This window comes from Marivirga arenosa, assembly GCF_030503895.2.
Lineage (GTDB): Bacteria > Bacteroidota > Bacteroidia > Cytophagales > Cyclobacteriaceae > Marivirga > Marivirga arenosa.
The window spans coordinates 3827473-3885143 of record NZ_CP129970.2 but is presented as its reverse complement, the minus strand read 5'-3'; the positions used below and the strand labels follow the sequence as shown (position 1 = coordinate 3885143).

General features: G+C 33.5%; 50 protein-coding genes, 2 tRNA genes and 2 pseudogenes (2 of these 54 only partly in view). 24 read left to right on the top strand and 30 right to left on the bottom strand.

Annotation, left to right across the window (positions count from 1 at the left end):
- The 5 genes from QYS48_RS16885 to QYS48_RS16865 form a co-directional block, all read right to left on the bottom strand.
- Nucleotides 1–659, bottom strand: partial view of an acyloxyacyl hydrolase gene (locus tag QYS48_RS16885; RefSeq protein ID WP_308356956.1) — the 5' portion only. It extends 427 nt beyond the left edge of the window; the window shows 659 of its 1086 coding nt (coding positions 1–659); the start codon lies at nt 657–659; its stop codon lies off the left edge, out of view.
- Between the two features lie 12 nt (nt 660–671).
- Nucleotides 672–1466, bottom strand: coding sequence for a thymidylate synthase (locus QYS48_RS16880; protein WP_308356955.1), 795 nt, complete (start codon nt 1464–1466; stop codon nt 672–674).
- Nucleotides 1467–1519: 53 nt separating this feature from the next.
- Nucleotides 1520–1765 (bottom strand): hypothetical protein, encoded by a 246-nt coding sequence (locus QYS48_RS16875; RefSeq protein ID WP_308356954.1) that lies wholly within the window; start codon nt 1763–1765, stop codon nt 1520–1522.
- A gap of 5 nt (nt 1766–1770) precedes the next feature.
- Nucleotides 1771–2970, bottom strand: coding sequence for an acetyl-CoA C-acyltransferase (locus tag QYS48_RS16870; RefSeq protein ID WP_308358441.1), 1200 nt, complete (start codon nt 2968–2970; stop codon nt 1771–1773).
- A 112-nt stretch (nt 2971–3082) separates the two neighbouring features.
- Complete coding sequence (locus tag QYS48_RS16865) at nt 3083–3748, bottom strand: ABC transporter ATP-binding protein (RefSeq protein ID WP_308356953.1); 666 nt, start codon at nt 3746–3748, stop codon at nt 3083–3085.
- Nucleotides 3749–3952: 204 nt separating this feature from the next.
- Here QYS48_RS16865 and sucC point away from each other — a divergent pair, with 204 nt between their 5' ends.
- From sucC to QYS48_RS16845, 4 genes are all read left to right on the top strand, one after another.
- Entirely contained in the window at nt 3953–5164 is a 1212-nt protein-coding gene (gene sucC, locus QYS48_RS16860) for an ADP-forming succinate--CoA ligase subunit beta (RefSeq protein ID WP_308356952.1), read from the top strand.
- A gap of 68 nt (nt 5165–5232) precedes the next feature.
- Nucleotides 5233–5306, top strand: a tRNA-Arg gene (locus tag QYS48_RS16855).
- A 180-nt stretch (nt 5307–5486) separates the two neighbouring features.
- Nucleotides 5487–5678: a hypothetical protein gene (locus QYS48_RS16850; RefSeq protein ID WP_308356951.1), complete on the top strand. Its 192-nt coding sequence runs from the start codon at nt 5487–5489 to the stop codon at nt 5676–5678.
- 226 nt (nt 5679–5904) lie between these two features.
- Entirely contained in the window at nt 5905–10254 is a 4350-nt protein-coding gene (locus QYS48_RS16845; protein WP_308356950.1) for an FG-GAP-like repeat-containing protein, read from the top strand.
- A 252-nt stretch (nt 10255–10506) separates the two neighbouring features.
- Here QYS48_RS16845 and QYS48_RS16840 read toward each other — a convergent pair whose 3' ends face one another.
- On the bottom strand, nt 10507–11292 hold the full coding sequence (locus QYS48_RS16840; RefSeq protein ID WP_308356949.1) for a hypothetical protein: 786 nt from the start codon (nt 11290–11292) through the stop codon (nt 10507–10509).
- A 222-nt stretch (nt 11293–11514) separates the two neighbouring features.
- Here QYS48_RS16840 and QYS48_RS16835 point away from each other — a divergent pair, with 222 nt between their 5' ends.
- Entirely contained in the window at nt 11515–13374 is a 1860-nt protein-coding gene (locus tag QYS48_RS16835) for a tetratricopeptide repeat-containing sensor histidine kinase (protein WP_308356948.1), read from the top strand.
- Nucleotides 13375–13387: 13 nt separating this feature from the next.
- On the opposite strand, the gene serA is transcribed toward QYS48_RS16835, so the two are convergent.
- From serA to QYS48_RS16820, 3 genes are all read right to left on the bottom strand, one after another.
- The gene (gene serA / locus QYS48_RS16830; protein ID WP_308356947.1) at nt 13388–15274 is read right to left on the bottom strand and encodes a phosphoglycerate dehydrogenase; all 1887 of its coding nucleotides are present in this window, start codon (nt 15272–15274) and stop codon (nt 13388–13390) included.
- 120 nt (nt 15275–15394) lie between these two features.
- Nucleotides 15395–16285: a mechanosensitive ion channel domain-containing protein gene (locus tag QYS48_RS16825; RefSeq protein ID WP_308356946.1), complete on the bottom strand. Its 891-nt coding sequence runs from the start codon at nt 16283–16285 to the stop codon at nt 15395–15397.
- 116 nt (nt 16286–16401) lie between these two features.
- Nucleotides 16402–17622, bottom strand: coding sequence for an S-adenosylmethionine:tRNA ribosyltransferase-isomerase (locus tag QYS48_RS16820; RefSeq protein ID WP_308356945.1), 1221 nt, complete (start codon nt 17620–17622; stop codon nt 16402–16404).
- Between the two features lie 138 nt (nt 17623–17760).
- Between QYS48_RS16820 and QYS48_RS16815 the strand changes: the two genes are divergently transcribed.
- Entirely contained in the window at nt 17761–18834 is a 1074-nt protein-coding gene (locus QYS48_RS16815) for an enolase C-terminal domain-like protein (protein WP_308356944.1), read from the top strand.
- A gap of 18 nt (nt 18835–18852) precedes the next feature.
- On the opposite strand, the gene QYS48_RS16810 is transcribed toward QYS48_RS16815, so the two are convergent.
- On the bottom strand, nt 18853–19317 hold the full coding sequence (locus tag QYS48_RS16810; protein WP_308356943.1) for a DinB family protein: 465 nt from the start codon (nt 19315–19317) through the stop codon (nt 18853–18855).
- A 108-nt stretch (nt 19318–19425) separates the two neighbouring features.
- On the opposite strand from QYS48_RS16810, the gene QYS48_RS16805 reads away from it, so the two are divergent.
- On the top strand, nt 19426–21450 hold the full coding sequence (locus tag QYS48_RS16805) for an NADPH-dependent 2,4-dienoyl-CoA reductase (protein ID WP_308356942.1): 2025 nt from the start codon (nt 19426–19428) through the stop codon (nt 21448–21450).
- A gap of 19 nt (nt 21451–21469) precedes the next feature.
- Here QYS48_RS16805 and QYS48_RS16800 read toward each other — a convergent pair whose 3' ends face one another.
- From QYS48_RS16800 to QYS48_RS16765, 8 genes are all read right to left on the bottom strand, one after another.
- Nucleotides 21470–21937, bottom strand: coding sequence for a DUF255 domain-containing protein (locus QYS48_RS16800; protein ID WP_308356941.1), 468 nt, complete (start codon nt 21935–21937; stop codon nt 21470–21472).
- A gap of 20 nt (nt 21938–21957) precedes the next feature.
- On the bottom strand, nt 21958–22839 hold the full coding sequence (locus QYS48_RS16795) for a metal ABC transporter permease (RefSeq protein WP_302125891.1): 882 nt from the start codon (nt 22837–22839) through the stop codon (nt 21958–21960).
- A gap of 37 nt (nt 22840–22876) precedes the next feature.
- On the bottom strand, nt 22877–23425 hold the full coding sequence (gene azu, locus QYS48_RS16790) for an azurin (protein ID WP_308356940.1): 549 nt from the start codon (nt 23423–23425) through the stop codon (nt 22877–22879).
- 67 nt (nt 23426–23492) lie between these two features.
- The gene (locus QYS48_RS16785; RefSeq protein WP_308356939.1) at nt 23493–24785 is read right to left on the bottom strand and encodes an iron chelate uptake ABC transporter family permease subunit; all 1293 of its coding nucleotides are present in this window, start codon (nt 24783–24785) and stop codon (nt 23493–23495) included.
- A gap of 1 nt (nt 24786) precedes the next feature.
- Nucleotides 24787–25572 (bottom strand): metal ABC transporter ATP-binding protein, encoded by a 786-nt coding sequence (locus tag QYS48_RS16780; protein ID WP_308356938.1) that lies wholly within the window; start codon nt 25570–25572, stop codon nt 24787–24789.
- Nucleotides 25572–26513 (bottom strand): metal ABC transporter solute-binding protein, Zn/Mn family, encoded by a 942-nt coding sequence (locus QYS48_RS16775; protein ID WP_308356937.1) that lies wholly within the window; start codon nt 26511–26513, stop codon nt 25572–25574. Before QYS48_RS16775 ends, QYS48_RS16780 begins: the two co-directional genes overlap by 1 nt.
- Nucleotides 26494–27156, bottom strand: coding sequence for a metal-dependent transcriptional regulator (locus tag QYS48_RS16770; RefSeq protein WP_308356936.1), 663 nt, complete (start codon nt 27154–27156; stop codon nt 26494–26496). Before QYS48_RS16770 ends, QYS48_RS16775 begins: the two co-directional genes overlap by 20 nt.
- 130 nt (nt 27157–27286) lie before the next feature.
- Complete coding sequence (locus tag QYS48_RS16765; RefSeq protein WP_308356935.1) at nt 27287–28417, bottom strand: glycosyltransferase; 1131 nt, start codon at nt 28415–28417, stop codon at nt 27287–27289.
- Between the two features lie 22 nt (nt 28418–28439).
- Here QYS48_RS16765 and QYS48_RS16760 point away from each other — a divergent pair, with 22 nt between their 5' ends.
- The 3 genes from QYS48_RS16760 to QYS48_RS16750 all read left to right on the top strand — a co-directional run bounded on the left by QYS48_RS16760 (nt 28440) and on the right by QYS48_RS16750 (nt 30823).
- Complete coding sequence (locus QYS48_RS16760; RefSeq protein WP_302125874.1) at nt 28440–29255, top strand: 2,3,4,5-tetrahydropyridine-2,6-dicarboxylate N-succinyltransferase; 816 nt, start codon at nt 28440–28442, stop codon at nt 29253–29255.
- Between the two features lie 43 nt (nt 29256–29298).
- The gene (locus QYS48_RS16755; protein WP_308356934.1) at nt 29299–30150 is read left to right on the top strand and encodes a DUF3108 domain-containing protein; all 852 of its coding nucleotides are present in this window, start codon (nt 29299–29301) and stop codon (nt 30148–30150) included.
- A 79-nt stretch (nt 30151–30229) separates the two neighbouring features.
- A complete protein-coding gene (locus QYS48_RS16750; RefSeq protein WP_308356933.1) occupies nt 30230–30823 on the top strand; it encodes a tetratricopeptide repeat protein in 594 nt (197 codons plus the stop codon).
- Between the two features lie 176 nt (nt 30824–30999).
- On the opposite strand, the pseudogene QYS48_RS16745 reads toward QYS48_RS16750, so the two are convergent.
- From QYS48_RS16745 to QYS48_RS16735, 3 genes and pseudogenes are all read right to left on the bottom strand, one after another.
- Nucleotides 31000–31170: pseudogene (locus tag QYS48_RS16745) on the bottom strand (GIY-YIG nuclease family protein); the annotation flags it as partial.
- 209 nt (nt 31171–31379) lie between these two features.
- On the bottom strand, nt 31380–31637 hold the full coding sequence (locus QYS48_RS16740) for a GIY-YIG nuclease family protein (protein WP_308356932.1): 258 nt from the start codon (nt 31635–31637) through the stop codon (nt 31380–31382).
- A 44-nt stretch (nt 31638–31681) separates the two neighbouring features.
- Nucleotides 31682–31755 (bottom strand) — tRNA-Met (locus QYS48_RS16735).
- A 277-nt stretch (nt 31756–32032) separates the two neighbouring features.
- Between QYS48_RS16735 and QYS48_RS16730 the strand changes: the two genes are divergently transcribed.
- The 5 genes from QYS48_RS16730 (at nt 32033) to QYS48_RS16710 (ending at nt 35483) form a co-directional block, all read left to right on the top strand.
- Nucleotides 32033–32422 carry an START-like domain-containing protein gene (locus QYS48_RS16730; RefSeq protein ID WP_302100269.1) on the top strand — a complete coding sequence of 130 codons (390 nt, stop codon included), beginning with the start codon at nt 32033–32035 and terminating at the stop codon, nt 32420–32422.
- A 79-nt stretch (nt 32423–32501) separates the two neighbouring features.
- The gene (locus QYS48_RS16725) at nt 32502–33182 is read left to right on the top strand and encodes a molecular chaperone DnaJ (protein WP_308356931.1); all 681 of its coding nucleotides are present in this window, start codon (nt 32502–32504) and stop codon (nt 33180–33182) included.
- Nucleotides 33183–33374: 192 nt separating this feature from the next.
- Nucleotides 33375–33767: a hypothetical protein gene (locus QYS48_RS16720; protein ID WP_308356930.1), complete on the top strand. Its 393-nt coding sequence runs from the start codon at nt 33375–33377 to the stop codon at nt 33765–33767.
- Nucleotides 33768–33819: 52 nt separating this feature from the next.
- Nucleotides 33820–34845 (top strand): alpha/beta fold hydrolase, encoded by a 1026-nt coding sequence (locus tag QYS48_RS16715; RefSeq protein WP_308356929.1) that lies wholly within the window; start codon nt 33820–33822, stop codon nt 34843–34845.
- The gene (locus QYS48_RS16710) at nt 34845–35483 is read left to right on the top strand and encodes a hypothetical protein (RefSeq protein ID WP_308356928.1); all 639 of its coding nucleotides are present in this window, start codon (nt 34845–34847) and stop codon (nt 35481–35483) included. Before QYS48_RS16715 ends, QYS48_RS16710 begins: the two co-directional genes overlap by 1 nt.
- Here QYS48_RS16710 and QYS48_RS16705 read toward each other — a convergent pair.
- Nucleotides 35476–35898 carry a nucleoside deaminase gene (locus tag QYS48_RS16705; protein WP_302100276.1) on the bottom strand — a complete coding sequence of 141 codons (423 nt, stop codon included), beginning with the start codon at nt 35896–35898 and terminating at the stop codon, nt 35476–35478. The two genes, QYS48_RS16710 and QYS48_RS16705, sit on opposite strands and share 8 nt — an antisense overlap.
- Nucleotides 35899–35978: 80 nt before the next feature.
- Here QYS48_RS16705 and QYS48_RS16700 point away from each other — a divergent pair, with 80 nt between their 5' ends.
- The 3 genes from QYS48_RS16700 to hflC are packed head-to-tail and all read left to right on the top strand — an operon-like array spanning nt 35979 to nt 39441.
- Nucleotides 35979–37448 (top strand): M20/M25/M40 family metallo-hydrolase, encoded by a 1470-nt coding sequence (locus QYS48_RS16700; RefSeq protein WP_308356927.1) that lies wholly within the window; start codon nt 35979–35981, stop codon nt 37446–37448.
- Between the two features lie 34 nt (nt 37449–37482).
- Nucleotides 37483–38472 (top strand): FtsH protease activity modulator HflK, encoded by a 990-nt coding sequence (gene hflK, locus QYS48_RS16695; RefSeq protein WP_308356926.1) that lies wholly within the window; start codon nt 37483–37485, stop codon nt 38470–38472.
- A 27-nt stretch (nt 38473–38499) separates the two neighbouring features.
- Complete coding sequence (gene hflC, locus QYS48_RS16690; RefSeq protein WP_308356925.1) at nt 38500–39441, top strand: protease modulator HflC; 942 nt, start codon at nt 38500–38502, stop codon at nt 39439–39441.
- A 109-nt stretch (nt 39442–39550) separates the two neighbouring features.
- Here the strand turns inward: hflC and QYS48_RS16685 are convergent, their stop codons facing one another.
- The 8 genes and pseudogenes from QYS48_RS16685 to QYS48_RS17120 form a co-directional block, all read right to left on the bottom strand.
- Nucleotides 39551–39787, bottom strand: coding sequence for a hypothetical protein (locus QYS48_RS16685; RefSeq protein ID WP_308356924.1), 237 nt, complete (start codon nt 39785–39787; stop codon nt 39551–39553).
- A gap of 64 nt (nt 39788–39851) precedes the next feature.
- Complete coding sequence (locus QYS48_RS16680; RefSeq protein ID WP_302100281.1) at nt 39852–40100, bottom strand: hypothetical protein; 249 nt, start codon at nt 40098–40100, stop codon at nt 39852–39854.
- An 8-nt stretch (nt 40101–40108) separates the two neighbouring features.
- Nucleotides 40109–40549: a hypothetical protein gene (locus QYS48_RS16675; protein WP_308356923.1), complete on the bottom strand. Its 441-nt coding sequence runs from the start codon at nt 40547–40549 to the stop codon at nt 40109–40111.
- A gap of 69 nt (nt 40550–40618) precedes the next feature.
- Nucleotides 40619–41329 (bottom strand): SDR family oxidoreductase, encoded by a 711-nt coding sequence (locus QYS48_RS16670; RefSeq protein ID WP_308356922.1) that lies wholly within the window; start codon nt 41327–41329, stop codon nt 40619–40621.
- 166 nt (nt 41330–41495) lie between these two features.
- Complete coding sequence (gene folE, locus QYS48_RS16665) at nt 41496–42182, bottom strand: GTP cyclohydrolase I FolE (RefSeq protein WP_308356921.1); 687 nt, start codon at nt 42180–42182, stop codon at nt 41496–41498.
- Nucleotides 42160–42570, bottom strand: coding sequence for a 6-carboxytetrahydropterin synthase (locus QYS48_RS16660; RefSeq protein WP_302125853.1), 411 nt, complete (start codon nt 42568–42570; stop codon nt 42160–42162). Before QYS48_RS16660 ends, folE begins: the two co-directional genes overlap by 23 nt.
- 173 nt (nt 42571–42743) lie before the next feature.
- Entirely contained in the window at nt 42744–42950 is a 207-nt protein-coding gene (locus QYS48_RS16655; RefSeq protein WP_308356920.1) for a hypothetical protein, read from the bottom strand.
- Between the two features lie 3 nt (nt 42951–42953).
- Nucleotides 42954–43049 (bottom strand): annotated as a pseudogene (locus QYS48_RS17120) (hypothetical protein); the annotation flags it as partial.
- Nucleotides 43050–43771: 722 nt separating this feature from the next.
- Here QYS48_RS17120 and QYS48_RS16650 point away from each other — a divergent pair.
- From QYS48_RS16650 to QYS48_RS16625, 6 genes are all read left to right on the top strand, one after another.
- A complete protein-coding gene (locus QYS48_RS16650) occupies nt 43772–44740 on the top strand; it encodes a family 16 glycosylhydrolase (RefSeq protein ID WP_308356919.1) in 969 nt (322 codons plus the stop codon).
- A gap of 210 nt (nt 44741–44950) precedes the next feature.
- Entirely contained in the window at nt 44951–47233 is a 2283-nt protein-coding gene (gene bglX, locus QYS48_RS16645) for a beta-glucosidase BglX (RefSeq protein WP_308356918.1), read from the top strand.
- Between the two features lie 273 nt (nt 47234–47506).
- A complete protein-coding gene (locus tag QYS48_RS16640; RefSeq protein ID WP_308356917.1) occupies nt 47507–51613 on the top strand; it encodes a two-component regulator propeller domain-containing protein in 4107 nt (1368 codons plus the stop codon).
- 707 nt (nt 51614–52320) lie between these two features.
- On the top strand, nt 52321–55431 hold the full coding sequence (locus QYS48_RS16635; RefSeq protein ID WP_308356916.1) for a TonB-dependent receptor: 3111 nt from the start codon (nt 52321–52323) through the stop codon (nt 55429–55431).
- 40 nt (nt 55432–55471) lie between these two features.
- Nucleotides 55472–56995 carry a RagB/SusD family nutrient uptake outer membrane protein gene (locus QYS48_RS16630; protein WP_308356915.1) on the top strand — a complete coding sequence of 508 codons (1524 nt, stop codon included), beginning with the start codon at nt 55472–55474 and terminating at the stop codon, nt 56993–56995.
- 50 nt (nt 56996–57045) lie between these two features.
- Nucleotides 57046–57671: the 5' portion of an IPT/TIG domain-containing protein gene (locus QYS48_RS16625; RefSeq protein ID WP_308356914.1), read on the top strand. 445 nt of this gene lie beyond the right edge of the window; only the first 626 of its 1071 coding nucleotides appear in the window; it begins with the start codon at nt 57046–57048; its stop codon lies beyond the right edge, outside the window.

Sequence of the window (57671 nt, the reverse complement as noted above, 5' to 3'; positions counted from 1 at the left end):
GAAAAATAGAGTTGATACGGAATTTTTTCAATTGGTTTTATTGCATTATTTATTTCTTCTGTCTTACTGATGATTTTGTAAGACATACCCAAATTGGCAGTTATTATATTAATACCTCTATTTGGGGCTCTTTGAGCGCCATTACTAGCGTGTGTAACATTTAAGTTTGGAGTCAGATTAAATTTATCATTGATATTAATCTCATAAGTCAACCTTGTTTGTAACAAAATAGTGATAGGGGTTGAGATCATATTATTCTGGTTATTAGTCTCCCTATCATAAGGGTTAGTAGAATAGACTAAACCAGTCCCAATGCGAAAATATAATGCCGTGTTTTCTTTTCTACTTATTGGGAGATCCATATTCGCAGCCCCAACTATCAAATGACCTAATTTTGGATTTCTTAGGTTGTAATAAGATAGACCATAGTTTACAATTGGCTTATTGTAAAGGCTTTCCCATTCTCTTCTGCCATTTAATCTTTGTTGAAAACTCAATTCAATTCCACTTGGATTCGAAACTGCCAAATGAGAAACATATTGATTATGTTTTAAAATAAACCCTTTAATAATTTGCCCATTCAAATACCAGTCGTATTTCTGGGCATGAGCTGAAAGACTTATTATTATAAATAATAAGATTGCTAAAAATCTCTTCAACACTATGATAATTTAAACTGCAACAGCTGCTTTAATATGTGGGTGATATTGATAATCTACCAACTCGAAATCTTCAAATTTGAAGTCGAAGATATTCTTGACTTCAGGGTTGATTTTCATTTTTGGTAGCGGGTAGGGCTCTCTTGATAGTTGAAGATGAGTTTGGTCTAAATGGTTAGAATATAAATGAGCATCACCTAATGTATGAACAAATTCACCTGGCTCAAGATCACAAACTTGTGCAACCATCATAGTTAATAGTGCATAAGATGCGATATTAAATGGAACACCTAAAAATACGTCAGCTGATCTTTGATACAATTGACAACTTAATTTTCCATCCGCTACATAAAATTGGAAAAATGCATGACAAGGAGGGAGTGCCATATTAGGAACATCTGCTACATTCCAAGCACTTACCATAATTCTTCTAGAATCAGGGTTGTTTTTAATTTGATCAATTATTTGACTAATTTGATCTATATGCTTTCCGTCAGGGGTTGGCCAGTTTCTCCATTGAGAACCATAAACTGGACCTAATTCACCATTTTCATCTGCCCATTCATCCCATATTGAAACGCCATTCTCTTTTAGGTACTTGATGTTAGTTTCACCTTTTAAAAACCATAGTAACTCATGAATGATCGACCTCAAATGCAACTTTTTTGTAGTAACAACGGGAAAGCCTTCTGATAAATCAAATCTCATCTGATAACCGAAAACACTAAGGGTTCCAGTTCCTGTTCTATCTCCTTTTTCAGTGCCATTATCTAAAATGTGCTGCATTAAATCGTGATACTGCTTCATACTATGGTAATTAAAAGACGCTAATAATTCTTAAAGATAATAAATGATAAAAACTATCTATAAAACATCATGTAATATAATACAAAATGAGATATGGTAACTAGGATTAACCTGGCGAATTCCACTCTATTTCTTTCTGATTTTTCAGTTCTGGTATACAGATAGTAAAATACTGCAAAGTAGGGGATAGGTAAACCAATGAAGGCAAGTTCAGAAATTGGAATCCTACCCATTATGATAATAACGGCAGGAATCCAATATATAAATGATGAATACCTTTTAGCACTTTCTAAATTCATTCAAATTATAGTTTTTCGTAAATGATTGCGGCACCTTGCCCAACTCCAACACACATGGTAGCTAAACCATATTTCACATTTTCTCTTTTTTGCATTTCATGTAATAAAGTAGCTGAAATTCTAGTGCCACTAGCTCCTAAAGGGTGACCAATCGCAATTGAACCACCGTTTACATTTATAATGTCAGGGTTTAAATCTAAATCCTGAATGCAGGCTATCGATTGAGAGGCGAAAGCTTCATTTAATTCAATTAAATCTAAATCATTTACAGATAATCCAGCTCTCTTCAAAGCTTTTTTTGTAGCAGGAACTGGACCTATTCCCATAGTTTCAGGTCCTACACCAGCAATCGCCATGCTAACCACTCTAGCCATTGGTTTTAAATTGAATTTTTTAAGGGTTTCTTCATTTACAATTAAAGATGCGGCAGAACCATCATTAACCCCACTTGCATTCCCTGCAGTTACTGTCCCATCTTTTTTGAAGGCAGGTTTTAAAGTGCTTAATTTTTCAATAGATGATAATCTAGGATGTTCATCTTTATCAAAAATAATATCGTCAGCTTTTCTTTGAGGTACATTAACGGGCACTATTTCGTTACTAAATTTACCTGCTTTATGAGCTGCATCGTATTTTACTTGTGAATTATGAGCAAATTCATCCTGACTCTCTCTACTGATCTTCCATTGTTCAGCAACATTTTCAGCAGTTTCGCCCATCGCAAATGGATAATGCATATCTGCTAATTTTGGATTTATAAATCTCCAACCAATTGTAGTGTCATATATTTCTGGTTTTCTAGAATAAGCAGTTTCAGCTTTTGCCATAACAAAAGGAGCTCTTGTCATACTTTCAACACCTCCGGCAATAAAGGCTTCGCCATCACCTAACATAGTAGCTCTACTGGCATCCATTATGGATTGTAGGCCAGAGGCGCATAATCTGTTTACCGTAACTCCACCCACCTCTATGGGTAATCCAGCCATAAGGCCAGCCATTCTTGCTACATTTCGATTATCTTCTCCCGCTTGATTAGCAGCTCCAAAAATCACATCTTCTAATAATGATTTGTCGAAATTGGGCTGTCTTTCTAATAAACTTTTGATAATATGAGCTGCCAAATCATCTGGCCTTACGCTACTTAGGGTCCCACCAAATTTTCCGACAGGTGTTCTTGCTATGTCTACAATATAAGCTGTTTTAATCATTTCCTTTTTTTTATTCGAAATTAATCTTTTTGATTTTTAGCTGAAAGTCTTAACTCAAAATGTTAATCTTGATTATCTATAGATAATAATAAAAACTCAATTGATTTGTTTAATTCAATTTATCAAGTTTCCCATCTCTCATTTCATGTCTTTCATCTGATATGGCCGCTAGATCTTTATTATGAGTTACGATTACAAAAGCTTGTCCAAATTCATCCCTTAATTTTAAAAATAAGGAATGGAGTTCTTCAGCATTTTTTGAATCTAAATTACCGCTGGGCTCATCTGCAAAGACTATGGATGGGTTGTTCATAAGAGCTCTGGCAACAGCTACTCTTTGTTGCTCTCCACCACTTAATTGACCGGGTTTATGTTCTGCCCTGTTATCAATACTTAGAATTTTCATCAGTTCTTGTGCCCTTATTTGAGATTCCTTTTGATCTCTCTTAGAAATGTAGGCAGGAATTAATATATTTTCTTCTGCCGTAAACTCTGGAAGTAGATTATGGAATTGAAAAATAAAACCAATTGCATTATTTCTAAAGTTGGATAGCCTGCTTCCATTAAGTTTACTAATATCTTTATTGTCGAATATTAATTCACCATTATCAGCTTGATCCAACGTTCCTAAAATATGTAATAAAGTACTTTTTCCGGCACCGCTCGGTCCTACAATAGCACTTATTTTTGCCTTTTCTAATTGAAAGTCAATGCCATCTAAGACTTTCAGATCTCCATAATTTTTTTGAATGTTTTTAGCAATTAATAAGCTCATGCCTCAAAGATAATGAAAACAGTAAATCTGAAATATGAAAGTTGAATTATCTTAAGTATTGGCGATAGAATTCAAAATATGCATATTCAAAATCTTTATAAACTTCAATAATTCAAAGTATTTGCAAATTTGTAATTTGTAAATTACTGTTGAGGTTGAATAATAATATTTAATGCCGTACATTCGCAGAAAAATTATCCAAGAATGAACATACACGAATATCAAGCCAAAGGAATACTTGAAAAGTACGGAGTAACCATTCAAAAAGGAATTGTTGCCGATACACCGGAAGATGCTACAGCTGCAGCTAAGAAATTAAACTCAGAAACAGGTACTGAGTGGTATGTGATAAAAGCACAAATTCATGCTGGAGGTAGAGGTAAAGGAAAAGTAAAAGAAACTGATTCAAACGGAGTTGTATTGGCAAAAAGCTTAGATGAGGTAGCACCAAAGTCACAAGCTATTTTAGGGGGTACATTAGTTACTCACCAAACTGGTGAAGAAGGTAAAGTTGTTAATAAAATATTAGTAGCACAAGACGTTTACTATCCAGGCGAAAGTGAGCCAAAAGAATATTATTTAGGTATTCTTTTAGATAGAGCCAAAGGATGTAATGTTATCATGGCCTCTACTGAAGGGGGTATGGATATAGAGGATGTTGCTGAGAATACTCCAGAGAAAATCATTAAGGAGTGGATTGATCCACGTGTTGGTTTACAAGGATTTCAAGCAAGAAAAGTTGCTTTTAAGTTAGGGTTAGAGGGTGAAGCTTTCAAAAATATGGTGAAGTTTATCTTTTCACTTTATGAAGCGTATGATGCAACGGATTCATCAATGTTCGAGATTAACCCAGTATTAAAAACATCAGATAATAAAATTTTAGCAGTTGATGCTAAGGTTAATTTAGATGATTCAGCTTTATATCGTCATAAAGATTTAGCTGAAATGAGAGATAAGACGGAAGAAGATCCTGCAGAAGTTGAAGCAGCTGAATCTGGCTTGAACTACGTAAAACTTGACGGAAACGTAGGTTGTATGGTGAACGGTGCTGGTTTAGCGATGGCTACTATGGATATCATAAAATTATCAGGAGGCGACCCTGCTAATTTCTTGGATGTAGGAGGTAGCGCAAATGCAGAAACTGTAGAAGCGGGTTTCAGAATCATTTTAAAAGATCCTAAAGTAGAAGCTATCTTAATCAATATCTTTGGTGGTATTGTGAGATGTGACAGAGTTGCAAAGGGTGTTGTTGAAGCCTACAAAAACATAGGAGATATTAATGTGCCTATTATTGTTCGTTTACAAGGAACGAACGCTGAAGAAGGTGCTAAAATCATAGAAGAGTCAGGATTGAAAGTAACTTCTGCTATCGTATTGAAAGATGCAGCAGAAAGAGTTAAAGAAGCTTTAGCTTAATAAAAACTTAAATTATATTAGAGCAGCTGATCTTCAGGTCAGCTGCTTTTATTTTTTCAACCCAATATGCACCTGTAGCTCAACTGGATAGAGTATCGGATTTCGGCTCCGAGGGTTGGGGGTTCGACTCCCTCCAGGTGTACTACTCAAGACTTCAAAGGTCGATAAAACCTCTCAGAGATATTTGAGAGGTTTTTTTGTTTTAATTAGAGCCTGATTTACTACATTATTTATCGATATTATTCTTTAAAACTATATAGTTTAAACTTTTAAATCCTTAGTTATAATCAATATATTCGAGTTTAATTAAATAATGAATTTCATGCTTAAAAGCTTAGTATTACTACTTTCAACCATTTTCCTTACTAGTTCAGTCTACAGTCAAAAATATCCTTTCCAATTAGGTAAAGTTGATAAAAGTCAGTTTGAAATAGATTCTTGTTCATTTTATCCTGAAGCTAAATCTATGATACTTGCTGAATACGGAGATTTAAGGATCTTTATTATCCTTTGAGGGTAAAGCACCTTATTTGTGGCTGAATCAAAATTTTATTACTCATTTCAGCAAAAATTTAGAGTTTGGTTTACATAAAATATAATATTGAGTATATATATCCCTTCACAAGTTTGGATTTTAGATTCTAATTATTTCATTCAATTTGCTTTGAAAAAATATGAATAATCTTAATTTCTATAGATAATAACCCCATATTTGTAGTTTATTTATAACGGTTTAGCATATGCTCAAAGTAAATCTCACCATAGTCTTAGTTTTCTCTTTTTTCAACCTATTTGCGCAGTTCAACTTTGAACAAGTATTTCAGCAGCCACCAGCCCCGCAAGGTAATCCTGTATTTGATACTGTTGTAAAAGGGGCAACTGCATTTGCGGATGTGGATGGAGACTCTGATCAAGATGTACTGATTTCTGGACTGACTAGAGATTATGACGGAGATATACCTATCGCTAAATTGTATAGAAATGATGGAAGTGGTGTTTTCACAGAAATAACGGAGGCCCCTTTTGATGGAGTTGAAGAAAGTGCTGTGGCTTTTGCTGATGTAGATGGGGATTTAGATCAAGATGTTCTTATAGCTGGTTTAAATGCTAATGAGGAGAGAATTACAAAACTCTATATCAATGATGGGAATGCAGGTTTTTCTGAACAAATTGATACCCCGTTCGAAGGTGTAATGATTGCTGAAATTGCCTTTGAAGATGTAGATGAAGATTCAGATCAAGATGTTCTTATTACAGGATTAAATAGTGCAGATTTACCAGTTTCCATACTTTATATAAATGATGGTGAAGGTAACTTCAGTGAAGCAACTGAGGCGAGTTTCAGAGGAGTTCGAGCCGCGACTATAGCTTTTGCGGATATAAACGGAGATGAAAATATGGATGTCTTTATTTCAGGTTTCTCAGGACATGCAGGAAATTTTAATGGACCCGACATTTTTTTATATTATAGTGATGGGACTGGTGCTTTTACTGAAGTAGATGAAACGCCCTATTCAGCAGGCCCTTTTGAATTAGCTGATATTGATGGAGGCCCTTTTGATATAGCTGACATTGACGGGGATTCAGATCAGGATTTACTTATTTTCGGTGAAGAGTATTCTGGCACTCCGAATGTTAAACTATTTACTAATGACGGCAACGGAGTTTTTACTGAAGTAATGGAGACACCTTTTGAGCCTGCTTCAGGGGTTTTTGTTGAATTTATAGACATAGATCAAGATTCTGATCAGGATGTCCTGATTTCAGGAAACGGATATTTTTTACCTGAAAGATATACAAAAATTTATAGTAACGATGGAGATGGTATATTTACTGAAATTCCAGACACCGGTATTGAGGAATTTGTAAACCTTACAGTAGTAGGCTATGCTGATGTAAATGGGGATTCACTAGAAGATTTACTGATCTCAGGTATTGGTTTTGTTCACCTGTTTCTAAATAATGGCAACAGGGATTTTATCAGGTGTACAGGAACACCTTTTGAAAGGGTTACAAGCGGGTCAGTTGCACTGGCAGATGTGGATGGAGATACAGATAAGGATATACTTATTTTAGGTTATTTTGGATACAGTAGTAACAGAATAGCCAAACTTTACAGAAATATGAGCAACGGGAATTTTGAAGAAATACCTGACACTCCTTTTGATGGGTTAAAAGGGGCAATTTCCTTTGCAGATGTGGATGGAGACCACGATCAAGATGTCCTCATAGTAGGCTCAGACACAAAACTTTTTTATAATGATGGGAATGGAGTTTATACTGAAGTAATTGATACCCCTTTTGACCTCTTAAGAGGCCCTTTTGCATTTGCAGATATTGATAATGATAATGATCTTGATTTATTGGGTATGTATCCTGATGGTACTTATGATAGAACTGCAAAGTTATTTGAAAATAATGGTAGTGGTATTTTTACAGAAATAGAAAACACCATTTTTGATGCGGTTCAAGGAGGATCTGTAGAATTTGTAGATATAGATGGAGACCATGATCAAGATGTGCTCATTATAGGTTCTAATAATTCATCAACTAATATTACAAAATTCTATATGAATAACGGCAGTGGTGTTTTTACAAGATTATCTGATGGCTATGCAGCTGATGCTCCTTTCCAAGGTGTTCGCTATAGTGCTTATGCTTTTGCTGATGTTGACGGTGATCTAGATCAAGATGTACTTATAACAGGTAGAAATTATATAGGTGAAGAAACAGCTAATCTTTATATAAATCAAGGAGATGGTGTCTTTACAAAAGTTACTGACACTCCTTTTAAACCAGTGCAAGGCGGATCAATCGGCTTCGCAGATGTAGATGGCGATTCAGATCAGGATGTATATATTACAGGAGAAATTCAGGAGCTTTATACGACCTATGTTTCAAAACTCTATATAAATGATGGTATGGGGAATTTTACAGAAGTGCTTGAAACTCTTCCTTTTGAAGGATTCTCTCAATCTGTTGTCTTTTCAGATGTAGATGGTGATTTAGATCAAGATGTTTTTATGATAGGCAGTAGAGGAAAAGATAATCACGGAATTTCAAACCTATATTTAAGTACGTTAGATTTGATCCCTCCCACTATTGTATCTGATCCTCTAGTTAATGTCATAGAAAATGTTAAAACTTCAGTTTATACTGCAACGGCAGATGAGGATGTTACTTTTAGCCTAGGGACTAATAAGGACGAGCATTTATTTATCTTAAATACTGATGTGATTAGTTTTCTCACTGCCCCAGACTTTGAAAATGCCTTAGATAGTGATGGAGATAATGAGTATCTATTAGATATTACCGCCACGGATGCCTCTGGAAATGAAACTACTACGGAAGTAGTTATTGTAGTGACTGATTTGGATGATACCGCCCCGATATTTAGTTCTCCATTGAATGTTACAGTTGCAGAGAATATAGAGGCAAGTGTTTATACTGCCACGGCAGATGAGGATGTTACTTTTAGCCTAGGGGCTAATAAGGATGAGGATTTATTTAAGTTAAGCACTGATGCAATAAGTTTTCTAACTGCCCCAGACTTTGAAAATGCCTTAGATAGTGATGGAGATAATGAGTACCTACTAGATATTACCGCTACGGATGCCTCTGGAAATGCAACTACCTCGGAGGTAGCTATTGTAGTGACAGATGTAGACGAAATATCGCCAGTGTTTACCTCATCATCTAGTGTTACAGTTGCAGAGAATATAGAGGCAAGTGTTTATACTGCTATTGCAGATGAGGATGTTACCTTTAGCCTAGGAACCAGCAAGGATGAGGATTTATTTAAGTTAAGCACTGATGCAATAAGTTTTCTAACCTCTCCTGACTTTGAAAATGCCTTAGATAGTGATGGAGATAATGAGTACCTACTAGATATTACCGCTACGGATGCCTCTGGAAATGCAACTACCTCGGAGGTAGCTATTGTAGTGACAGATGTAGACGAAATATCGCCAGTGTTTACCTCATCATCTAGTGTTACAGTTGCAGAGAATATAGAGGCAAGTGTTTATACTGCTATTGCAGATGAGGATGTTACCTTTAGCCTAGGAACCAGCAAGGATGAGGATTTATTTAAGTTAAGCACTGATGCAATAAGTTTTCTAACCTCTCCTGACTTTGAAAATGCCTTAGATGGTGATGAAGATAATGAGTACCGACTGGATATCACTGCCACAGATGCCTCTGGAAATGCAACTACCATGGAAGTAGCTATTGTAGTGACAGATGCGGATGAAATCGCCCCAACGCTAACCTCACCATCTAGTGTTTCAGTGGAAGAGAATACAGAGGCAAGTGTTTATACTGCTATTGCAGATGAGGATGTTACCTTTAGTCTAGGAACCAGCAAGGATGAGGATTTATTCAAATTAAGCACTGATGCAATTAGTTTTCTAACTTCTCCTGACTTTGAAAATGCCTTAGATAGAGATGAAGATAATAAGTACCGACTGGATATCACTGCCACAGATGCCTCTGGAAATGCAACTACCATAGAAGTAGCTATTGTAGTGACAGATGTAGACGAAATATCGCCAGTGTTTACCTCGCCATCTAGTGTTTCAGTGGAAGAGAATATAGAGGAGAGTGTTTATACTGCTATTGCAGATGAGGATGTTACCTTTAGCCTAGGGAATAATAAGGACGAGGATTTATTCTCTATAAAAAGTGGAGAAATAAGCTTTCTAAGTGCTCCTGATTATGAACAGCCAATGGATAGAAATGAGGATAACGAGTATTTAGTAAATGTTATTGCCAAAGATGAAGCTGAAAACTCTGCTTTAATAGAAATCTCAATAAAAGTAATTGATGTTTTTGAAACAGTTGCTTCGACTACGAGTATTTCTAGATATAATATTTATCCAAATCCAGTGAGAACTTATCTTTTTATTAATGGGGAAATTGATGAAGATTCAAAAATAGTTGTTTCTAGCTTAAGTGGAAATGTAATAGGCGAATACAATTACGACACTAAAACAAGTTCAATTAACGTAGGTGACCTTAAAAGTGGTGTATATATACTTTCATTTGAATCTTTAGGTAAGACTTTGAATCATAGATTTGTTAAGAAGTAATGTATAATGAAATAAAAGAGTAGCATTATATTTTGAATTAAATTTACAGTCCTACTGAAGATGATGAAAGAGCTAAATGATAGAAAATGTTAAGTAATATGATTTGGTGTTCATAATTGATTTATGTAGAATATTTTACAATTTCTTATTGGTTTTACCTAAAACTAGGTAGTTATATTTTAATTGTTAAATAATTTTAAAGGTTACTGAAAAAGTTTTGAAACCTCTCAATTCACAATCGAGAGGTTTTTTTTATTTCTTTAAAAAATCAGGGTAAAAGGGATTGCTTTTTCTGTATTTAAATCCTTGAATTATTGATAGTATGGTAATTATAATAGCACAGGAAATAGCAGTATAGGATATAGCTTGAAAAGCTTCCCATTGTTCAACTGCTATGGCGATTAACGCCCAAACTGCTACCGCGTTAAATTCTCTCATAAATCTTGTATAAAGGAAATAAAGAAACAATATCGTAGTGATTAATATCATAATGATAGTCCAAACTTCTTCACTAAATAATGCACTAAAATTTTCAGTTTTTAAATAGGCAGCAATATTGGTAACAGTTGCCACCGTAATCCAACCTGCATATAAACTAATAGGCCACCAAACAAATCCGATGATTGATTTTGGAGCATCCCATTTTTCCATATTTAACTTTACAATGGCTACCATTAATGAGATTAAAATACCTAGCATGCAAAATACAGAAATTAGAAACTGCTCATTTAACCAAAACCATAACCAAGCTCCAGAAGCTACATTTGCCACAATTAACCATATTCCTTGTTGAGCTAATGTATCATTATATTTATTCCGGAACGCTTGAATTAGGTACCAAAAGGCATTAATTAAAAGACCTGTATAAATAATGCCCCAAATAGAAAAAGCATAACCAGCAGGTGTAAACAAGCTATTAATATCATCACTTAATTTTCCCATTTGGTTGCCATTAATAGCACCTGTACTCACAACATAATTCCAATAAATGATAAGAACAACAGATATTAAATTAAGTATTCCAATTAGTTTTTTCATGCTTAAAAAATTTATGGTTCAACAAATAAGAACTTTATATGTTATTATTGTTTAAATTATTTGTATCCAAAGTTAGAAGGTTAAATCTGTGTAAAATTTATTATTATTTTACTATTTTGTTAATTTAAACAAAGAAATTCAACTTTAGAATGATTACCTATAATGAATATTCGATTTAATCATTTCATAGTATTTAGTATATCGATAATAGGTTTAATAATTATGAGTTTGCCTAAATCGTTTTCTCAAAGTATTTCCGAATTAGAAGATTCAATCTATTTAAATCATTTGGATAGGAAAACTAGAATTAGGCTCTATAATTTATTAGCACGAGAGTATTCATTTGTTAATCAGGTAAAGTCAATTAATAATGCTGAGAAAGCATTAGTTTTATCTAAGGAAATAAATGATTCTGCAGGTATTGCAAGTGCTTACAGAATATTAGGAAGTATTTATTCACAGAATGATAATCACTTCCAAAGTTTGGAGTTCTTTCTACAAGCCTTAGATATATTTAAGAGTAGAAACGACTCCTTAGGAATTGCAAATGTATATGTTTCATTAGGGCATTATTACAAAAGACTTAAAAGAATAGAGGAGCAAATTGACTACCATGAAAAGTCTCTCATTATATTTAGAAGTCTTGGAAATAAGAGCAGAATTGGAGTAGCTACCCATAATTTGGCGGAATCTTATTTATTAGGTGGTGAGTTTGAAAAAAGTCGAGAATTGGTCAAAGAGTCAATTCAAATTAATTCTGATCTTAATAAATTATCAGTTTTATCCTCATGTTACAATATTTTAGGGAAATTAGAATATAAGATCGGAAATAAAGATTCTGCTATTATAAACTTTGAAAAAGTACTAGAGATATCTAAAAAACTAGGTGATAAGTCCCAAAAATTAGCTACAGTAGATGCACTTATAAACCTTTCAGATATCTATTATGAGTTAAATCAAAACCAACTGATGCTTGATTACCTAAAACAAGCAATCGAATATAGTAATTTAACATTATTAGATGATGAGCTTTCAGTTATTTACTTAAAACTCATAAAGTATTATGCAAATTCAGAACAATTCGATTCATTACAATTTTATTTATCTGAATTTCAAAGTATCAATACAAAAAGAAAAGATCTCCAACTGAATAATCAATTTGAATTAATAAAATCTGTTGAGGATTCTTATTATCTGCAAAAAGTGAATAATAAGCTCGAAAAATCAAATTTAATTCAAGCTACTAGGCTCCAGTTAGCCTATTTTGGAATCATTTCTGTACTGATTATTCTTATCATATTGGTTTGGTCCCTTTATATTAATATTAAAAAGAATAAAAAGTTGGCGAGACAGCAAATGATAATCCAGACTCAAAAGAATCATTTGGAGAAGCTAAATAACACTAAGAATAAGTTCTTTAGTATTGTAGCTCATGATCTTAAAAGCCCACTCAATTCATTAAAATCATTCACAGATATTTTATCTGATCATTTTGACAGCTTTTCTAAAGAGGATATCAAAAATTTTAGCAATGAGATTAAGACCTCAGTAGGTAATACCATTAAAATGGCTGATAATCTGATTAATTGGGCAAGAATACAAATGGAGGACGTTAGTGTAGATAAAATTACATTGAATGTAGCTGAAAGTGTTCAACCTATATATGCTCTTTATCGAAACATAGCTTCTAAAAAGGATATTGATTTAAAATTAGAAATAGGAGAAAACTTGAAAATTTGTGTGGATCAAAATCAGTTAGAATTTGTGATCAGGAATTTGCTAAATAACGCTATTAAATTTACCAAAAGGGGTGGAGTTATTAAGTTATCTGCTCAGGAATTAAATGATAAAGTAGAAATTATAGTAGAAGATAATGGTGTTGGAATGCCAGATCAAATAAAAGAAAATGTATTTAAATTAGAATCAAAACATAGTATTCGAGGTACCGAAGGTGAAACAGGTACAGGTTTAGGGCTAATGTTATGCCAAGAATTTGTGAATCTAAATGAAGGAGAATTATTAATTGATTCTGAGGAAAATAAAGGAACCACTATAAAGATAAGATTTGATAAAGCTTTATAGTGGTTCTATAATATTAATAAAGTACTCTAAACTTAATGGTGTTATCAATTGCTCTTAGCTCTTTAATTAAATCATCGGAATAAGCCTTTTCAATATCAGTAATAACATAACCAATCTTTTCATTTGTCTTTAAGTATTGCCCAGCAATATTAATCTCATGTTTGGCAAATAATTGATTGATCTTAGCGATGATACCAGGGACATTTTTATGTATATGTATTAATCTGTGCGCATTTTGTAACCTAGGTAAGGTTAAATTCGGAAAATTTACACTATTAGTGGTTGTTCCCGTATTGATATACTCCATGATTCTATTCGGTACAAAGTTGCCTATATTTTCCTGAGCCTCTTCTGTGCTTCCTCCGATATGTGGAGTTAAAATTGTGTTAGGTAGTCCTTTTAGTTCAGATTCAAATGGATCCTTATTACTCTTTGGTTCTTCAGGAAATACATCTACTGCACAACCTTTTATTTTGCCTGATTCTACATTGGTTTTCAATGCTTGAATATCTACTACATGGCCTCTACTTAGATTAATGAATATTACTCCCTCTTTCATTAATTCAAATTCCTTCTCACCAATAATATTTTTGTTTTCAGGCCTGCCATCTACATGTAAACTGATGATATCAGACGTTTCTAGTAATTCTCGAAGACTCCCCATCTTATTTGCATTCCCTAATGCTAGTTTTTCTTCTAAATCATAATAGCAAACATCTAACCCAATGCTTTCAGCAACTACAGAAAGCTGAGCTCCAATATTTCCATATCCAATGATACCCAATTTCTTTCCTCTAATCTCTTTACTACCTGTTGCCGATTTATCCCATTTTCCTTGGTGCATTAATACTGACTTATCAAAAATATTACGAGTAAGCATAATAATTTGACCGATGGCAAGCTCAACAACAGATCGTGTATTGCTAAATGGAGCATTAAATACAGCAATACCTTTTTCCTGAGCAGTTTCCAAATCAATTTGATTAGTACCAATGCAGAATGCTCCAATCGCCATTAATCTGTTGGCATTTTCCAACACTTTTGCGGTTACTTGAGTTTTCGATCGGATACCTAAAATAGAAACCCCTTTTATCTTTTCAGCTAATTCATCTTCATCTAATCCCGCAGGATATTCTTCAACAGTGAATCCTTCTTTCTCCAATAACTCAACGCCTTTATGATGAACGTTTTCAAGTAAAAGGACCTTAATTCGATTTTTAGGATATGAGAAAGCAGAATTAATCTTATTTTCAAAAAGTATTTCTTCTAAGGAAGGAGCGATATGATCAGCTTTCTCCATTACTTTTTCACGGCTGACATTTTCAGTAAATGCATAAAATTTATTGGCTAATCCTGCTGCTTTTATTTCGTAATCATTATGACCGTCACCAATTACATAAATATCACCATCAAGGTCTAGTTTTCTGATGATTTCTGCTTTACCGCCATCTCGTGATAAAGGATTTTCTTCATTAAAGCCATTTACCTTTCCCTGATCATCAAAAAGTAAATCGTTCGCAAAAATATGAGATTCTTTGATTCCTAATTCAGTAACAATAGGAGTGATGTATTCTTTAAATCCACTGGATATGACATAAACAGATTCAGCATATTTATTAAAAAAGTCTTTATTTCTTTCGAATGACTTTGAGACTTGCTTCTTTAATAAATCTATTAAAGGAGATAAATGCGCTTCATGAGCTTCTAATAATAATAATCTTTCTTTCAACGAGTCTCTAAATGAAATTTCACCATTCATTCCTAAATCAGTAAGCTCTTTTATCCTTTTTTCAGCAGCTTCTTTTTGAGGTAAGCCTTGAAGAGAAATAGTAGCCAATAGATCCATTGCTTCTACTCTAGTGAGGGTACTATCAAAATCTATGATGAAATATTTATCCATTGTATTTTAATTTTCTATTTTTCTGAGACTCAAAATTCGCAATATAATGTTGTATTTATATGCATCTATTTTATCTCATAATAATGTTATTTTAACTCAAACCGGTGAGTTTGATTGATATTATTTTATAAGTGTTTTTTCTAAACCAGATCGAATATGTAAATCTCTTTGAGGGAAAGGTATTTCGATATTGTGTTCTCCAAATTTCTTGAATATTGCGTAATATAATCTGCTTTTTAATACACTTGGTCTTTGGATGTAATCAGAAGTCCAAACTACCAGATTGAAGTCTAAAGAGCTATCCCCATAACCTGTAAACCACAAATCAGGTCCGGGATTATTAAGTACACCTACATCTTCTTTAGCAACTTCTAGAACCAATTTCTTAACAAATTCAGGGTCCTCATTATAAGATACACCGATTGGAAATTTAAAACGAACTCTTCTGTCGTTGTGACTCCAATTTATGACTTGGCTATTAATGAATTCTGAATTCGGAACAATAACCGAAATATTATCATTTGTAATCACTGTGGTGGACCGCATGGATATAGATTGCACATCGCCATTAATGTCTCCCACCTCAATTCTGTCTCCAACTTTAATTGGTCTTTCAAATAATATGATGATTCCGGAAATAAAATTGTTGGTCACATTTTGCAAACCAAAACCAATACCAACCCCTAAGGCACCGGCTAGAAGACCTAAGGTACTTAGATCAAAGCCAGCAGATTGGAAAATAGTAATAAATCCAATTACGATCACTAAATATCGAAATATAGTACCTATTGAGTTTGTTACGCCAATATCCTTTATGTAGCGATTTAAAACTTTATTTACCAATAGTTTACTTAATCTTTTAGAAATAAAAACTAGTAATACACTCGATATTATGATAAACAGTAAGGTGAGTAAAGTGAAATCAGAACCTTTGATATCGAATATTACAATATTTAATAAGTCGGTGAATTTTTTCCAGAAATCTTCAAAGCCTTTTTGAAATGCTTCCATAAACTATAAAATAATTACAATAGATATGAAAGTAATGGAAATGAGATGTAATAGGAAAATTATTACCGTTTAATTTAATCCCAGTCAAAGATTTTTTTATCAGTGATTATTTTAATTCATGGAATTAATAAAGAAGAGTCACCATAGGAAAGAAAGCGATAATCATGATCTAAAGCAGCATCGTATACTTTTTTCCAATCATCCCCAATAAAAGCGGAAATTAATAGAATCAGAGTTGATTCCGGTTGATGAAAATTAGTAATTAATCCGTTTACCACTTGAAATTCGTAGCCAGGGAAGATAAATATTTCAGTATCGCCATGAATACTTTCAATATTTTCCTCTTCCATATGATTTAAGATAGCCCGGAAACTTTCCTTTCTAGATGGAAGATGATCAAAACCAATCTCGTAAGGATAAAGCTTTTTGATATTAAACTCTTTTTTTGATTCTTTTATTAATTGAATACCATACCAATAGGCACTTTCTAATGTTCTAATTGAGGTAGTACCTACTGCAATGATTTGATCTTCAGTACTAGCTAAAAATTCAATGGTTGACTTTTCCATTTGAATTTGCTCACAATGCATATCATGCTCAATCACATTATCTGTTTTAATGGGCTGAAAAGTTCCAGCTCCTACGTGAAGTGTAAGCTCATGAATATTGTGTGATTTTTGTATTTGAGAGAGTATCTCATCAGTAAAATGTAAGCCTGCTGTAGGAGCTGCTACAGCACCTTCATTTTTTGAATAAACCGTTTGATATCTAGGCTTATCTTCCTCTGTGGCTGATCTATTCAAATAGGGTGGAAGAGGAGTACTTCCCATCATTTCAACTATTTCAACAAATGGAATAGTATCATTATCCCATTTAAATTGGATGAAGTTTTCTTCGTGATTATAATAAGAAGCAGTAACTTTCACTTTTCCATTTTTCGTTTCAAAAAAGCGTTCTAATTGATCTTTTTCTTTCCATCTTTTTCTGTTTCCAATCATACAATGCCATACACACTTTCCCTTTACGAGCATAGCTTGGGCAACTTCAGGAGTAGGCTCCACGGGTGATAACAGAAAGATTTCAACATTTGCCCCGCTTTGCTTTTTAAAATGAATGCGAGCAGGGATTACTTTCGTGTTGTTAAATATCAAACTACTATTTTTAGGTAGTAATTCTGTAATGTTATAAAAATGTTGATGAGTTATTTTCCCATTTAGATAATGTAGTAGTTGAGAATGATCTCTTTTCTCCAGAGGAAACTTAGCGATTCTATCATCTGGTAAATCATATTTGAACTTTGATAAATCAATTTGTGAAGCCTTCTCTAATAAACTCATTTCTAATTATTATGCTGTATAACTGAATACTATAATGCTTGTCTTAAAACAGGAAGGCAAAGATAATAGTCAATTATTTCAAAATCATTTTATTTAGCAAACAAAAGCTTTATAAATTAGCAGAAATCAATTCTCCAAATGAAAATCACAAGCGCATCTATTCAGCATCATACTTTACAATTTAAGTTTGAGGCAGGTACTTCAAGAGGGAAACTTCAAGAGAAAGATACCTGGTATTTAAAATTATATACTTCTTCTGGGTTGGTCGGAGTAGGGGAAGCAGGACCACTGAAGGGTTTAAGTATAGAAAAGCTGGATGAAATGGAACCTGAGCTAGAAAGAGTTTCGAATGCCTTAATCGGGCAAGAAATACCCACTAGCATAGAAGGAGTATTCGAGCTTGCAAAATCCATGTCTAGTGAAAGTTTTCCTTCCATTCAGTTTGCCATAGAATCAGCTTTGTTGGACGCCATGAATGGTGGAAACAAGATGATTTTTAACACTGATTTCTTTAAAGGGACAGAAAGAATTTCCATAAATGGATTGATTTGGATGGGATCAGAAGATTTCATGCAAAAACAAATTGAAGAAAAATTGAAAGCTGGTTTTGATTGCATTAAAATGAAGATTGGAGCCATTGATTTTGGAACAGAATATTCGTTACTACAATCTATTAGGAACCAATATTCAAAAGATGAAATCACCCTTAGAGTGGATGCTAATGGAGCTTTTAGTGATTCCGAAGCATTAGATAAGTTAAAGGAATTAGCTAAACTGGATTTACATTCTATTGAACAACCTATTAAAGCTGGTCAAATTGAAGAAATGACTAGCTTATGTAGAGAAACTCCCTTGCCAATTGCCTTAGATGAAGAATTGATTGGGATTAATATGAAAGAAGAAAAAAAGAGATTATTAACCCAAATACAACCACAATACATCATATTAAAACCTAGCTTGATAGGAGGTATTCATTCTACTATAGAATGGATTGAAATAGCTGAATCTTTAAATATTGGGTGGTGGATGACAAGCATGCTTGAATCTAATATTGGATTGAATGCAATCTGTCAGTTGGCATCTTATTTAAAAGTGAAGATGCCTCAGGGTTTGGGTACAGGTCAGTTGTATCATAATAATATTAACTCACCCATTACTATTGAAAAGGGAGAGACTTTCTATGACCGCTCTAAAGAATGGGGAAAGCTTTAAAACAAACAGTTTTTAGACTTATTTTCTAATAAGACACTGCTTCATGGTTTTAATAATACCTAAATGCATGCTTTCGTGTATATTGTTAAATTGTAAAGCATCATTAAAACTTTCTAATACAACCCCAAAGCTCGTTTCATATGCCTGATAATCATTGAATTTCACTTCTTTAATATCTTCAATTAATTGCTTATTAGCATTTTCTGATATGATTTTAATAGCTTCTAGTTCAGCTAAAGGATTTTCAACTTCCTGAGGAAAACTGCCTTTTTTATATTGTTTTAGGAAATCTGTAGGAACAGTAAAATCCAAACCAGACATACCATAAATCAACACATTTTGAGTAGCTATTACATGACCGTAATTCCAAAGTATATTATTATTAAATCCTTCTGGAATTTTGACTAAAAGTTCGGCCTCAATATTTGCTAGGGCTTTGTCAAAATTATTTCTAATGGCTTTATGATTATCTATTACTTGCATTTTGTTCAAATTTGGGAGTGAAAATAGGGATAAAATCACGATATTTTGAGTGATTTCAAAAAGAATATATAAATTGCTATTTATTAGGCATGCATACTAAATAGACTTATGGCACACTCAACTTATCCTCACTTATTTGAACCTTTAGACTTAGGTTTTACTCAATTGAAAAACAGAGTTTTAATGGGTTCTATGCATACAGGCTTGGAAGAAGCTAAGGACGGCTTTGATAAAATGGCTGCTTTTTATGCAGAAAGAGCAAAAGGTGGTGCAGGTTTGATAGTTACGGGCGGTGTTGCGCCAAATTGGCAAGGATGGTTAAAACCTTTTTCTATTCGAATGACTAAGAAGAGTCATGCTAAAAAGCATAAGGTCATTACGGATGCGGTTCATGCTGAAGGAGGTAAAATTTGTATGCAAATTCTTCATGCAGGAAGATACGGTTATCATCCCTTTAGTTTAGCACCTTCAAGAATCAAGGCTCCCATCAATCCTTTTAAGCCTTTTAAAATGTCTTCAAGAAGGATTAAAGCCACTATTAAGGATTATGCTAAATCAGCCCGCCTAGCTAAAGAAGCAGGATATGATGGAGTGGAAATCATGGGCTCAGAAGGCTATTTGATCAATCAATTTATCGTTAAGCATACTAATAAAAGAAATGATGAGTGGGGTGGTAGCTATGAAAATAGAATAAAATTCCCAATTGAGATTGTAAAGGCGGTAAGAGAAGCGGTAGGTTCAGACTTCATCCTTATTTTTAGACTTTCTATGCTTGACCTTATTCCTAATGGTAGCACCTGGGAAGAAATTGTTATGCTAGGAAAAGAATTAGAAAAAGCAGGTGTCAACATCATCAATACAGGTATTGGATGGCATGAAGCCCGAGTTCCAACTATTGTAACCAGTGTCCCTAGAGCAGCTTTTACTTGGGTAACAGAACGAATGAAAAAGGAAGTTGATATTCCTTTAATTACTACTAACAGAATTAATATGCCACAAACGGCAGAGGAAATATTATCTAATGGACAAGCAGATATGGTTTCTATGGCTAGACCTTTCTTAGCAGATCCTGAAATTATCAATAAATCTGAACAGGGTAGGGAAGATGAGATCAATACTTGTATTGCTTGTAATCAAGCATGTTTGGACCATGTTTTTAAGAATATAACAAGTAGCTGTTTAGTAAACCCAAAGGCTTGTCATGAAACGGAACTTGTGGCTCAACCTTTACAGGAAGTTAAGAATTTAGCCGTAGTGGGAGCGGGACCTGCAGGATTAGCTTTTAGTACTGAAGCTGCAAAAAAAGGGCATAAAGTCACTTTATTTGATGCTTCTTCAGAGATTGGGGGTCAGTTTAATATGGCAAAACAAATTCCAGGAAAAGAAGAATTTTATGAAACACTTAGGTATTTTAAAAAGCAAATAGAGCTTACAAAGGTCGAATTAAAATTAAATACTAAAGTTTCAGCGGCAGATCTAAAGGATTATGATGAAGTAGTGATTGCTACTGGAGTTAGTCCAAGAGATCCGAAAATACCAGGTCAAGAAAATGAAAAAGTACTTTCTTACATTGAAGTATTAAAGGAGCACAAACCAGTAGGTGAAAAAGTCGCTATAATTGGTGCTGGAGGTATTGGTTTTGATGTTGCAGAATACTTAACTCATAATGAAGAAGAAAATAGGGATGATCTCCAAGCCTTCTTCAAGGAATGGGGAGTAGATATGGATTTTGAAACTAGAGGAGGGATAGAAGGGAAACCATTAGAAGTTGAGGCTCCTAGAAAAATTACAATGTTACAACGCTCAGAAGGTAAGATGGGTGCGAAATTGGGGAAAACTACTGGATGGGTTCACAGAAACTCTCTAAGAAATCGACAGGTTCAAATGATTACCAATGTGCAGTATGATAAGATCGATGATAAAGGATTGTATATTACAAAGGATGGAAAACAAGAACTTATTGAAGTAGATAATATAATATTATGTGCGGGGCAACTTCCGGATAAAAGTTTATTTAATTCCGTAGTAGAATCGGGTCAAAAAGCACACTTGATCGGAGGAGCTTTTGAAGCAGCTGAATTAGATGCTAAAAAAGCTATAAAACAAGCTACGAAACTAGCATTAGAGATATAATATAAATATTAGCCTGTAATTATTTCCAGGCTAATATTTTTTCTAAAGTGTCTTTAAATTTCTTAGCATTCTGATAGCCAGGAACAGGCTGGATAGTTTGAAAATCTTCTTTTATATACACGATTGTTGGATAACCTGTAACTCCCATTGATCTGGCAATCATCTGTTGAGTAGTGGTGTCTCCGTTCATTATAATCAGATCTCGGTTTTCTGCATTTAATTTTACTGCGTAAAACTTTTCATTTACAATATCCACTACTTCAGGATCAGTAAAGGTTTCTTTATCCATTTTTTTACACCATCCACACCAGTTAGTATAAACATCTACAAAGATTTTTCTAGGCTCTTTTTGGTTTAGCTTATAAGCTTCAGTAATGCTTAACCATTCAATTTCTTTATTCTTATTTGTTCTTTTCTCTGGCTCAGATTGAAAAGCAAATAAACCTATAACAGATACCAATAGAATTGCTAAAAAAGTATTTTTCATAAAATTGTATTTAAGCAAAGTTAAACTTGAATCGACTCAAAGTTTGTAACTTTTGTGACTTTCTTACTTTGAATCCTTATATAAACAAAAACTATCCCAAAAATAATTCCACAAACTGTAGCCATCGATCCTGCAATTGAAGCATTTAGCGCAACAGCCAGGTAATATCCGAAAAAAGCACTTAAAAAACCAATAAGACAGGTTAACCAAATCATAGTTTTCAACCTTTTACTGATCAGATAAGCAGTAGCAGCAGGAGCAATTAAAAAGGCAACCACAAGTATAGCACCCACTGATTCAAAAGAAGCTACCGTAGTGAAAGATACAAAAGCCATCAATAAATAATTCCAAAGCGTTGCGGATATCCCTAATGCCACAGCATATTCAGGATCAAATGAGGTGATTTTTAACTGTTTATAGCCTATTGTTACAAATAGAATGACAAATAATAGTACAGTCCCAATTAAATAAATAGCCTCTGGTCCTATATCTCGACCAGAAGCTAATATAATAGTATCAAGCGGAACATAGGCAATTTCACCATATAAAACACATTCCTGATCTAAATCAACTTGGCCTGTAAAGGCTGAAATTAAAATTACGCCAATCGCAAATAACCATGTGAAAGTGACCCCAATAGAAGCATCCGTTTGCAGCTTTCCTTTTTTATGTAGGAATTCTATCAAAATAGTTGTAAGGACACCCAGAGTCCCAGCTCCCAGAAGCATGGTAACTGAGTCTCTACTTCCAGACCATAAAAAAGCCAATACAATACCTGGTAAAATTGCATGAGAAATAGCATCACCTACCATGGCCATTTTTCTTAATATAAGAAAGCAACCTAGTATTCCGCAAGCTATGGCTACTAATGTACCTGTTAATATGATATAAAAATCAGACATTTATTCAGTTTATAATGGCTATTTGGAGTCCTATAATTTATTCAACTATAAACTTACCCTGCATAATCATGGCATGCCCTGGGAAGGAACAGATAAAATCATAAGTTCCTTTTTCCGGAGCCTCAAAGGTGATAGTAGCTTCTTCACCACCGCCTAACATTTTTGTATTGGCGATTACTTGATCGGCTAAGCTTTCAGGAATGTAATCATTATCTTTAGCAGAAGATGCTTTTTGGCTAAATTGCATGATGCTGGCTTCAGGTTTTAATAAAACCCAATTATGCCCCATTTGATCTTTAGGTAATTGCCCCACATGCTTAAGTGTTAACTCTACTGTTGAACCTGCTTTAACGGTCATTTCATCCAAATTGTATTGCATTTGGTCATCAGCTTCGATTACAATTTTAATGATCTCTTCTTCCTCAGTCACTTCAGTCTTTTCTTTCTTTTCAGCTTCTTTCTGCATGATTTCTTTTGAAGTCATTTGGTTTTCATCTGATGAAGCTTGTTCTGTCTCTTGGTTTCTGCCACATGAAAGAAATAAAGAGACTGTTAAAATGCTAAGTATAATTTTTAAGTAATTCATATTTTTAATTATTATCATTTATGTATAACTAAATCGATAGATCGAATTTAATGTTTTAAAACCAACCTTAATTGTATGGTATTTTCGAATTATGAGGGTCAACCTCAGGATACCCTAATTTTTCTTCTAATCTTTTTTCTAATTCTGGTGTAATTAGATGTTCTATGGTGTCTGCATCTTCATGTACATGATCAGGTGCAATTCTCAAATATTCAGTTAAATATAATTCCCATAGCCTGTGAAGCTTTACTAATCTGGCAGCCTTTCTTTGGCCGTAATCAGATAGATAGTAACCTTTTGAGGTTTTGTTTAAATAGCCTTGTCTTTTTAAGCGAGCCAGAATTCTTTTCATTAATTTGATTGCGTAATATCTTTTCTCTCTTAACTTTTCAATTGATTTTGGTTCGCCAAAAGATTCTTCCTTTTCCGCAATTTGATGAAATGCTTTTAAAATATTTTCATCTTGAATTTGCCTTCTGTTTTTAGTCTGCTGCCAAAGTCTGGAGATGTAGCCTTTTTTAGGAGCAAACATTATTGATATTATAGCACTAATGGACAATACCATTACTACCCATGGGCCAGTTGGCATATTAGGGGCTATATAGCTAATAAAAGCACCAGATACACCTGAGAAACCTCCAATTATAGCCGCTAATATCATGATTAAGGATAAACTGCCAGACCAATATTTAGCAGCCGCTGTTGGTGTAATCAGTAATGCTGCCATTAATACCACGCCAACTGCTTGGATTCCTGTCACTACAGCCAATACGGTTAATGAGCTTAATAAAAACTCAATCCATTTCACGGGTAGCCCTATAGATTTTGCGAACTCTTTATCATAGGTAATTAGTTTTAATTCTTTATAAAAGAGAATAATCATTAATATCAATACTACGCTAATGGCAGAAAAAACAATAACATCTTGCGCAAGCATACTAGCAGCTTTACCAAATAAAAACGAATCTAACCCAGTTTGCGCGGCATTTCCACTTTGCTGAATATAGGTGAGTAGCATAATCCCGACACCGAAAAAAACCGATAAGATTAAGCCTATAGCAGTATCCTCTTTAATTTTTGATTTTTTAGTAATTAGGTCTACAGCTAAAATGGATAACCATCCGGTTAAGAATGCTCCACTTATAAGTAATAAATAGTTTTTAGTGCCACCCAAAATAAAAGCTAAACAAACACCTGGTAAAATAGAATGTGCGATAGCATCTCCTATCAAAGCTTTCTTTCTAAAAAAAGTAAATGCTCCTACAATCGCAGCTGCTGCACCTAAAATAATGGTTCCTAATGATACGTAGATTACGTTAGCATCATTAAATTCAAAAAAGCTTATTGCGTTCTCCCACATATTATTCTCTGTTTGGAAATCTGTGTTTTTGTATCAAATCACTGATTTCAGTGAGTAGGGTTAATTTTCCACCATAGGTCTCTTGTAGTAATTCGGGAGTAAATGCTTCGTTAATCTTCCCTGAAGCCACCAACCTCATGTTTAATAAGATAATCCAATCAAAGTATTTAGCAACGGATTGAAGGTCATGATGAACTACAATAACAGTTTTGTTTTGAGCAGACATTTCACCTAGCAATTCAATGATAGCTTTTTCTGTTGCAGCATCTACACCCGCAAAAGGCTCATCCATAAAATATATATCAGCTTGCTGAGCTAGTGCTCTTGCAAGAAATACTCTTTGCTGCTGTCCGCCTGATAACTGAGATATTTGACGATCTTTAAATCCATCCATCCCTACTTTTCTCAAGCTATCCATCACAATTTCTTTATCTGCTTTTTTGGGTCTGTTGAATAAGCCTAGTTGCCCATATCTTCCCATCATTACAACCTCATAAACAGAAGTTGGGAAATCCCAGTCTACGCTTTCCCTTTGAGGTACATAGCTAATCTTGTGGCGCATTTCCTCCAAAGGCTTACCATTTATTTGGATGTAGCCACTATTGAGTGGCAGTAAACCCATAATGGCTTTTAATAAGGTAGATTTACCCGCTCCATTAGGTCCAATGATCCCTATGAGTTGACCTTCAGGCAAACTTAGGTCTACATCCCACAAAACAGGCTTTCGCTCATATGCCACTGAAAGATCATGTATTTCAATTATTGGATTATCAACTTGTCTGATCATTATTTGCTTTCTTTTGAGATTCTGGATAATCCTTCAACTATTTTTTCAACATTGGAATGAACCATTCCTAAATAAGTGCCTTCAAATGTTCCTTCTTCTCCCATAGCATCAGAGTATAAACTGCCGCCAATCACTACATCATGTCCTTTACTTTTGCAGCCTTCCAGCACTGCTTTTATAGCTTTTTCAGAAACAGAGGTTTCTGTAAATATGGCTGGGATTTCATTTTCGGTTATGAACTCTACTAAATTACTAACATCTCTAAGGCCAAATTCAGATAAAGTTGATATACCCTGAAGGCCACGCACCTCAATGTTATAAGCGCGCCCAAAATAAGCGAATGCATCATGAGCGGTTACTAATACTCTTTTACTATCAGGTATTTCTTGAAGTTTTTGAGAAACAGCTTCATTTAAACTGTCCAAAGAGTGAATATATTGGTCGGTATTTTTCTGGTAATAATTTTGATTACTACTGTCATATTGAATCAATTTTTCACTCAAGAGGGTAGAGGCCTTTTTCCATAAATTAACATCAAACCATATATGCGGATCGTATGCTCCTTGGAACTCAGTGTTGTTAATAAATGATTCTTTATTTAACAACTCAGCCATGGCAATTACAGTTTTTCTATTTTTTAACTTTTCTAAGATTTCCCCCATTTTGCCTTCCAGGAAAAGTCCGTTATAAATGATGATATCAGCGGCCTGTAATTTTTTCAAATCACCTTGTGTAGCTTTATATAAATGAGGGTCTACACCGGGTCCCATTAAAGCTTCTATTTTTGCTTTGTCACCTATTATATTTTCGGCTGCATCCTTAATCATTCCGGTTGTACAAACGATGTAAGTTTGCTCGTTTTTCTCGCTAGGCTGACTGCAAGAAAAGGTCAAAAATATAAATGAAATTATGAGTGAATATTTAGTGAGTGACCAATACATTTTCTGCAACTTCTTTACTGATGAATAATTTATTTTTTCCGTCAACTAGAATTTCCATAGAGCCATCGAACTCAACTTTTTCAGTGACTTTAGTTTTCGCCCCTAAGTAAATCCCTATACGATCAAGATGTTGTAAAAACATTGAATTTGTATCTTTCACGGCTACTACAATTCCATCACCAGAGATCTCAACTTCTGCAAGTGGTACTTGAGGCTTTTCTTTGAATAATCCATTTTCGTCTGGAATAGGATCTCCGTGTGGATCGAACTTTGGATGACCCAAAAATTCATCTAATCTTTGGATGAGTAGGGGGGATTTTATGTGCTCTAATTGCTCTGCAATTTCATGGACTTGGTCCCAATTGAACTTCAATTTTTCTACTAAAAATACTTCCCAAAGTCTATGTTTTCGTATTACTTGTAACGCGGCAGTTTTACCTTTTTCTGATATTTTTACTCCCTGATATTTTCGGTAGACTACCATTTCTTTTTCTGACAGTCTTCTCAACATGTCAGAAACGGAGGCAGCTTTTGTTTCCATTTCTTCAGCAATCGCATTAGTGGTTACATCTTGCTCACCAGCATTAGAAAGGTGGTATACAGCTTTTAGGTAGTTCTCTTCAGCAAAACTTAATTTCTTCATTTATTAGCTACAATTTCATGCAAGGTAAAATAAAATTAGGGTAATCTAAAAATATTTTATATAAATTTATAACATTCGTTTTTAAAGGAATCAAGGGTGATTCTAACAGTATTTAGATTTATCTAAAAAATTATTTAGTTAATATTTTTTCAATGAAGTTCACTAATTTCTTTTCTTCAATTACCCATTCTATTTCTTTTCCTGGAGCTTGTACGTAAAAGCTTTTCCTATCTAATTGATCCTTTAGCTCATTTTTAGTTGGTGAGTTAAAATCAATAGAAACTGAAGCAGGATATTTAGAGAGGAAATTAGCCCAATTTGCATTCTTAGGTATAATCATAGGTATTCCTAATGCTATGCAATCATATATCTTTGTAGGGAATCTATCCTTTAGATTTGGGTTTAGTTGGTAGGGAAGCAGGGCCATATCCGCTTTCTTGATTACTTCAATTATATCTTGTTGAGGTATTGGTTTATTTTCTATTCTGTCATTTATGAAGCTTAGGTTTTTAATTGAATTTTGAATCTTTTCAAGATATTGATTGTCAGCAGAATATCCAATAATATCTAAAGTGACATTGTAACTGTTTTTATTGAGGTATTTACAATACTCTATACCTTCTAATGTACCATATTCTCTACCAAGTGTACCTGAAATTACTAAATTAATAGGATGGTTTGGAATGATATGTATTGGCTTGTATTCAGATTTAACAGGTAATATGCTTTTGTTTAAAACTGTGATATAGTTTTGATTGTCAATAAATTCTAATTGCTTTTCATATACCTCTTCTGCCAATAGATAGCCGCTAGTGAAGTATTTACTAAGATTTTCTATAGTTGATAAATAGGTACTAATTAGCCGTTTTTTTATTGCAGAGTATAGAGTACTATATTTCACATTTAATTGATAATTCTCTTGTACATCATATATAATTTTAGTGCCAAATAATATTTTGATAATCATCATAACTGGCAGTAATTCAGGTGTGTTAACGATTATGAGTTTAGGTTTTAATTCAATGTATTTTCTAAGGACTTTTATAGGAGCAAAAAGTCTTGAAATTGAATTTCTTTTGAATTTAAATATTGGATGAAGTGAAATATTTTTCTCTTTAGCTTTCATTTTTGAATCAAAGCCTATGATATTTACTTCATATTTATTTGTTTGCGCAAGTGATTTTCCAATCTTATGATAAGAGCGAACATCATCAGCCGGTTTTAAAACTGAAACAATAAGTATTTTTATTTTATCATCCACAGATTAAAGATATAAACAGAAAATGGAATTTAAAGAATTTATAGAAAAGGCATGGGACAACAGGGAGTTGTTAAAAGATAAGGACACACAAATTGCAGTTAAGACAATAGTAGAAGAATTAGACCATGGAAAAATCAGAGTTGCTGAACCTGATGGCAATGGTAATTGGACAGTAAATGAGTGGGTTAAAAAAGCAGTTATCTTATACTTCCCTCTTCAAAAAATGCAATCTATAAATGTTGGGCCTTTCGAATTCCATGATAAAATAAAACTTAAAAAAGGCTATGAAAAATTAGGCGTAAGGGTAGTGCCACATGCTATTGCTCGTTATGGTTCTTTTGTAAATGAAGGGGTTGTGATGATGCCATCTTATGTAAATATTGGAGCGTATGTTGATAGCGGAACAATGGTAGATACTTGGGCAACTGTTGGAAGTTGTGCTCAAATTGGTAAAAACGTTCACCTCAGTGGTGGTGTAGGAATAGGTGGGGTTTTGGAACCTGTTCAAGCAGCTCCTGTTATAGTAGAAGACAATGCTTTTATCGGTTCAAGATGTATAATTGTTGAAGGGGTTAGAATCGGAAAAGAAGCAGTGCTTGGAGCTAATGTTACCTTAACTGCTAGCTCAAAAATCATTGACGTTACCGGAGATAAACCAGTTGAATATACTGGATATGTTCCAGAGAGATCCGTGGTAATTCCGGGCTCTTTTACTAAGAAATTTCCAGCTGGAGAATACCAAGTTCCTTGTGCTTTAATAATTGGACAAAGAAAAGAAAGCACTGATAAGAAGACCTCTTTGAATGCGGCATTAAGAGAAAATAATGTAGCTGTTTAATCGTTAGTTTTACATTTGGCATTTTATTTGAGTAGGTGTTTATATGAAGAAGTTGATTTTATTTTGCTTTGTAAACTTTATAGTGTTTTCTGTTTTCAGTCAAAAAGGATATGAAGACCTATTTACAGAAATTCCAACAGAGGATTTTCCAGTTATAAAGGATATTCCTTTTGAGCCTGGAGAGGAAATTGAATATAAAATCTATTATAGTTTTTTTACTGTAGGTAAGGGCCAACTTAAAGTTCATAAAAACCCATATAAAATAAATAATAGAGCGGCATACAAAGTTGATGTTAGAGCCAAAACTACAGGTATGGTAGATTGGGTAGCGAAGATTGATGATCATTGGGGAGGTTACATAGATACCGCTTCATTAGTACCACACATGGCTTATCGAAATATAAAAGAAGGTAAGTATAGAAAAAATGAAGTGGTAAAATATGACCATAATTCTCAGATGTTAGAAATTAAAAGTATGGGTAGGAAAGATTCAGCTTTTAAAGAGCCTGAGTACTATCAATTTCCTCCTCAAATAAGAGATTTAATCAGTGGTTTCGCCTACTTTAGAGCTGTCAATTTTGATACATTAATGCCTAATGATACCATTACCATTCCTGCTTTTTTTGAGGATACTTTTTACAACTTAGAGATTGTTTATTTAGGAGATGAAACCATTGAATTACCCATTGGGAAAGTTAGAGCACATAAAGTAACTCCTGTAATGCCAGAGACTAAAATATTCGATGGGGAGAACTCAATATTAGGTTGGTTTTCTGCAGATAAAAATAAGATACCTTTAAAAATTAATGCTGAGCTTTATGTGGGTTCAGGAGGTCTAGAAATCACATCCTTTAGGAAAATAAAATATCCTATAAATTTCGATATGAGCAATTGACATCATAACTAATTGCTCATTTCTTAGATATTCCATTCATTTCAATTAATTTCGCAGTTTTAAAATTTTAAATCATATAATGAAGAATTTATCTTTCATATTATTATTCCTTTTAATTTTCACTTCTTGTAAAGATCAAGATGCTCTAGAAAAAGCAAATTCGTTTTATAATTCAGGTGAATATAAGAAAGCGATTAAGTTTTATAATGAGCATTTAGAAATGAAGCCTTCGCATGAAATTGCTACTTATAATAGAGGGCGAGCATATGAGGAATTAGGTGAGTTCCAGAAAGCAATAGTGGATTATAAAAAAGTTATCGATATAAATCCTAGAAATGAAAATGCCTACTTGAGTTTGGGGAAGGATTATTATCGACAAAAAGATTTTGAGAATGCTGCTTTTCAGTTTGAAAAAGCATATAAACTCAATACTAACTCATCTCAAGCGGCAACATTACTTGCCAGAGCCTATCATAAGTCTGGAAAGGTAGAAAATGCAATGGAGTATTATGATATTGCTATTAACAATGATAACAAAAATGCCGAAGCGTATTTATATAGAGGGGCTTTGAAGATTCATTTAAATCAGTCTGGTGGATGTAATGATATTCAAATGGCAAAAAATATAGGGTATGATGGCGCAGAGGATTTATATAATAAGTATTGTAATTAAGTCAGTCTTAAAATAAAATTAATAACAAAGGGTAGTGATGTCACTACCTTTTTTTTGACACATCAACCAAAAAAGCAACCGAAGTTGCCTTAAAATAGTAGCGAGGAGCAGATTTGAACTGCCGTCCGCTAGCTAGCGGATAGGAATCCTGCGCTCATTTTAATCAACTACAGCGATTAGACTTTGTGTTTTTCTTTTACTAGGTTCCAAATAAACTTTCTTCCTTTAACGGATTTAAGTTGTTTCTCTCTTTTCAAAGCATCACTTTTAGATAAAAATTGTTCAGTATATAGAATAACCCAGGGTCTGTACTTTTTAGTGTAGCCTTTGTTGGAATAGATATTATGGCTGCCTTTTCTATTTTAAAGATCAGAGGTATACCCGTTGTAAATTTTTTTATGGTTAGGGCTATATAGGACATATACATCAAGCATGATTCAATATAACAAAAAAGGCAACCGAAGTTGCCTTAAAATAGTAGCGAGGAGCAGATTTGAACTGCCGTCCGCTAGCTAGCGGATAGGAATCCTGCGCTCATTTTAATCAACTACAGCGATTAGATTTTATGTTTTTCTTTTACTAGGTTCCAAATAAACTCTCTTCCTTTAGCGGATTTAAGTTGTTTCTCTCTTTTCAAAGCATCACTTTTAGATAAAAATTGTTCAGTATATAGAATAACCCAGGGTCTGTACTTTTTAGTGTAGCCTTTGTTGGAATAGATATTATGGCTATCTATTCTACTTTTAAGATCAGGGGTATACCCGATGTAAATTTTTTTATGGTTAGGGCTATATAGGACATATACATCAAACATGATTCAATATAACAAAAAAGGCAACCGAAGTTGCCTTAAAATAGTAGCGAGGAGCAGATTTGAACTGCCGACCTCAGGGTTATGAATCCTGCGCTCTAACCAACTGAGCTACCTCGCCAAATATTTTCATTAAATTAATCTCACTTTCTTAGAAGCGAAGTAGATTTGAACTGCCGTCCGCTAGCTAGCGGATATGAATCCTGCGCTCTAACCAACTGAGCTACCTCGCCAAATTAAATTTAATGCCTTTTTAAATCCTTTTGATTTATCCCTTGTCCGAAATGGAGTGCAAACATAATGAATTATGATTTCAAAATCCAAAAAAAAATGAAAAAGAATTTATTGTGATATATCATTTTTAATCATAACTTATCAACATCAAAAACTTAAGGAACATGGCTTTGAAAAAATTTACAGGTGATTTCGAAATAAACGCATCTAAGAAGATGCTATACCCCTATATAAGTTCAGCAAGTGGGCTAGCGCAATGGTTTGCAGATGATGTAAATATTAATGAGGATAAAGAGTATAACTTTATATATGATGAAGAAGATCACCGTGCGATAATGGTGGGGCATCGTTTAAATCAGTATGTAAAATTTGAGTTTCCTGATGAAGGGGAGGAAGACGATCCTGCTTATATAGAAATACATTTAGATGAAAATGAATTGACACAATCAATGTATATGAAAGTGGTTGATTATTCGGATTTTGAAGATGATGAGGAGCAATATGACGTATGGGAAGGACTTATCAATAATTTAAAAGAAATAGTTGGGGGTTAATTCTTAGGGTCTAGAATGAATCTTTCTTAATTTTGGACGTTATAAAATCATTCAATAACCTAGTTTCATAATTTTTATAATGAGGTATCTTTTTATATTCATTTTTACACTCTCCTTGTTTTTAAAGGTAAATTTAGTTTATTCTCAAAATCAGTCAGAATCCCTTAATTTTTACTACGAAAATGCTCAAAAAGCAATGAATAGTGGTGATTATGAAGAAGCTAATATTCAGTTCCGTAAAATTTTAAAATTAGGTGTTAAGCTTCCCTCAGAAATGCCCTACCTTTTTGCCAAAACTTTATATGAAGTAGGACAATACCAAAATAGCCAAAGTTTCTTAGAGAAATATTTTGAGATAATGGGTAAAGCAGGAACCTATTATGAAAATGCTGAGCAACTGAAAGAACTTTTGAAGTTGCAATTAAATAAAAGTCTAAGTTGTCAGTATTGTGATTTAAGTGGGTACAGGCTTGAAGAGTGTTCGACATGTAATGGAGAAAAACAACTACTTAAAAAGTGTGATTATTGTGCAGCAAAAGGAAAAGTAGGTTGTACAGCTTGCAGTGGCGATGGTGTTTTGATTCAATTAGGTGCTATGGGGAATCGTAGTTATAAAACGTGTTACCAATGCAAAGGAAAGGGAATAAATATTTGTCCAGTTTGTGAAGGGGAAAAAGAACTTTACACGTATTGTCCAAATTGCTTAGGGAGCGGGCATACCAGTACGAGCATCTTGTGTAACCACACTGAAGTAAATTAAAAATTATACAGTTAAATTTTTCAAATGAGGCCTATAAGATGCTTTTTATTTGGATCTTGCTAGACTATATGTGAAATTCAATTTTAATTTGCACTTATTGAATAATAATAGGTTTAAATATTTCTATTTTAATAAATTATTTACTTTATTGGTGAATTATTTGAACTCAAACTTATTCAAAATTTATTCACTATGTCATATTGCAAAGTAATTGACTATAAAGATGTCAAAATAGTATACACTGATATTGAAAATTGTGATGGAGCAGATGCTATACCTGCATTTGATTCAGTTCAGAAGTTAGTTGCTCAGTTTCCAGAAAAATCAGTTTTATCTTGCGTAAATGCTACAAATGCAAGGTTCAATAAAGATTTACTATCTAAAATTAAGGAAACTGTAAAGAAAAATAATCCAAAAGTAAAAGTAACGGTTGTTTGTGGTTTAAGTAAGTTGTCTACTTTAATTTTAAATTCAATTATAACAGCAACTGGAAGAAAAATGAAATTATTTGATTCTGTAGAGGACGGTAAAGAATGGCTTTATCAATATGAAATGAAAAGCAGAAAACATGCTGAATCGGCCTAATTATAAGATTCAAAATTATTTATAACCTGATTGAAAACAATCAGGTTTTTTTATGTTTAGTAATATCAGAGAAAACAGTTTATTATCTTCATGTTTTGATAATGATATAAGAATGCCCATAATCCAAAATAATAAATATAGGCCCCCATTTTACCTGTTCAATCAGCATGTAGAAACTATTGTTCCCAGTGCTTTACGAAAAGTTAAAGGAGTAAATTATAGGCGGGAACGAATTGAAACCCGTGATGATGACTTTTTGGATATTGACTGGATTCAAAACGACAATTCCAGATTAATAATAGCCTCACATGGGCTGGAAGGGAGTTCTGATAGGCCTTATATTTTAGGAATTGCTAAACTATTTAGTCAAAATAATTGGGATGTGTTAGCCTGGAATTGTAGAAGCTGTAGCGGAGAAATGAATAAAAAGGAATTTCTTTATCATCATGGCTTTACGCAAGATGTAGAAGAAGTGGTTCAAAAGGCCAGATTTCATAATTATAAAGAAATTGTTTTGATTGGCTTTAGTATGGGAGGAAGTCTGACCTTAAAATATGTAGGTGAAAATTCTAATAATCTTTATCCAGAGATAAAGGCTGCGATGGCGGTGAGTGTTCCATGCAATTTGTCGAGCAGCTCAAAAATGCTTGCTCTGAAAAAGAATAAGTTCTATCAAAACCGCTTCATGCGAAAACTAGATTTGAAACTGAGAGCTAAGAATGAACAGTTTCCAGGCCTTTTAGAAATTAAACCCTGGAAAGATTTTAATAGCTTTCATGAATTTGATACACATTATAGTGCAAAAATATTCGGCTTTAAGGATGCCCAAGATTTTTATGATAACGTTCAATGCTATCCATATTTAAAGGATATTAATATTCCAACTTTAATCTTAAATGCACTAAATGATCCTATGCTAACAGGAGATTGCTATCCTAAAAATATAGCAGAACAAAATCAAAATATTTCTCTGGAGTTGACAAAATATGGTGGTCATGTTGGTTTTCTACAGAAGAAATCGCCATATACTTATGCAGAAGAACGAGCATTTGAATTTTTCAATAATAAGGTAAGCTAATGAATGAACTAGTTTTTCAAAGATTAGAGAATTTTTTAAATGATTTTCATTATGAAAAACTGAACGGATTTGATTTATTTCAACAAGAATCAAAAGGTATTAAAAAGTGTGTTATTGTAAACTGCACTCCTTATAACGATGGTTTTATGTTGGAACTACAATTGGGTATTATTATTAAACAGATAGAGCAGTATATTTTATCTTTTAATAATCAATCATCTGAGAAGCTAACTTTAACTTATTGGGAAAGTCTTTATAATGTCGGTGAATTAGGTACAAAAAGGCACTTTATACAAAATTTCGTAGAGTTAGATAAAGTGCTGCATGAGCTAGAAAATGCTTTAATTAAAAGTGGATTTTCATGGCTTGATAACTATTCTAATCTCAATCAAATATCAAATTATTTAAAAGATATTATTTTTAGAAGTATACAAAAGCCTATTAACTTTCTTAAAATTTGCCAAAGAAGCTATTTGTTGAGATTGATGCTAAAGGAAAAACTCTGCGATTCTGATTTTTATGAATACTATGAAAATATGCAATCAAGAAGATTGCCTGATCATCAATTGGAAGAATTTTTAAGTTTTAAGAACTATATCGACAATAATTATAATTCCATTTCAGAGGACATTAATTAGAATCAAATAATTTTTGACATTCTTCTTCAAGAACTCCTCCTGAAATAATAGGGGCATACCAAGCTTCAGCAGCAACCGCTTTAGATCGTATATTAATTTGCTTTCCATAATTCGCAGCAGTTGGAATATCACATCCGTAAATCACTTCACCAATTCCAGCCCAAATTATCGCTGACATACACATAGGGCAAGGCTCCACAGTAGTAATTAAGGTTAATTCTTCTGCTCTGTCATAATCTAATTGTTTCATTTTTTGAATAGCATTGATTTCTGCATGCGCAACTGCCCCATCGTGAATAGTAGTATTATAAGCACTTACGTGCTGTCCTTCAGGATCAACTATAATAGCTCCATATGGAGTTTTACTTTCTTTAGCGAGATCAATTGCCATTTTCATCCAAAATTCAATATCCATAGTATTTGTTTCTGTTGTATGACTTTAATTACAGTATTCTAATAAGTTTTGCTTAAATTCAATTTTCAAAATATTAACATATGAAAAACCTAAAAATAACAGCAAATCTTTTACTTATTAACTTAGTGCTTATTGCATTTACATCCTGCCAGAAGAATCAAAAAGAGGAGGAAAATGTTTTGGCTACTATTAACAATGAAGTTAAGCAAAATAGTAAAGCATATTCTAATCTTCAGACTATAACTTCTGAAATTGGTCATAGATTGACGGGTTCAGAAAATGGTAAAGAAGCAGAGCAATATACCTATGATCTATTGAAATCATATGGATATGATCAAGTTGAATTCCATGAATTTGAAGTGGAAGCTTGGGCCAGAGATACTGTTCATCTTGAAATAAATGATGAGGAAATTGAAGAGGTGGTATCATTAGGTCATTCACCGGTTTCAGCTGATTCAGAATTTGAATTGATTGATGTAAATAATGGTTTAAGAGCTGATTTTGACAGTTTGAAGGATGAAGTGAAAGGCAAAATTGCTTTAGTGTACATTGGAATTTTAGATGGAAGCCCTGAAGGATTGAAAAATATTCATAGATCAGAAAAAACAGCTTTAGCTATTGAATATGGAGCAGAAGGAATTATTATTATAAATCAAGTTCCTGGTGGTGTTTTATTAACAGGGACAGCGTCTGTTACAGGAAGTTTAATTGATATTCCTGCTGTTTGTATTAGTTATGAAAAGGGGATGGAGTTGAAAAAACAACTTGCAGAAGGTGAAGAGTTGGTTGCTCATATTCAAATGAGCAATAAAAGTGAGGTAATTAAATCTAGAAATGTAATTGCTACTTTACCTGCGAAAGAAAAATCAGATGAAGATATTATAATTGGGGGTCATTTAGACAGTTGGGATTTATCAACGGGAGCAATTGACAACGGAATTGGTATTGCTGCAATTTTAGATATAGCGCGTACCTACAAAGCTTTAAACCTTGAGCCGAAAAGAAATATAAAATTCGTAATGTTCATGGGGGAAGAGCAAGGGCTATTAGGTTCAAAACAAATGGTTAAAATGCTAAATGAAAACGATGGTTTAGAGAATGTAGCATACATGATGAACATTGATATGAGTGGAAATCCTAAAGGTTATAATGCATCTGGTAGAGATCAGATGTTGTCTATTTATGATAAAATAGGAAAGGATATTAAAGCAGTTGATTCAACCTATGAAAATGAAAATACAAGCAAAGCTGGGCTTCATTCTGATCATCAGTCATTTATGATGGAAGGTGTTCCAGTTGTTGGTTTAGTAGGCAATCTAGAAAGAAAAGTATACAGCTATTATCATTCTAATGGAGATGACTTTTCATTGGTAAATAAGGAACATCTTGAGAACACCGTACGTTTCTCAGCTATGTTCTTATGGGAATTAGCAAATTTAGATGAAATCCCAGCTAAGAAATTAAACTTTGAGCAAACGAAGCAATTCTTAATCGATCAAGGTTTAAAAGAAGAGTTAGAATTAGGTAATGAATGGAAGTGGGGAGAATAATAAATTAATAAACAATTAACCAATATATAAAATTATGGCAGAATTTGAATTTGACGGGGACAAAGCAAAAGAGTCCTTTCAAAAAATAATCAAAAATATACGACTGATAATTGTAGCACTTGTAGTAGTAGTAGCAATATTTAGTACGTTTTTTCAGGTAGGTGCTGAAGAAGTAGGAGTTGTAACCAGATTAGGTGCATATAATAGAACACTTGAACCTGGTTTAAATTTTAAAATTCCCTTTGTGGAATCAGTTACAAAGGTTCCAGTTGAGCGTCAACAAAAACAAGAATTTGGTTTCAGAACTACTAGTGCAGGAATTCAATCTACCTTTACGAAAAGAGGAGCTGAAGGTGAATCTCTAATGTTAACAGGAGATTTAAATTTAGCAGACGTAGAGTGGGTAGTACAATACAGAATTGACAATCCTTACAATTATCTTTTTAAAGTAAGAGACCCAGAAAATACGTTGAGAGATATTTCTGAATCAGGAATGAGGCAAATTGTAGGAGATAGAACGGTGAATGAAGTACTTACAGTAGGTAGGGCCGAGATTGCTGGTAAATTGAAGGTTCTCATTCAGGAACTATCAAATGAATATGAATTAGGGGTTAGAATTGAGCAAGTAGTATTGCAAGACGTTACTCCACCGGAACCAGTTCGAGCAGCCTTTAATGCTGTAAACGAAGCACAGCAAGAAAAAGAGACTCTTATTAACCAAGCAAAATCTGAATACAATAAAGTAATTCCGAAGGCTAGAGGTCAAGCTGAAGAAACCATTCAAAAGGCAGAAGGTTATGCTACCGAAAGGGTGAATAATTCTAAAGGGGAAGTAGCTAGATTTAATGAGCTGTACAAAGAGTATGTAAAAGCTCCTGGAGTTACTAAAACTCGTATTTATTTAGAAACTATGCAGGAAGTGGTTCCTAAATTAGGCGATAAAATTATTACTGATGAAGAGGGCAGTAATGTGTTACCATTATTAAATATGGCAACTCAATCAAGTAAAAAGGTAAATCAGTAATCATTATAAAATATTAATAGAATTATTATGAAAAAGTCATTAGTAAGCATATTAGTAATTGTAGTGGTTGCTTTAATCGTAATCGCTCAAGGATCATATATAGTTAGAGAATCTGAGCAAGTAATTATTACTCAGTTTGGCAAGCCCGTTGGGGATGCAGTAAAAGATGCAGGTATTCATTTTAAAATTCCTTTTATCCAAACTGCGAACTTTTTTGAAAAGCGTTATTTAGAATGGGATGGTGATCCTAATCAAGTTCCTACAAAAGATAAGAAGTTTATTTTTGTAGATACTTATGCCAGATGGCAAATTACAGATCCATTACAATTCTATAAGCGTTTAACCAACGAAAGAGGTGCTCAATCAAGGTTAGATGATATTTTGGATGGTGAAACTAGAGATTTTATCGCAAATAATTATTTAGAAGAAGCGGTGAGAACCAGTAATAGAACCCCTATTTCAAGTGGGGCGATTAGTGAAATTGTTGAAGATAGCTTAGTTCAAATAAATGTTGGTCGTGATAGTATACAAGAATACATTCAAAAATCTGCAAATCTCCAAACCAAAGATTTAGGGATTGAGATTTTAGACTTCCGTTTTAAAAGAATAAACTATGTGGAAGAAGTAAGAACCCAAGTTTATGAAAGAATGAAAAGTGAGCGATTTAGGATTGCTGATAAATTCAGATCAGAAGGACAGGGGGAAGCTTCAAGAATTAATGGTGAAAAAGAAAGAGAGTTGAAGAGTATCCAATCTGAAGCATTTAGAGTGGCTGAAGAAATTAAAGGTAAGGCAGATGCCGAGGCTGCTGCTATTTATTCCAATGCATATAATAAGAATGGATCTTCAAGGGAACTATATTCTTTTATGAAATCAATGGAGACTTTCAGAAAAACTTTTAATGATGAAACAACTGTGATATTATCAACTGATAGTGATTTGTATAAGTATTTAAAATCTATGCAGTAAGAAAATAATGCAATCAAATTAAACAAAAAAAGCAGCTTTCTAAGCTGCTTTTTTTTTGTGTAAATATCATTTAACATTTGTTAAATCATTTATAATAAGTTTTACTTAATCATTCGTTCGAAAGCTCGAAATTAAAACTATTTATTTGTTGCTCTAATTTCATGACATAATCAACAGATTGTTCTATCATAGTGTGTTGAGCTTGTATTTGTTCTTTCAAGAAAGATATTTCATTATTAAGATTATCTATTTTTGCTTCATAATCTTTTTTTAATCTTTCTTTCTCTTCTTTTGCTCTTTGAAGTTGTGCTTTGTAAAAATAAAATGATTCTGGAACTCTACTCATACATAAGTAATTAACCGTTTATCAAAAATGTTTTAAAAATTGAATAATTTATTCAATCAGTTAATTAATGTATGCTTTGAAAATCTCCTTTATCAATCCTTTTTCTTAAGTTCTTTACCTCTTTACTTAATTTATCTGCGTATTCAACTGCATTTTTAAGCATATCTTGTTGAGCCATTAATTGTTCTTTCAAATAAGCAACTTCTTTCTTAAGACCACCTACTTGACTTTCATAATTATTTTTTAATAGCTTGATTTCGGCTTTTGCATTTTCTAATTCTGCTTTAAGCTGAATCATTGTATTATCTGCCATTATTAATTTTAATTATCTATTGCATCTTGAATATCCTTCTTATATTGAATATCCATCTCATTAAATTTAAGATTAGGATTTTCTTCTTTTATTTTTTCTCTACCTATCTTAACACTTTGCTGAAATACTTTATTATCAGGTAATATTTTTCTATGTATTTTTAAGCCTTTGTGCCACATATCCTCTTTCCACTCAGTAAAATACCATTCCATAGAAGGTTGATGAAATACGGTTAACTTTCTCTTATCAAATATTAATTTCTTGATATTTTTAGATTCTACTAAGTTGCCTATTTCATTAAAAATATTTTTAAATTCTTCTATAGGTATGTAAGTACTTTTTGCTTCTACAACAGCTATTGCTTTACCTTCTACAAAAGAAATTTTAGCATGTTCACCTTCATGATGTGTTACTAAATTGTCGTTCATAGCTTCTACTTCGTTGCTCATAATGTTAAAAATTGTTTTTTTCTAAAAATTAAAATACTAACAATAAACTATGTTAAAGGTTTAAGAAAGTTAGATATTTCTAATTCTTTCCATCCCTCCATCAACTCCAATTATTTGACCTGTAATCCAGCTATTTTCACTATCAAGTAAGAATTCAGCTGCATTGCTGATGTCTTCAGCTTTACCGTATCTTCCAATTGGGTGTCTTTTGTCGGAGGCTTCTTTCTTTTCGTCAGTAGATAATAGATTTTTAGCCAATGGAGTATCTGTTAAGCTTGGAGCCACCAAATTCACTCGTATTTTTTTGCTAGCTAGTTCAGCTGCCAAACTTAATCCGAATCCTTGTAAAGCCCCTTTAGCTGCAGCAATGGAAGCATGAAATGATAATCCCGTATTAGCAGCTACTGTACTAAATAGCACAATGCTTGATCCTTTTGCATTTTTTAAAGATTTAAGAGATTTCTGAATGACTAAGGCAGCTCCCACTGTATTTAATCTGAAATCATTTAGATAATCGTTTTCTTTAATGCTTTGAAATGGTTTTAAGTTAATACTTCCTGGACAATAAGCTAAACCATGTAAAGTATCAGGAAGCTCATTGAGTTCATCCTTTATGTCTAATACATCAAGCTCAATAAATTGAAAATCACCAGATAAATCTGGTTTAGTTCTAGAAGCTAATGTAAGATTTGCGCCCTTATCTTGAAGTTTTTTAGCTAAACTCAGACCTATACCCGAACTAGCCCCAACTATTAATATATTTTTATCTTCAAATGACATATTTTAGTGTTTAATGTTTGTTTATAAACATTAAACACTTGTGAATGTTTAGGAAGATTTGATTGATTTATTAAATGAAACTATAACTATTATAAATTATTCAATGGAAATAAAAAAGCCAACTATATTATAGCTGGCTTAATATTGAAATGTTTATATAAATATATTAGTGATTAGGAGAATTTATGTAATCCAAAAATTCTCTTCTTGTTGCTTCGTCATTAAATTTACCTCCAAAATATGAAGTACCTGTTCTACTATTAGTATCACCAACACCACGTGAAGAAACACACATATGATTAGCATCCATAACAACTGCTACGTTTTCTGTTTCTAGAACTTCTTTTAATTCTTCAGCGATTTGTACTGTTAGTCTTTCTTGTACCTGAGGTCTTTTTGAGAAATACTGAACAATTCTATTGATTTTAGAAAGACCAATTACTTTTCCACTGGAAATATAAGCCACATGAGCTTTTCCGTAAATTGGAACAAAATGATGCTCGCAATGAGAGTAGAAAGTTATATCCTTCTCTACTAACATTTGGCTGTATTTATACTTGTTATCAAAAAGCTTTGGCTTTGGCTTATTAAGTGGATTTAAACCACTAAAAACTTCCTTTACATACATTTTAGCTACACGCTGTGGAGTTCCCTTCAAACTATCATCACTCAAATCCATTCCAAGAATATGCATGATCTCTTTAAAATGTTTAGCAATCATCTCCATTTTAAGCTCATCATCCATTTCAAATGCATCAGCGCGTAAGGGAGTTTCAAAATTTGATGCTACATGATCATCTCCAAATTCATCAATATTTTCCAAATCTTTTTTATTCTGCGGGGTATTCAACATAATTTCTTTCAGTTTCGTATAGTTTAACTTTTAATTCTTTGTTAGGGTCTATTTTTTCCCTCAATAAATTAAAAATTACAACAGCAATGTTTTCAGCCGTAGGATTTAAATTTTGGAATTCTGTGGTATCTAAATTTAGATTTTTGTGGTCAAACCTATCCAAAATTGTTTCCTTTATTAAGTCACTTAGCACTTTCATATCCATTACGTATCCAGTTTCTGGATCAACCTCACCAGTTACTCTAACGATTAATTCATAGTTATGACCATGAAAATTAGGATTGTTACACTTACCGAATATTTTTTGATTTTTCTCCTCTGACCAATTAGGATTATTCAATCTGTGTGCAGCGTTAAAATGCTCTTTTCTGAAAACTGTTACTTTCATTTAAATATATTTATTGAAGGTCAAATATACGGCAATAACTACAAAAGAGTTATAAGTGTTTAATAAATTAATTGAAAAGTTAAACGTTTTGTGCGTTTTATTATTCTAGCTTAGTACAATTATCTTTGATAACTTTTATCAGGTATTATAATCGATTAGCTCTTTAACATTATTTAGAATTTGATTGAGAGTTCAATGGATAGTAAATCATTGGCTTCCGTTCTATATGGGTCTTCAATTTCTTTTACATAACAGCATAAAGAAAAAACAATACAAAAGCAATTATTGAAATTCTTAAATGAATACCAAGGTAAATCTTCTTCTTTTTCAGTCGCAAGTATGGCATTCAGCTTTAAGGCTAGATTTCCGTAGTAATTCAATAGTAGACTCAATAGTTTTCTACCTTTATACCATCTGTTTGAAGCAAAAGGTACTCTGAATACTAAAAATAGACCTAGACTATTCGTATTGGAGAATATTTTACCGTGGTGCTATGAAAATCTAACTAGAAATAATCTTCAATATGAAAAAAGATAACGGCAGTGTAGATCGGTATTATCAATAGAAATGGATATAGAGTTCTTAACACATTTCTGCTGTAAGAGTGAAAGATTAAAGCAAATCAGTTTTTCGTATTGTATATAATCATTTTATATAAAAGTGATATTTTTAATACAACAATAGAGGGAAATATGGTGACTTTTAGGTTTCCTAATAAATATGGAGATTTAAGCATAATCATTTTCAATAATTATGTGTTTTTACTGTCTGGGGGAAACTTAGCTTCTCGTAACCCTCGGTTTAATACGCATGATAGTATTCCAGAAGATGTTAGACCTCGACTCCGCCTTTTTGTTTATACTTGAAATTGTTTTTTATTTAGTTGGTACTTCCGGTTATTTTCTATTAGCATTTGGATACAAAGGAAATTTCTAGATACAATTTGATGCCATCAATTCTAATCTTCAGTTATGAGTATTTCAACTATTACTAACGCAACATATGTATTATAAAATGCTTCATTAATTACATTTGATTAAAGAAATAAACCTGATTTTTGTGAGGTATGCAGTATTTAGAAAAGACATCAATTGCTTAGCAGGTAGAATAATTAGAATTTTCATTGCTAGTTAAATGCTATTGTTAGGTTAAATGGTTTTGATATGATATTGCTTTTATTTTATAATCAAATTTCGAAATAATGAAGAGAAAAAAACTTATAGGTTCAGTAGCTATAGTCTTTTTGACAACGATAGTTTTTTTTAATTGTACAAGCAATGATGAACCACAGCCCTCAGAAGAAAATGAAAATACGATTAATAATGTCACAGAGTATGACAGAATCACTGACGGTAAAGATTTTAGCTCATGGACGGAAGTATTTAAAGACGATTTTACTGATAGCATTAGTTCTAGTATAAATTGGATTTTTGAAAATAATCGCGCAGATTATAATTCTACTCAAACCACTGATTATAGATCTAGTCAAGTGGATTACCTTGAATGGGATAATCGAGAAGTAATTACACTTTCAGCTGTGAGAAGAGGAAGCAGATTTGAAGCAGGTCACATTAAGTCCATTGCACAATTTGGCCCGGAAGAGAATCAGGAATTAAGTTTTAAGGCGAACTTAAAATTATTTGCAGAAGATGGTCAAAATCCTGATGGATCGCCACGTTATGTTGATTTTGATGAGACTTACGGTTTATGGCCGGCTTTTTGGACTGTTGATGAGGACGGTTGGCCTACCAAAGGGGAAATTGATATTATGGAAGGTTATTCTTATGGGGACAGTGAAACCTACGCAAGTAATATATTTTATGGACCAAATATAGGAGTAAATAGTTTGTCTCATGATAATACTGTTCATGAATATCCTCTTGCGGAGAATACAACTGAAGGCTGGCATACCTTGGAAATGCGTTGGATGAATGATGGAGGTGAAATATATATTAACATTTTTGTTGACGGTGAGTTTGAAACAACTTATGATAGCGATACTGATCCGAATCTTGATTTACAAAATTTCACTCCTCATAATATTATTTTCAACCTAAATGTAGGTCATGACGGTGCAATATTTAATAATAATCTAATCGATGGATTTACTAAAGCTTACTATTTAATCGATTGGGTAGAAGTATCGAAAAGAAATATTCTAACGCAATGATGAATTCTAATCATTGATCACTAGCAAGTAGATTATGTGAACTCTTTTTCCACCTTTTTCCATTTTGGTCTTATTTATATGAGCATAAATGGATAAGGATAATAGCACTAAAATTCAATGATTTTTTGAATCTACTATGCAATTTTTAAAGCTTACTAGTTTTCCTTCATGCATTTTAAAACCAAAAAGATTTTAACGTAAAGAGAAGAGATGAATCATAAAACGATAATTTTCACCGCGCTAATGTTAAGTCTGCTCTCATTAGCACATGCGCAAACGGAAGCACACCTGAATACCGCATTGTCTATTGAGGAGCGGATTACGCTATTAATGGAAGAAATGACGCTTGAGGAGAAAATAGGTCAAATGAACCAATATAATGGGACATGGGATTTTACTGGTCCAAGACCGGAAGGTGGGACCGAACAAGAAAAATTCCAGCACTTAAAAGATGGTTTAGTTGGGTCAATGCTAAATGTGACTGGAGTAAAAAATGTGAGGGCGGTGCAGAAGATTGCTGTTGAAGAGACCAGATTAGGAATACCTTTGATATTTGGCTATGATGTTATTCACGGTCATAAAACATTAAGTCCTATTCCTTTGGCTGAAGCGGCTAGTTGGGATTTAGAAGCAATACAAAAGTCTGCTAGTGTGGCCAGTGCTGAGGCTGCCGCTTCTGGTTTAAACTGGACTTTTGCGCCTAATGTAGATGTTTCAAATGATGCCAGATGGGGGAGAGTGATGGAAGGTGCAGGGGAAGATCCCTATTTAGGTAGTCAGATTGCAATAGCAAGAATTAAAGGATTTCAAGGGGAATCATTAGCTGCAAATAATACCATTGCAGCTTGTGCCAAGCACTTTGCTGGCTATGGCTTCGCAGAAGCAGGATTAGAATACAATATGGCCGATATGAGCATTTCAAAACTATACAATTCCGTACTGCCTACATTTAAAGCTTCCGTGGATGCAGGTGTGCGTACTGTTATGAATTCTTTTAATACGCTTAATGGTGTTCCTGCCACTGGCAATGTATTTTTACAGAGAGATATTTTAAAAGGCGATTGGAAGTTTAATGGATTTGTAATCTCGGATTGGGCCTCTATCCGAGAAATGATTGCTCACGGATATGCTGAAGATGAGTCAGATGCTGCCAGAAAAGCAATTGTAGCTGGATCAGATATGGACATGGAATCGCATATTTATGTTGCGGAATTAGTAAAGTTGGTAAAAGAAGGAAAAATAAAGGAAGGTTTGGTAGATGATGCTACCAGACGGATTTTAAGAGTGAAATTTGAATTAGGGCTATTTGATGATCCATATAAGTATTGTAGCGAAGAACGTGAAAACTCTGTAATTGGAAGCGAAGAAAATCATGAAGCTGTGTTGGACATGGCTAAAAAGTCAATCGTTCTGCTAAAGAATGAAAACGAATTGCTTCCCTTAAAGAAATCAGGTTTAAAGATTGCTTTAATAGGTGACCTGGCAGACGATAAAAATAGTCCTCTGGGAAGCTGGAGATTAGCTTCAGATGATGGGACAGCCGTTTCTGTTCTAGAAGGATTAGAAAAGTATGCCGAGAATCAGCTTGTTTTTGAAAAAGGAACTGATCTAGCCATCGGTGAAACAGCTTTTGTTTACGAAACTAAAATTAATAGCACGGATTTCTCCGGATTCGAAGCAGCTAAGAAGTTAGCAAAAAATGCAGATATCGTGATCATTGTATTAGGCGAGCATGGCTTCCAGAGTGGTGAGGGTAGAAGTAGGACAGAACTAGGATTACCGGGAAATCAGCAACAACTATTAGAAGAAATATACAAAGTAAATTCCAAGATTGTATTGGTTTTAAATAATGGCCGTCCGCTTGCTATTCCATGGGCAGCAGAAAATATTCCTGCTATTGTGGAGGCATGGCAATTAGGAACTCAGACCGGTAATGCTGTTGCGCAAGTTTTATATGGTGATTACAATCCAAGTGGAAAGTTACCAATGTCTTTTCCTAGAAATGTCGGGCAAAGCCCAATCTACTACAATAATTATAGTACAGGAAGACCTATAAATAAAGATAATAATGTATTTTGGTCTCATTATATCGATGCAGAAAAAATTCCTTTATATCCATTTGGTTATGGTTTAAGCTACACAAGTTTTGCCTATAGTAATTTAAAGCTGAAGAAAGAAACCTATAATCGAGCTGAAGAAATAGTTATTTCTGTAGAGGTGAAGAATACAGGAAATTATGATGGGAAAGAAGTAGTTCAATTGTATATAAATGATGAGGTTGCTAGCTTAGTGAGACCTGTAAAAGAATTAAAGAGATTTGAATTGGTAGATTTGAAAAAAGGAGAAGCTAAAACGGTTGAATTTACTCTTACAGAGGAAGATTTAGGCTTTTATGATAATCAGGGTCAATTTATTGTTGAGCCTGGTGTTTTTAATATCATGATTGGTGAAAGTTCAGTGAAAGGACTAAGTGCAGCATTTGAATTGAAGTAGTAAGAGTATTGCATTAGTCAATTACTTGATCAATTTGATACATGATGCATAGGCATAATTGAACACTTCAAAGTTTGGGGAGTCTTTACGTTAAGAATAATAGCATTAGAATTGTTTTGCTGATGTGGGGGCTTCGTCCTTTGCTAGATTATTTATGAAAATGATGTAAGCTAAAGTGATGATTGTGTGTATAAAGGAAAATTCAAGATGTATAAGTATTTTAAGATAGATATAAAAAAAGTCACAAATCTAATTATCCTATTTTTTTGTGTTTTGAATCTATTATTTTCCCAAAATAAGTTTGATAACTATCAGTTCAATAGCATTTCAGAAGCCACATCTAAAAGAGCTATTACATCCATTGTAAAAGATAAAAATGAATTTATATGGATTGGAACTGATGGATCTGGATTATATAGATATGATGGGCTGAATTATATTGCATACAACTTTGACTACACCAGTAGCAAGGGGATTATCAGTGACTTTGTCAAAACACTATATTTAGATAGTAACAATAAGTTGTGGGTGGGAACAAAAGAAGGATTGTGTTATTATGATCGCAATCTTGACATTTTTGTCCATGTAAATATTAAAGAAGCAATTGAAAATGACTATGGACAACCTGCTTCTATTAACAGCCTTATACAGGATAATAACGGCAATCTAATAATAGGCACTTATGGCTTTGGCTTGTTTAAAATGGATCTGCAGAAGCTAGAAATTACAAGAGTTGCAACAGACCTTCTCCAGAAAACTGATTTTCAAATTTCAAGTTTGTCAAAAAGTAAGTCGGGCGTAATTTATGTAGGCTCTAATCATGGTTTATTTGCTGTAGACAATAGCTATCATGCTACTCCAATATTTAAAGATAAATTTCAAAAATCTCCAATTTCAGCTCCAATTGAAAGTTTACAAGTCGATAATCGTGGTTTCTTATGGATTGGCACCACTTCGAATGGTTTAATGAGAGTAAAACCTGATATTGATAATTACCAATTTGATATTTATCCCATCACACAAAATAAAATTTTATCTCTTATTGAGGTTAACCCTAATTTTATTTTCTGTGGAACAGAAAACGATGGTTTGATAATAGTCAACGAAAAAGGAGAAGTATATCAAAAGTACCTGTACAATATAAGGCAAGAAAGAGGTCTTAAATCCAATTCCATTTGGGCGCTTTATGAAGATAATGAAAATATCGTTTGGTTAGGATACTACAATAAAGGTTTGGGCACTTTTAATGAAACCAATAATAAATTCCATTCAATTGAAGCATTACCTAATGACGAAAATACTTTACAAGCCAGTACGGTAACTTCTGTAGTTAAGAATCAATCAGGCAAAATTATTATGAGTAGTGAGGGAGGCGGAATTGATATATATGATCCTGAAGAAAAAAGCATTATTCAAGTAAATGAAGAAAATCAATTCTATTATAGTGGGTTAGATGCAAAAGATATACAAACTATATTTATTGACAGTAGGCAGAACATCTGGCTAGGCAGTTGGAGTAGAGGCATTTATTTACTTAGAAATGGAAATGATCAATTTGAAAATTTTAACATTGCAAACACTTCGGGTTTGAAGTCTAATAGAATTCTTAGCTTTTCAGAAGACTCAACCGGAAGAATCTGGATAGGAACATTTTCGAGAGGATTGCATTATTACAATCCCACTGAAAAAGACTTTTTTCATGTAAATATGAAGGCTTCAGATGGGAGTGACATTGATAGAGCGCTTATTAGAAAGGTGCTGGTAGATTCTGATAATTATTTATGGATAGGTACTATATCAGGACTATATCGATTACAATTAAAATCTGAAAAGGGGACTCAGCTAACTGCTATGCAAGCTGAAATGGTGAAAGCTGCAAATAACCACAATTCAATTGAACTTATCTTATCAATTTACGAGTCTAACGATAAAACAATCTGGATTGGAACTGACGGTGCAGGGTTGTTTAGTTTTGACAAAAAGGCAAACTCTTTCTTGAATTACGATTCATTTCCGAATTTGGAAGAAAAATCAGTGAGAGCCATTATCACGGATAATAATGACAACTTGTGGATTAGTGGGGGAAATGGCTTAACTAAATTAGATTTTAAGAATAGAAAAAGCACCAATTTTACTCAAGAAGACGGTTTGCTTTCAAATGAATTTAGAAATAATGCTGTCTATAGAGATAATAAAGGGTATTTATATTTTGGAAACTATGAAGGCCTGAACTACTTTAATCCAGATGAAGTTCTTGAAGTTGAAAATGATCCGCATTTATATCTTGCAGATTTTAAATTATTTAATAAATCAGTTAGTCTTGATGACGAAGACTCTCCATTAACCAAAGTAATTTCTCAAACAAAACAAATAACCCTCAATCATGATCAATCCGTTTTTACAATCGAATATGTAGGAATTGATTTTAAAGATACACGGAAGAATAAATATGCTTATTATTTAAAAGGCTTTGAGGATGATTGGAATCATGTGGGAAATAATACTTCAGCAACCTATACAAATCTGGAACCCGGAAAATACCTTTTTAAACTCAAATCTGTAGGTAGAAATAGGGATCAAGAGTCAAAAATATTAACATTGCGAATTACAATTTTACCTCCCTGGTGGAAAACATATTACGCGTATTTTCTTTACATTTTATTGCTTGGAATCTTTTTGTTTTTTATAGCTAGATTATATAAAAATAGAGTAAAGTCCAAGCAGGCTATAATTTTAGAAAGAGAGCGAGCAAATCAAATTGAAAAACTAAACAGTAAAAAGCTGCAGTTTTTTACCAATATCTCCCACGAATTTAGAACTCCGCTTACACTAATAATAAACCCTCTTGAAGATATCCTGAAAAATGAATACGAAGCACTTTCAAGTTCAGTTTACGGTAAGTTAAAAACCATTCACAAAAGTTCTGATCGATTAGCTAGACTTATCAATGAACTAATGGATTTTAATACGCTCAAATATAATGCGGTTTCTTTACAAGTGTCGGAGATTGAGATAGTTGATTTTGTGCGAGATATAATTGATTATTTTTCAGAAGAGGCTTCGCTTAGAAAAATTGACATATCCTTGGAAACTACAGCTCAAGAATTAAAGGACTGGCTAGACCCTAATATGTTTGAGAAAATCATGTTTAATTTGATTTCGAATGCAATCAAGTTTACACCAGACGGAGGAACCATAAAAGTCAAAATTGTTGAGCAGTTGAATCCAGAAGTGGTTGAAACTAAAAGGAATGATTCTAGTATTTCAGACTTTTATGCAATTTCTGTTGAAGATACGGGGCCGGGATTAGATAAGAAGAACTTGGGTAAAATATTCGATCGATTCTATCAGATAAATAATTTGAACAAAGCTTACTATGGTAGTACAGGTATTGGATTAGAAGTTGTAAAAGAATTTGTAGAATTAAACAAGGGTAAAATAAATGTTACAAGTGTATTAAATCAAGGGACTATCTTTACTGTAAGTTTTCCTAAGGGAAAGAATAAGTTTAAGGAAGATGATTTTAATGATAAACCCTTTCAAAGGGAACATTTTATAAAGAATTTAGAACTTCCGCCTGCCAAAGAGGTTGAGCCTGAAGCTGACGACAATAAAACCAAAAAGGAATACACAGTACTAATTGTGGAGGATAACAATGAATTAAGGAATTACTTGCAAAATGAGCTAAAAACAACCTATAAAGTAATAGTGGCAGAAAATGGCAAAAAAGGTTATGATTTGGCGGTCAGTAAACTACCTGACATCATCATTACCGATGTAATTATGCCGAAAATGAATGGGCTTGAACTTTGTAAAAATGTAAAAGCAAATATTAAGATAAGTCACATCCCAATATTAATGTTATCAGCAAAAGCCATGGTTTCTCATAAGGTTGAAGGTCTAGATGCCGGAGCAGACATATATTTAAGCAAACCCTTTGATATGAATATTTTACTGTCAAGTTTAGCTCAATTAATTAAAAGTAGACAATTGATTTTTAATAACTTATACACTGGGGTCATAAAAGAAGGCACACAAAACACTACAAGCGTAGATTTAAAATTCATTCAAAAAATACTGCTCGTAATTAACGATAACATTAGCAAACCTGAGCTTAATGTAGATTTTTTAGCGTCAAAAATATTTTTAAGCAGAAGTCAATTGTATCGTAAAATTAAAGCTTTAACAGGTGTATCCGTAAATGAATTCATAAGAAATGTAAGATTAGAGAGAGCAAAGCACCTTATCAATTCAGGAGATGATAATATAAATGAAATTTGCTATAAAGTTGGTTTTACTTCGCCATCTTATTTTACAAAATGCTTTAAATTAAAGTTTGGGCATTTGCCTACTCAAAACAAAAGCTTAAGCGAGGAATAAAATTCAAAGTCAAAATTTTTATTTTCTACAATAATGAAAAGCAGGCTTGAAGGCTTTACGTTCATATTTTATAATGTAGTCTTACAGGATCAAAGTTTAGTATCGTACATTATTAGCACAAAAAAACGCATATAACTATCCCGTTTTTGAATGCAGAGGCGTTTTATGAGTAATCATAAGGGCAGTTGAGTATTTTTCAATCCATTCAATTTGCATGATTCCATTTTGATTTAAATATGATTTGGTCTTACACTTAGTGAGCATCCCAATATCCTTTTATCTAAAGCATCTATCAATAGCAAACCATAATTATTTCCTTTAAGAAATAACTAGGGCAAGTATTCAATTTAGATGCGTTCAAAATATTTTACAGAATTATTCAAATCCTCTTGATGAAAAATACCTGATTTGTAATTTTTTGAATATAGAAGATGCTTCCGTTTAATAGAAATTAGAATTTCAATTTTCCAGTGGATAAATTCATAAATATGACCAAAAAGGGGCTTTTGTGCACTATTTTTCATATAAAACGCATCATTTGTTCTACTTATTAATCTTCTTTTCATAGACCTTTAAGACAGATCAAAGAGCTTGAGTTTAGAAAAACAAAGCTTAAAAAATAGTTGATGGGAACGCAACTTTTGATCGCTTAAAAAGGGACAGACTAATGTCGAATAATTAAAAGTTAATTACAATTTGTTACTACTATGATGAAACATTTCCTAAAAGCAGTTTTAATTTTTACCATTTTACTTCGTGCTAGTGTAATTTATGCACAAGGAACGCAAGTGGTTGAAGGTAAAGTTATTTATGAAGGATCACCTATTCCTGGTGTAAACGTAATGATTGAAGGAACTAGTGAAGGAATTAGCACAAATGCTGATGGTTCCTTTAAATTAAATAATGTTCCGGAAGACGCTATCTTGGTATTCAGTTTTGTAGGTCTTAAGACTTTAAGATTACCAGCAAAATTTAACACTTCCATGAGTGTAACTATGACAGATGATGCCGAAACACTAAATGAAGTAGTGGTGATAGGTTTTGGTACCCAAAGACGAGAAGACTTAACTGGTGCTATTTCTTCGGTGAAAGCCGATGAAATACAAGACAAGCCCTTTACCTCTATTGATCAGGCGTTAATAGGTAAGGCTGCAGGTGTCAACGTAACTCAGAATTCAGGAACTCCTGGTGGAGGTATTTCGGTTCAGATAAGAGGTATAACATCAATAAACGGGAATGAACCTCTATATGTAATTGATGGAACACCAGTATTTCCTGATAGAAACAATGAATCATTTTCATTCGGACTTTTTGGTGGGGGAGATGGACAGACGAGAAATTCAGCACTAGCTGGATTGAATATATCTGACATCGAATCTATCGACATTCTAAAAGATGCATCTGCCACCGCAATCTATGGAGCAAATGGTGCGAATGGGGTTGTGCTTATCACCACCAAAAAAGGTAGTCGAGGAAAAGCTAAAATAGCCTATGAAACTTATTTTGGCGTACAGGAGAACATCAATTTTGTAGATGTATTAGACTTACCTGACTATGCAAGGTATCAAACTAAGCTTTTCGAATTAAATGGAGAGCCTATCCCTTTTCAATATCAAACCCCAGAGTTACTGGGAAGCGGTACAGATTGGCAAAGAGAGATATTTAGACCTGCTCCAATTCAAAATCATCAACTATCAATATCTGGAGGAAATGAAGATACAAGATATTATACATCCTTTAGCTATTTTGATCAAGAAGGAACCATTATTAACTCGGGATTTGATAGATTATCACTTAGAGTAAATGTGGATAGTAAAGTTAATTCTTGGCTTAAAATTGGTAATAATTTATCAATTAATAGGTCGCTTCAAAGAGTTGTCAGAAATGATGATAGTGGCGGTATTGTTATGAATTCATTAAGGCAATCACCAGAGCTACCCGTGAGGTTCTCAGATGGTTCATTTGCTGGTCCTGCAAATAATGTAGGATCAGGCGGAAATGAAGCTACCAATCCCGTTGCCTTAGCTCAAATTAATAACGCCACAACACAACGAACACAACTTCTCGGAAATATATTTGGAGAGATTCAATTTTTTGATGGCCTTTCATTCAAAACTGAGCTAGGATATGATTTAGGCTTTGGTAAAATTGCTTCTTTTGCTCCAGCATTTGAATTAGGCGCTATTGTAGAAACACTAAATCGGTCTTTCAAACAACAGGAGCAAAGCTACTATTGGAATCTTAAAAATTATTTAACTTATAAAAAGACCTTTGCTGATAAACATAATTTAACAGTTCTAGTAGGGCAAGAAGCTCAGGAAAGTAGATATGAATATTTAAGTGGTTTCAGGACTGGTCAATTTTTGAACGAAGATTTTACAAATTTAGACCTTGGTGATAGCGAAACTGCTGAAAACGGTAATGGCTCTGGAAGATGGGCTATGACCTCGTATATCTCAAGAGCAATTTACGGATTTGAAGATAAATATTCTTTTTCAGCTTCAATAAGAGCGGATGCTTCTTCAAATTTTGGTTCTAATAATAGGTGGGGATATTTCCCCTCTGTTTCAGGTGGATGGACCATAAGTAATGAAGAGTTTTTAAGCAATTTGAATTTCATCAATAATTTAAGAATGAGAGCAGGTTATGGATCTGTGGGTAATCAAAATATTCCTCCCAATAGATTTCAAACCATACTTTCCTTAGTGCCTTCACCATTTGGCGGCAATTCACCTACAATAGACAATTTGGGAAACCCTAATATTAAATGGGAAGCTTTAAATTCATTTAATCTAGGAATTGATGCAGCTGTCCTGAACAATAGACTGAAACTAACTACAGATTTCTATATCAAAAATTCTTCAGATTTCTTAGCAAGACGAATTAGTGATGAATCAAATCAAAGTGCGCAAGACTTTTTTATAAATACAGGGGTTATCGAAACCAAAGGGCTTGAGTTAAGTCTGACAACTCTAAATTTAAATAAAGAAGACTTTTTATGGAAAACTACAGCCATTTTTTCAACATACACTAATGAATTAACCAGTTTTCAAGGTCAGGGTCAATCTCTATTAGGTAGAGTGCAATTCGATCAATATACTATCACGAGAACTACAGAGGGGGAGCCTGTAGGCCAATTCTATGGTTATGTTACGGATGGCCTTTTCAGAAGTGAGGAAGAATTAGAAGCTGGTCCTATCCAAGAGGAGGGCACGGCAGTAGGTGATATCCGATTCAAAGATTTAAATAATGATAATGTGATTGATGGGAATGATCAGGCAGCTATCGGAAATGCAATTCCAGATTTTACCTACAGTTTTATTAGCAATATGGAGTACAAAAATTTTAGTCTTGATATTACGCTTCAAGGAAGTCAAGGCAATGAAATTTATAATTTTACCCGACATTATATAGACGGTATTGTGCCGGGCTTCGGGGATAGGTTTGCTAATGTGACTCCCCGAGCATTGAATGCATTTGAGCAGGGAGTAAATGAAAACACCAATGAGCCAAGGTTATCACTTACAGATCCGAACGGAAACGGAAGAATTTCAGACCGATTTGTGGAAGATGGTTCTTACTTAAGAATACAAAATGTGATGTTAAGTTATCGCGTTCCTGATAAAATACTAGTTAATAGATTCTTCTCAAGAGCTAGAATTTATGCTAGTGTTCAAAACTTGTACACTTTCACCAAGTATTCTGGATTCGATCCATCATTAGGAAGTTTAGATCAAAATGTGACCCTAAATGGTATTGATTTGGGTAGATTTCCAGTACCTCGAATATCCTCTTTAGGTATCAATTTAGAATTCTAAAAAATTAATACTTAGGAATAATAATTTTAAAACATATACTATGAAACGAATAATAAATAAATATCGATTAGCCTCGTTGTTTACTCTGTTAGTTTTGTCTTCATGTTCGGATGAGTTTTTGAACGCACCATCTGAAACACAGCTAACTCCAACGGATTTACCAGAGGGCATCACTGCTTTTGATGGTATTGCAGAAACTATGTATTTCGAGCCATGGTTTACATTTAATGATAAGTTTTTAATCGCAGTGGGCGACATGTATGCCGGTAACATTTATAGCGTTGATGGAGCCTACCAACAATTTAGAGATGCTCAAGTAACTGCTCAAAACCCCATTCTTACCGAAGGGTACGTTTCACTCTTTTCAGTTGTTGATCAGGCAAATAACCTTATGAGTTTGGTAGAAGATAGAAAGGATGAGCTACCCGCAGAGGACTACAATAGTCTCATGGGACTAAGTCGCTTCATGAGAGCAAATGCTTACTTTTTTTTGGTGAGGTCTTTTGGAGCCGTTCCTATTGTGGATGGAATTAATACTGAACCGCAGCCTAAAAGAAATCTAGTGGATGATGTTTATAGATTTATCAAATCAGATCTTCAATTTGCTGCTGAAAATTTACCAGATGTTGCAGTTAAGAGAGGATTTGTTACAAAGGAAGTAGCAAAAGGCGTTTTAGCTAAGGTGCATCTTACACTTGGAGAATATGCTGAATGCGCTAGTCTTACAGAGGAAATAATAGGAGGGCAATACTCATTAGTTGATCAATTTGGTAACCTCTTTAATAGCCCTGAGAACAATAACAGTTCTGAAAGTATGTTTGCTTTGCAATGGATATCACTCGCCACTGTTTGGGGAACGCAAAATACCAATCAAGCGTATATTGTACCTTTTGGGTCCGGAATAACGGGTGGACAAGATGGTTGGGGTGTGTATTTGCCTTCTATATCGCTTCAGCAAGAGTATGTTGATGAGGATAGAAGAAAAAAAGCCACCATCATGGAGGACGGTGACATTTATCCTGAATTGCTATCTTCTCAAGGTGGATTTACATATGAGAAAAATCTTTCAGTCACGGCCGCTAATTTCAGAAAATATATTGTGGGTTCTGCTGCCGAAAGAAGTGACGTATTTTTCATGAAAACATCACAGAATACGATCATATTAAGGTATGCGGATATATTATTGATGCATGCTGAAGCTAAATTAGCGGGTGGTTCTTCAACATCAGATCCGTCTGCCTTAAATGCTTTCAATGAAGTTCGAATGAGAGCAGGTTTGCCTACTAAAACTGTTTTAACGAGAGAGGAATTATTTAAGGAGAGGAGAGCTGAATTTGCTCTTGAAGGTCAATATTTCTTCGATTTAAAACGAAGAGGAATTAGCGAGGCTATTTCTATTATATCAGAACAAGAGGTTGGTTTTTATTCAGATCTAGATAGAACCGAATTAGTTTCTGTTAAGATAACACCTAGTGCTAATTACTTTGAATTGCCTATTCCTCAATCTGCAATCAATACAAATCCTTCTTTGTTAGAACAGCCTGTACCTTATAATTTTAATTAATGTCTATGTTGATCAATATAAAAAATATCGCAATTTTAATAATTTTGTCAATGGTATTCATTTCATGCCAAGATGACGAAGATACTGATATCATAGTAGATGCCATAGTTTCGGCACCAGGAGATTTGCTAAATGCTTCATATCCGAATACGCAAGTGAGGGTTGAAGGACAAGGGCTTTCCGGTTTGGAAAGGATCATCTTAGATGAAAATATTGAAGTGGGTTTTAATCCGGCCTATATTTCAGATCAAGCATTTATTTTTACAGTGCCTTTTGATAGATCAACAGGTAGTAGATTTGGTGTACAACCTTTAACTTTTCAGACCTCTAGGGGTTCGACTACCATAGATTTTGAAATTTTGCAGCCTGTTCCAGTTATCAGCAGTGTTTCTTCTGAAACACCATTAGTTGGAGATTTGGTAACTGTTGAGGGCGAGTGGTTTCTTGATGTGTCAAGTGTGACATTTGGCGGTGAAGCAATAGAATATACAGTAAATTCTGAAGAGTCACTCACAATAGTGATTCCAGAAAGCGCAACTGGAGGAGCAGACTTAGAAATAACAACTCCGGGAGGTACAGTTAGTCGATATCTAGAGGTCAGTTTAGGATTTACCATAGTTAACATCTCTGATTTTGATGGCGGTGGAGTTAGGCAAGATTGGTTTTCTTTTGGTGA

Bases quoted from the DNA above. Each gene is read 5' to 3' on its own strand.
- hflC (WP_308356925.1), top strand. From the start codon at position 38,500: ATGAAAAAGTCATTAGTAAGCATATTAGTAATTGTAGTGGTTGCTTTA.
- QYS48_RS16760 (WP_302125874.1), top strand. From the start codon at position 28,440: ATGGAATTTAAAGAATTTATAGAAAAGGCATGGGACAACAGGGAGTTG.
- QYS48_RS16675 (WP_308356923.1), bottom strand. From the start codon at position 40,549: ATGAGCAACGAAGTAGAAGCTATGAACGACAATTTAGTAACACATCAT.
- QYS48_RS16785 (WP_308356939.1), bottom strand. From the start codon at position 24,785: ATGTGGGAGAACGCAATAAGCTTTTTTGAATTTAATGATGCTAACGTA.
- QYS48_RS16845 (WP_308356950.1), top strand. From the start codon at position 5,905: ATGCTCAAAGTAAATCTCACCATAGTCTTAGTTTTCTCTTTTTTCAAC.
- folE (WP_308356921.1), bottom strand. From the start codon at position 42,182: ATGTTGAATACCCCGCAGAATAAAAAAGATTTGGAAAATATTGATGAA.
- QYS48_RS16720 (WP_308356930.1), top strand. From the start codon at position 33,375: ATGTCATATTGCAAAGTAATTGACTATAAAGATGTCAAAATAGTATAC.
- QYS48_RS16700 (WP_308356927.1), top strand. From the start codon at position 35,979: ATGAAAAACCTAAAAATAACAGCAAATCTTTTACTTATTAACTTAGTG.
- QYS48_RS16770 (WP_308356936.1), bottom strand. From the start codon at position 27,156: ATGAAGAAATTAAGTTTTGCTGAAGAGAACTACCTAAAAGCTGTATAC.
- QYS48_RS16880 (WP_308356955.1), bottom strand. From the start codon at position 1,466: ATGAAGCAGTATCACGATTTAATGCAGCACATTTTAGATAATGGCACT.
- QYS48_RS16680 (WP_302100281.1), bottom strand. From the start codon at position 40,100: ATGGCAGATAATACAATGATTCAGCTTAAAGCAGAATTAGAAAATGCA.
- bglX (WP_308356918.1), top strand. From the start codon at position 44,951: ATGAATCATAAAACGATAATTTTCACCGCGCTAATGTTAAGTCTGCTC.
- QYS48_RS16800 (WP_308356941.1), bottom strand. From the start codon at position 21,937: ATGAAAAATACTTTTTTAGCAATTCTATTGGTATCTGTTATAGGTTTA.
- serA (WP_308356947.1), bottom strand. From the start codon at position 15,274: ATGGATAAATATTTCATCATAGATTTTGATAGTACCCTCACTAGAGTA.
- QYS48_RS16630 (WP_308356915.1), top strand. From the start codon at position 55,472: ATGAAACGAATAATAAATAAATATCGATTAGCCTCGTTGTTTACTCTG.
- QYS48_RS16730 (WP_302100269.1), top strand. From the start codon at position 32,033: ATGGCTTTGAAAAAATTTACAGGTGATTTCGAAATAAACGCATCTAAG.
- QYS48_RS16660 (WP_302125853.1), bottom strand. From the start codon at position 42,570: ATGAAAGTAACAGTTTTCAGAAAAGAGCATTTTAACGCTGCACACAGA.
- QYS48_RS16775 (WP_308356937.1), bottom strand. From the start codon at position 26,513: ATGTATTGGTCACTCACTAAATATTCACTCATAATTTCATTTATATTT.
- QYS48_RS16685 (WP_308356924.1), bottom strand. From the start codon at position 39,787: ATGAGTAGAGTTCCAGAATCATTTTATTTTTACAAAGCACAACTTCAA.
- QYS48_RS16715 (WP_308356929.1), top strand. From the start codon at position 33,820: ATGTTTAGTAATATCAGAGAAAACAGTTTATTATCTTCATGTTTTGAT.
- QYS48_RS16670 (WP_308356922.1), bottom strand. From the start codon at position 41,329: ATGTCATTTGAAGATAAAAATATATTAATAGTTGGGGCTAGTTCGGGT.
- QYS48_RS16805 (WP_308356942.1), top strand. From the start codon at position 19,426: ATGGCACACTCAACTTATCCTCACTTATTTGAACCTTTAGACTTAGGT.
- QYS48_RS16825 (WP_308356946.1), bottom strand. From the start codon at position 16,285: ATGGAAGCATTTCAAAAAGGCTTTGAAGATTTCTGGAAAAAATTCACC.
- QYS48_RS16780 (WP_308356938.1), bottom strand. From the start codon at position 25,572: ATGATCAGACAAGTTGATAATCCAATAATTGAAATACATGATCTTTCA.
- QYS48_RS16875 (WP_308356954.1), bottom strand. From the start codon at position 1,765: ATGAATTTAGAAAGTGCTAAAAGGTATTCATCATTTATATATTGGATT.
- QYS48_RS16820 (WP_308356945.1), bottom strand. From the start codon at position 17,622: ATGAGTTTATTAGAGAAGGCTTCACAAATTGATTTATCAAAGTTCAAA.
- QYS48_RS16650 (WP_308356919.1), top strand. From the start codon at position 43,772: ATGAAGAGAAAAAAACTTATAGGTTCAGTAGCTATAGTCTTTTTGACA.
- QYS48_RS16725 (WP_308356931.1), top strand. From the start codon at position 32,502: ATGAGGTATCTTTTTATATTCATTTTTACACTCTCCTTGTTTTTAAAG.
- QYS48_RS16635 (WP_308356916.1), top strand. From the start codon at position 52,321: ATGATGAAACATTTCCTAAAAGCAGTTTTAATTTTTACCATTTTACTT.
- QYS48_RS16850 (WP_308356951.1), top strand. From the start codon at position 5,487: ATGCTTAAAAGCTTAGTATTACTACTTTCAACCATTTTCCTTACTAGT.
- QYS48_RS16835 (WP_308356948.1), top strand. From the start codon at position 11,515: ATGAGTTTGCCTAAATCGTTTTCTCAAAGTATTTCCGAATTAGAAGAT.
- hflK (WP_308356926.1), top strand. From the start codon at position 37,483: ATGGCAGAATTTGAATTTGACGGGGACAAAGCAAAAGAGTCCTTTCAA.
- QYS48_RS16815 (WP_308356944.1), top strand. From the start codon at position 17,761: ATGAAAATCACAAGCGCATCTATTCAGCATCATACTTTACAATTTAAG.
- QYS48_RS16750 (WP_308356933.1), top strand. From the start codon at position 30,230: ATGAAGAATTTATCTTTCATATTATTATTCCTTTTAATTTTCACTTCT.
- sucC (WP_308356952.1), top strand. From the start codon at position 3,953: ATGAACATACACGAATATCAAGCCAAAGGAATACTTGAAAAGTACGGA.
- QYS48_RS16865 (WP_308356953.1), bottom strand. From the start codon at position 3,748: ATGAGCTTATTAATTGCTAAAAACATTCAAAAAAATTATGGAGATCTG.
- QYS48_RS16840 (WP_308356949.1), bottom strand. From the start codon at position 11,292: ATGAAAAAACTAATTGGAATACTTAATTTAATATCTGTTGTTCTTATC.
- QYS48_RS16755 (WP_308356934.1), top strand. From the start codon at position 29,299: ATGAAGAAGTTGATTTTATTTTGCTTTGTAAACTTTATAGTGTTTTCT.
- QYS48_RS16795 (WP_302125891.1), bottom strand. From the start codon at position 22,839: ATGTCTGATTTTTATATCATATTAACAGGTACATTAGTAGCCATAGCT.
- azu (WP_308356940.1), bottom strand. From the start codon at position 23,425: ATGAATTACTTAAAAATTATACTTAGCATTTTAACAGTCTCTTTATTT.
- QYS48_RS16705 (WP_302100276.1), bottom strand. From the start codon at position 35,898: ATGGATATTGAATTTTGGATGAAAATGGCAATTGATCTCGCTAAAGAA.
- QYS48_RS16740 (WP_308356932.1), bottom strand. From the start codon at position 31,637: ATGTTTGATGTATATGTCCTATATAGCCCTAACCATAAAAAAATTTAC.
- QYS48_RS16810 (WP_308356943.1), bottom strand. From the start codon at position 19,317: ATGCAAGTAATAGATAATCATAAAGCCATTAGAAATAATTTTGACAAA.
- QYS48_RS16710 (WP_308356928.1), top strand. From the start codon at position 34,845: ATGAATGAACTAGTTTTTCAAAGATTAGAGAATTTTTTAAATGATTTT.